The sequence below is a fragment of the Oscillibacter hominis genome (assembly GCF_014334055.1).
In the GTDB taxonomy this organism is placed as follows: domain Bacteria; phylum Bacillota; class Clostridia; order Oscillospirales; family Oscillospiraceae; genus Oscillibacter; species Oscillibacter hominis.
The window spans coordinates 564,960-622,630 of sequence record NZ_CP060490.1 but is presented as its reverse complement, the minus strand read 5'-3'; the positions used below and the strand labels follow the sequence as shown (position 1 = coordinate 622,630).

At 58.0% G+C, this 57,671-nt stretch carries 41 protein-coding genes, 3 tRNA genes, 1 pseudogene and 1 riboswitch (2 of these 46 cut by a window edge); of the genes and pseudogenes, 20 read left to right on the top strand and 25 right to left on the bottom strand.

Features of this window, described 5'->3' with window-relative positions; genetic code table 11:
• From H8790_RS03120 to H8790_RS03110, 3 genes are all read right to left on the bottom strand, one after another.
• On the bottom strand, nt 1-838 hold the start of the coding sequence (locus H8790_RS03120; RefSeq protein WP_187333563.1) for an S-layer homology domain-containing protein. It extends 4,334 nt beyond the left edge of the window; 838 of the gene's 5,172 nt are visible here — the first part of the coding sequence; the start codon lies at nt 836-838; its stop codon lies off the left edge, out of view.
• Nucleotides 839-1,462: 624 nt separating this feature from the next.
• Nucleotides 1,463-2,260 (bottom strand): carboxypeptidase regulatory-like domain-containing protein, encoded by a 798-nt coding sequence (locus H8790_RS03115; RefSeq protein ID WP_187333562.1) that lies wholly within the window; start codon nt 2,258-2,260, stop codon nt 1,463-1,465.
• 12 nt (nt 2,261-2,272) lie between these two features.
• Complete coding sequence (locus H8790_RS03110; protein ID WP_187333561.1) at nt 2,273-3,418, bottom strand: stalk domain-containing protein; 1,146 nt, start codon at nt 3,416-3,418, stop codon at nt 2,273-2,275.
• A gap of 513 nt (nt 3,419-3,931) precedes the next feature.
• On the opposite strand from H8790_RS03110, the gene H8790_RS03105 reads away from it, so the two are divergent.
• From H8790_RS03105 to H8790_RS03085, 5 genes are all read left to right on the top strand, one after another.
• Nucleotides 3,932-4,615 (top strand): response regulator transcription factor, encoded by a 684-nt coding sequence (locus H8790_RS03105; protein WP_187333560.1) that lies wholly within the window; start codon nt 3,932-3,934, stop codon nt 4,613-4,615.
• Nucleotides 4,608-5,516 (top strand): sensor histidine kinase, encoded by a 909-nt coding sequence (locus H8790_RS03100; RefSeq protein WP_187333559.1) that lies wholly within the window; start codon nt 4,608-4,610, stop codon nt 5,514-5,516. The genes H8790_RS03105 and H8790_RS03100 overlap by 8 nt, the downstream gene beginning before the upstream one ends.
• Before the next feature lie 103 nt (nt 5,517-5,619).
• Complete coding sequence (locus tag H8790_RS03095) at nt 5,620-6,291, top strand: ABC transporter ATP-binding protein (protein WP_187333558.1); 672 nt, start codon at nt 5,620-5,622, stop codon at nt 6,289-6,291.
• A 5-nt stretch (nt 6,292-6,296) separates the two neighbouring features.
• Nucleotides 6,297-8,954, top strand: a complete 2,658-nt coding sequence (locus H8790_RS03090; protein ID WP_187333557.1) for an ABC transporter permease — start codon at nt 6,297-6,299, stop codon at nt 8,952-8,954.
• 217 nt (nt 8,955-9,171) lie between these two features.
• A complete protein-coding gene (locus H8790_RS03085; protein ID WP_187333556.1) occupies nt 9,172-15,447 on the top strand; it encodes a hypothetical protein in 6,276 nt (2,091 codons plus the stop codon).
• Between the two features lie 107 nt (nt 15,448-15,554).
• On the opposite strand, the gene H8790_RS03080 is transcribed toward H8790_RS03085, so the two are convergent.
• Nucleotides 15,555-16,118, bottom strand: coding sequence for a hypothetical protein (locus H8790_RS03080; protein ID WP_187333555.1), 564 nt, complete (start codon nt 16,116-16,118; stop codon nt 15,555-15,557).
• A gap of 199 nt (nt 16,119-16,317) precedes the next feature.
• Between H8790_RS03080 and H8790_RS03075 the strand changes: the two genes are divergently transcribed.
• The gene (locus H8790_RS03075) at nt 16,318-16,515 is read left to right on the top strand and encodes an alpha/beta-type small acid-soluble spore protein (RefSeq protein ID WP_187333554.1); all 198 of its coding nucleotides are present in this window, start codon (nt 16,318-16,320) and stop codon (nt 16,513-16,515) included.
• Nucleotides 16,516-16,649: 134 nt separating this feature from the next.
• On the opposite strand, the gene gdhA is transcribed toward H8790_RS03075, so the two are convergent.
• A complete protein-coding gene (gene gdhA, locus H8790_RS03070; protein ID WP_187333553.1) occupies nt 16,650-18,002 on the bottom strand; it encodes an NADP-specific glutamate dehydrogenase in 1,353 nt (450 codons plus the stop codon).
• 390 nt (nt 18,003-18,392) lie between these two features.
• Here gdhA and H8790_RS03065 point away from each other — a divergent pair, with 390 nt between their 5' ends.
• Nucleotides 18,393-18,956, top strand: coding sequence for a phosphoribosyltransferase family protein (locus tag H8790_RS03065; protein WP_187333552.1), 564 nt, complete (start codon nt 18,393-18,395; stop codon nt 18,954-18,956).
• Nucleotides 18,957-19,008: 52 nt separating this feature from the next.
• Here H8790_RS03065 and H8790_RS03060 read toward each other — a convergent pair whose 3' ends face one another.
• Nucleotides 19,009-19,635 (bottom strand): flavin reductase, encoded by a 627-nt coding sequence (locus H8790_RS03060; RefSeq protein WP_187333551.1) that lies wholly within the window; start codon nt 19,633-19,635, stop codon nt 19,009-19,011.
• 222 nt (nt 19,636-19,857) lie between these two features.
• Between H8790_RS03060 and ade the strand changes: the two genes are divergently transcribed.
• The 3 genes from ade (at nt 19,858) to H8790_RS03045 (ending at nt 23,436) form a co-directional block, all read left to right on the top strand.
• A complete protein-coding gene (ade, locus tag H8790_RS03055) occupies nt 19,858-21,582 on the top strand; it encodes an adenine deaminase (protein ID WP_187333550.1) in 1,725 nt (574 codons plus the stop codon).
• Between the two features lie 212 nt (nt 21,583-21,794).
• Nucleotides 21,795-22,574: a cell wall hydrolase gene (locus H8790_RS03050; protein WP_187333549.1), complete on the top strand. Its 780-nt coding sequence runs from the start codon at nt 21,795-21,797 to the stop codon at nt 22,572-22,574.
• Between the two features lie 64 nt (nt 22,575-22,638).
• Nucleotides 22,639-23,436 (top strand): TIGR04255 family protein, encoded by a 798-nt coding sequence (locus H8790_RS03045; RefSeq protein ID WP_187333548.1) that lies wholly within the window; start codon nt 22,639-22,641, stop codon nt 23,434-23,436.
• Nucleotides 23,437-23,487: 51 nt separating this feature from the next.
• On the opposite strand, the gene H8790_RS03040 is transcribed toward H8790_RS03045, so the two are convergent.
• The gene (locus H8790_RS03040) at nt 23,488-24,555 is read right to left on the bottom strand and encodes a DUF4368 domain-containing protein (protein WP_187333547.1); all 1,068 of its coding nucleotides are present in this window, start codon (nt 24,553-24,555) and stop codon (nt 23,488-23,490) included.
• Nucleotides 24,549-25,010: pseudogene (locus tag H8790_RS03035) on the bottom strand (recombinase family protein); the annotation flags it as partial. The gene H8790_RS03040 and the pseudogene H8790_RS03035, both read right to left, overlap by 7 nt.
• A gap of 575 nt (nt 25,011-25,585) precedes the next feature.
• Here H8790_RS03035 and H8790_RS03030 point away from each other — a divergent pair.
• Complete coding sequence (locus H8790_RS03030; RefSeq protein ID WP_187333546.1) at nt 25,586-25,921, top strand: molecular chaperone GrpE; 336 nt, start codon at nt 25,586-25,588, stop codon at nt 25,919-25,921.
• A gap of 370 nt (nt 25,922-26,291) precedes the next feature.
• Here the strand turns inward: H8790_RS03030 and H8790_RS03025 are convergent, their stop codons facing one another.
• From H8790_RS03025 to H8790_RS02975, 11 genes are all read right to left on the bottom strand, one after another.
• Nucleotides 26,292-33,803, bottom strand: a complete 7,512-nt coding sequence (locus tag H8790_RS03025; protein WP_187333545.1) for a glycoside hydrolase family 97 N-terminal domain-containing protein — start codon at nt 33,801-33,803, stop codon at nt 26,292-26,294.
• 47 nt (nt 33,804-33,850) lie between these two features.
• The gene (locus H8790_RS03020; protein WP_187333544.1) at nt 33,851-34,999 is read right to left on the bottom strand and encodes a YibE/F family protein; all 1,149 of its coding nucleotides are present in this window, start codon (nt 34,997-34,999) and stop codon (nt 33,851-33,853) included.
• A 648-nt stretch (nt 35,000-35,647) separates the two neighbouring features.
• Nucleotides 35,648-37,606, bottom strand: a complete 1,959-nt coding sequence (locus H8790_RS03015) for an FtsX-like permease family protein (RefSeq protein ID WP_187333543.1) — start codon at nt 37,604-37,606, stop codon at nt 35,648-35,650.
• Complete coding sequence (locus H8790_RS03010) at nt 37,599-38,366, bottom strand: ABC transporter ATP-binding protein (protein WP_187333542.1); 768 nt, start codon at nt 38,364-38,366, stop codon at nt 37,599-37,601. The genes H8790_RS03015 and H8790_RS03010 overlap by 8 nt, the downstream gene beginning before the upstream one ends.
• A 103-nt stretch (nt 38,367-38,469) precedes the next feature.
• Nucleotides 38,470-39,450, bottom strand: a complete 981-nt coding sequence (locus tag H8790_RS03005; protein WP_187333541.1) for a sensor histidine kinase — start codon at nt 39,448-39,450, stop codon at nt 38,470-38,472.
• 2 nt (nt 39,451-39,452) lie between these two features.
• The gene (locus H8790_RS03000) at nt 39,453-40,130 is read right to left on the bottom strand and encodes a response regulator transcription factor (protein WP_187333540.1); all 678 of its coding nucleotides are present in this window, start codon (nt 40,128-40,130) and stop codon (nt 39,453-39,455) included.
• A gap of 115 nt (nt 40,131-40,245) precedes the next feature.
• Nucleotides 40,246-43,041: an ATP-binding protein gene (locus H8790_RS02995; protein ID WP_187333539.1), complete on the bottom strand. Its 2,796-nt coding sequence runs from the start codon at nt 43,039-43,041 to the stop codon at nt 40,246-40,248.
• 508 nt (nt 43,042-43,549) lie between these two features.
• Nucleotides 43,550-43,637 (bottom strand) — tRNA-Leu (locus H8790_RS02990).
• A gap of 66 nt (nt 43,638-43,703) precedes the next feature.
• Nucleotides 43,704-43,791 (bottom strand) — tRNA-Leu (locus tag H8790_RS02985).
• Nucleotides 43,792-43,821: 30 nt separating this feature from the next.
• Nucleotides 43,822-43,906: transfer RNA gene (locus H8790_RS02980), tRNA-Leu, on the bottom strand.
• Nucleotides 43,907-44,100: 194 nt separating this feature from the next.
• Nucleotides 44,101-44,811 (bottom strand): NAD-dependent protein deacylase, encoded by a 711-nt coding sequence (locus H8790_RS02975; protein WP_187333538.1) that lies wholly within the window; start codon nt 44,809-44,811, stop codon nt 44,101-44,103.
• A gap of 45 nt (nt 44,812-44,856) precedes the next feature.
• On the opposite strand from H8790_RS02975, the gene H8790_RS02970 reads away from it, so the two are divergent.
• The gene (locus tag H8790_RS02970; protein WP_187333537.1) at nt 44,857-45,192 is read left to right on the top strand and encodes an arsenate reductase family protein; all 336 of its coding nucleotides are present in this window, start codon (nt 44,857-44,859) and stop codon (nt 45,190-45,192) included.
• A 69-nt stretch (nt 45,193-45,261) separates the two neighbouring features.
• On the opposite strand, the gene H8790_RS02965 is transcribed toward H8790_RS02970, so the two are convergent.
• From H8790_RS02965 to H8790_RS02955, 3 genes are read right to left on the bottom strand one after another with little or no spacing between them, the layout of a single operon-like run.
• Nucleotides 45,262-46,428, bottom strand: coding sequence for a cation diffusion facilitator family transporter (locus H8790_RS02965; RefSeq protein WP_187333536.1), 1,167 nt, complete (start codon nt 46,426-46,428; stop codon nt 45,262-45,264).
• Nucleotides 46,425-47,753 carry a Na+/H+ antiporter NhaC family protein gene (locus H8790_RS02960; RefSeq protein ID WP_187333535.1) on the bottom strand — a complete coding sequence of 443 codons (1,329 nt, stop codon included), beginning with the start codon at nt 47,751-47,753 and terminating at the stop codon, nt 46,425-46,427. Before H8790_RS02960 ends, H8790_RS02965 begins: the two co-directional genes overlap by 4 nt.
• The gene (locus tag H8790_RS02955) at nt 47,753-48,361 is read right to left on the bottom strand and encodes a hypothetical protein (RefSeq protein ID WP_187333534.1); all 609 of its coding nucleotides are present in this window, start codon (nt 48,359-48,361) and stop codon (nt 47,753-47,755) included. The genes H8790_RS02960 and H8790_RS02955 overlap by 1 nt, the downstream gene beginning before the upstream one ends.
• Before the next feature lie 142 nt (nt 48,362-48,503).
• Between H8790_RS02955 and spoVAD the strand changes: the two genes are divergently transcribed.
• A complete protein-coding gene (gene spoVAD, locus H8790_RS02950) occupies nt 48,504-49,520 on the top strand; it encodes a stage V sporulation protein AD (protein WP_187333533.1) in 1,017 nt (338 codons plus the stop codon).
• A 10-nt stretch (nt 49,521-49,530) separates the two neighbouring features.
• Nucleotides 49,531-49,887 carry a stage V sporulation protein AE gene (gene spoVAE, locus H8790_RS02945; RefSeq protein ID WP_187333532.1) on the top strand — a complete coding sequence of 119 codons (357 nt, stop codon included), beginning with the start codon at nt 49,531-49,533 and terminating at the stop codon, nt 49,885-49,887.
• Between the two features lie 51 nt (nt 49,888-49,938).
• Here spoVAE and H8790_RS02940 read toward each other — a convergent pair whose 3' ends face one another.
• From H8790_RS02940 to H8790_RS02930, 3 genes are all read right to left on the bottom strand, one after another.
• A complete protein-coding gene (locus tag H8790_RS02940) occupies nt 49,939-50,193 on the bottom strand; it encodes a hypothetical protein (protein ID WP_187333531.1) in 255 nt (84 codons plus the stop codon).
• Between the two features lie 285 nt (nt 50,194-50,478).
• Entirely contained in the window at nt 50,479-51,324 is an 846-nt protein-coding gene (locus H8790_RS02935; RefSeq protein ID WP_187333530.1) for a tyrosine-type recombinase/integrase, read from the bottom strand.
• Nucleotides 51,325-51,939: 615 nt separating this feature from the next.
• Nucleotides 51,940-52,449, bottom strand: a complete 510-nt coding sequence (locus H8790_RS02930; RefSeq protein ID WP_187333529.1) for an SLOG family protein — start codon at nt 52,447-52,449, stop codon at nt 51,940-51,942.
• 150 nt (nt 52,450-52,599) lie between these two features.
• Between H8790_RS02930 and H8790_RS02925 the strand changes: the two genes are divergently transcribed.
• The 6 genes from H8790_RS02925 to H8790_RS02900 form a co-directional block, all read left to right on the top strand.
• Nucleotides 52,600-52,824: a helix-turn-helix domain-containing protein gene (locus H8790_RS02925; protein WP_187333528.1), complete on the top strand. Its 225-nt coding sequence runs from the start codon at nt 52,600-52,602 to the stop codon at nt 52,822-52,824.
• A gap of 66 nt (nt 52,825-52,890) precedes the next feature.
• A riboswitch (FMN riboswitch) is annotated at nt 52,891-53,025 on the top strand.
• 127 nt (nt 53,026-53,152) lie between these two features.
• The gene (locus tag H8790_RS02920) at nt 53,153-53,770 is read left to right on the top strand and encodes an ECF transporter S component (protein ID WP_187333527.1); all 618 of its coding nucleotides are present in this window, start codon (nt 53,153-53,155) and stop codon (nt 53,768-53,770) included.
• Nucleotides 53,771-53,956: 186 nt separating this feature from the next.
• Nucleotides 53,957-55,882 carry an LTA synthase family protein gene (locus tag H8790_RS02915; protein ID WP_187333526.1) on the top strand — a complete coding sequence of 642 codons (1,926 nt, stop codon included), beginning with the start codon at nt 53,957-53,959 and terminating at the stop codon, nt 55,880-55,882.
• Nucleotides 55,883-55,895: 13 nt separating this feature from the next.
• Entirely contained in the window at nt 55,896-56,285 is a 390-nt protein-coding gene (locus H8790_RS02910; RefSeq protein WP_187333525.1) for an SRPBCC family protein, read from the top strand.
• Between the two features lie 132 nt (nt 56,286-56,417).
• Entirely contained in the window at nt 56,418-57,623 is a 1,206-nt protein-coding gene (locus H8790_RS02905) for a DNA polymerase Y family protein (protein ID WP_187333524.1), read from the top strand.
• 3 nt (nt 57,624-57,626) lie between these two features.
• Nucleotides 57,627-57,671 carry the beginning of a 5-formyltetrahydrofolate cyclo-ligase gene (locus tag H8790_RS02900; RefSeq protein WP_187333523.1) on the top strand. 537 nt of this gene lie beyond the right edge of the window, so the window shows 45 of its 582 coding nt (coding positions 1-45); the start codon lies at nt 57,627-57,629; the stop codon falls past the right edge of the window.

Here is a 57,671-nt window from a genome sequence, read left to right as displayed (position 1 = left end):
CCCAAGTCACGCCCACGCTGGTGCGGTCCGTGCCATACTGATCCACAACTTTTGCGGTAAATGTAGCCGTCGCAGGGGTATCGCCGGCGGGGATATCCAGCTCCGATGCTCCGCCGGAAACCGTCACGGTATATACCGCATCGGCCCGCTTGACGGTGATCTTCGCACTGCCGCTCTTGTCGGGATCCGTTTTGGATGTGGCGGTAATGGTATAGGCGACGCCCGCAGGCCCGGTGATGGAAGCCGCAGCCTCCTTGGCCACGGTCAGTACGCCCTCGGCAAAGGTGACGCCTGTGCCCACCTCGGGTTCGATGCTCCACTCGACCTCTTCGCCCTCCATAGCCTCACCGTACTGGTTTTTCACTGCGGCTATCATCGTGGCCACCGCGTTGGTGGTGTCGGTGGGCACGGTCAGGATGCTCTTTCCAGCCTGCTCGCTCACTGCCACCGTGGTGACCACCGGGGTGCCCTGACCGGCCGTTGCGGAAGCGGACTTATTACTCTCAGCGGAATCGGTATACCCCGCGGCCTTGGCAGCATCGCTGGCCAGGGCCTTCACCGTGGCGGTATAGGCAGAGCCGGCCACAATTTTGCTGGATTCAGGGATTGCTGTGGGGTTTTCCGACGCTTGAAACGTGTCGACAAGGGCTCCTTTGCTGTCATAGACCTTGATTTCGTAGCCGGAAACCAGATCGCCGTTTTCAGCATGCATAATTACCGCGCTCAGCCCGCCCGCGCCGCCGCTGACGGCGGAGAGGGTCACTGTGGGGGTGGAGAGGGGCACGGCAACGTCATCTCCGGTATAAGAGAGGCTTGCCTTTAAGGTACCACTGCTCAAAGCATTTGCTTCATTAGTTCCACCAAAAGTATATAGGTTTCCATCGAGGTCTGTAATTTTAAGTGGTGCAGCTTCTTCTACAGATGGCTGCAATGTAGTCAGTAAATCTGAGGGTGCACTTTCAATTCGGAACGTCTGTTTATTGGGGGATTTCCCTTCTACAGTCTTGAAATAAAATTCAAAGACTGCCTGCTTATTACTCAAATCTGTTCCTTCTAAAACGCTTCCAGTCATCAACGCGCAGTTGAATGCAGTTCTGTTACCAGAAATCGCCCACTCGTATCCAACGGCGCTTAATTTGCTGTTGACTACCTTGAAGCATCGGTTTTCTTCCTTATTTCCGGATACAATTGTAATTTCTTCAGTTAAATTACTTTCTACGATAGGGACGATCACCGTATTGTCGTAGGAAAGCATAACATCCATTGTATCAGCATTTTGAACATCTGCTTGAACAAATACAGTTAATTTAGAGACTCCAGCAACTGCTGTTTCCTCTTGTTCAATTGAGAAGATACCAGTATCGGCTCCATAGGCAACCGGTACCATTCCAAGCATCATGCACAAAGCTAAAATGCTTGCTAAAACTGATTTGAACTTCTTTATCACGATTTTCCCCCCATATCAACCAACATAATTTGACGCATTAAAACTGCCCAACAAAGCAGATAGATCTGCGCTGTTGACTTTACCGCTTCCATTTAAATCAGAAATCTCATCTATGCCATTAAAGTTTCGGATCAAATAAGACAAATCTGTAGTATTGATCTTTCCATTTACAACAATGTCTCCCGCAAGTTTACTGATATCTACAGTAGGCAATACACATTCATCATCTACCATAATTGCTTTCGTATATGTAAGATAACTTTGCTTTGTTATATACAAATTGTATTCGCCAACTGCCACAGAATTAAATGTATAAGCTCCAGATTTATCCGTAGCAGTTTCATAGAGCACTTCACCCGTGGATTTGTTTTTCAACGCAACCGTGGCAGTAGAATAAGTTCCTTGATATTTTACCGTTCCGCTGACAGTGACACCTTGGCCCACCACCGTGCCCAACAGCACGGGCTCCGACGCGCCGGCCACACCCAACAGCACCAGGGAATCCGGAGTGCTCTTGGGAATGAACTCAAAAGAAACGCTCCCGTCGCCGGCCACCGTTTTCTGGTCAATGTACATGATGGTCTTCTCGCTGATGGCATAGCTGCTCTCCGTCCCGCTGACCACCAGCAGTACCACCTCCTGCCCGGCCTCAGCGCTGCCATAGCTGGCTGTGTACTTGCCGGTATTGGCGTTGTAGTCCACGGTGCCGCTCCGATCCGCCGTATACCCATCGGTCGCCGCAAACGCCACGCAGGTCAGAGCCAATACCGTCAGCGCCGCGCAGAGCGCCGCCCTCATCATCTTGTTTCTCATCACGCTTCCTCCTTACATCACAAATCCGCCGTAGAGCACCAGCAGGCCGTTGGCCTGGCTGAGGGCGGTGTTCTCCGTCCCGCCGCCCATGGTCCAGCTCCTGCTGGAGATGATCGCCATGTGGTAGGTGGTGTCATACTCCACCTCATACCCCAGCCCCTCGGCCACAAACCGGATGGGCACCATCGTACGGCCGTGGGACGGCCGGATGGTGGCCGTATCCATGGTCCTGGCGACGCCGTTGACTGTGTACTCCTTGCTGCCCACGGGCAGCCGGATTACCGTATCCTCCGTGCGGACCTCCACCACGCCATGATCCCACTCCACCGTGGCGCCCAGACGCTCCGCCACAAACCGGACCGGAACCATGGTGCGGCCCGCGCCGTTGATATAGGCGTAGACGTCCGGCTCTCCGGGATAGATGGCCGTCACGCTGCCGTTCACCACCGCGGCCCGGTTGCCGATCTGGAGGAAAATGCTGTTTTGCACCAGCTCGTCCGCTGTAAGGGCGGGTTTCACCGTGATGGTGCCTGGGTCGGAACCGGCGGTCCCCTCACCGGCGGTCCCCTCATCCGTCACGCTGCCGCCGGTGCCAAGCTCAGTGGGCAGCTTGACCTCATAGGTGGCCGCGCAGGAGTAGCCCGCATCCAGGATGGAACCGCCGGCGGGCAGCTCGTCCGTAGGTTCCAGGGCAATGGACACCGGCTTTGTGCCCGTTCTCTGGAAATGGAAGGTAAATACCTCCACGCCGGAGGCTCCCACATTGGCCACGCCGGCAACCGCCTCTTTCCCATCAGTTGTAAAGGACTGGCCCGGGTTGACATAACCTGTGACCTCCACACGGCCCGACCCGGTGTCCAGGCTGGTTCCGATGGCGGAGAGCCAGGAAGCGTCCGCTTTCTCGCCGAACCCGTCAAACCCGCTTACGGCCGCACCGGTTTCATCCACCGCGCGGACGGTATCCGGATCGTAGCGCAGGGAAAAGGAAAACACGTTGAAGCGCACATCGTACAGCCTCAGCGTCACATCAAAGCAGCCCTTGGCATCCGCTTCGCCCGCTTCAAAGACGGCCCTGCCGCCCGGCTCCGCGGCAACCGCCGCCCCCCAGGGCAGGCACAGGCACAGCGCCAGCAGCAGCGCGGTGATTTTCTTTCTCAAACCAATTCCTCCTCTTTCACACTGCCCGGCTTTCAGAGGGTATCAGGCCATCCTAAATAGGCTGACCCGCTTTTTGGGAAAAAGCGTCCTTCTCAAGAAACCTTTCGCATACACGGGCAATATCGTATATCAGATTCAGTATAACAAGTTTTCCAAATATTGCAACCGGATTGCCGCAGGAAAACAAGTTTATTTCTGACCGGTTTTAAAGCAGATGGGAATGGGGATCACCGGCAGCGCCGCGAGCTGCACACACGCCGCCTTTTCCTCAAGACAGACTTTGGCTCCGCATTCCGCTAACTGAAGCGGAATTCCAGTGTCCGTGTTCACCACACACCTCCGGCATGCTGCACGTCAAAGCTGTCCCGGACGGCATCCTGCCCAAAGTGCACCGCGTCCACCGATCCAATTTGGGCGAACCGCATAACTTTACTCCCTGCCGCCCATTCTTGCAAATTTGGGCTGGCTGTGCTACTGTTAACCAGACAATTCCGGAAAGGAGAACCTTCTGCTATGAATCAACTTCTGGTGGTAGAGGACGACCGTGCCCTCAGCAGCGGCATCTGCCTGGCCCTGAAGGGGGAGGGCACCAGCCTCACCCAGTGTTTCGACCTATCCTCCGCGCGCCGGCAGCTTTCCAATCAATCCTTTGACCTCATCATCCTGGACATCAACCTGCCCGACGGCAGCGGGCTGGATTTTTTGCAGGAGCTGCGCCGCGCCGGCACCACGCCGGTGATCCTGCTGACGGCCAACGACCTGGAGACCGACATCGTGGCCGGATTGGAGTTAGGCGCCGACGACTACATCACCAAGCCCTTTTCCCTGGCCGTGCTCCGGGCCAGGGTCAATGCCCAGCTGCGCCGGACAGTCCATCCGGAAAACCGGGTGAGCCTGGATGCCTTCCAGTTTGACTTTGACCGGATGGAATTTTCAAAGGGCGGCATGGCCGTGGAGTTGAGCCGCACGGAGCAAAAGCTCCTGCGGATGCTGGTGGAGAACCGGGGCCAGACCCTGCGGCGGGAGCAGTTAGTGGACCGCATCTGGACCGACGGCGCGGACTTTGTGGATGAAAATGCCCTCTCCGTCACGGTCAAGCGGCTCCGGGACAAATTGGAGGACGTGCCCTCCAGGCCCGCTTACATCAAGACGGTCTACGGCATCGGCTACACCTGGGCGGTGAACGGAAATGGATAAGGCGCTGCTCTTAGCCGCGGTTGGCGCGATCCTTGCCGCAGCCGCCGTGATGGCCCATGACCGCCTGCGCCTGAGCCGCATTCTCGGCGAAATGGACCGGATGCTGGACCAGGCCATGAACGGCTCTTTCATTGAGCGGGATTTTGACGAAAGCCGCCTCTCCGCCGTGGAGACCAAACTGGCCCACTACCTCACCGCCTCCGCCGTTTCCGCCCGGAACCTTTCCTCGGAGAAGGACAAGATCAAATCCATGATCAGCGACATCTCCCACCAGACGAAAACGCCCATCGCCAACATCCTCCTCTACGCCCAGCTGCTCTCTGAGCAGGAACTGACCTCTGAGGGCCGGGACTGCGTAAAGGCCCTGACCACCCAGGCGGAAAAGCTCCGCTTTCTCATCGACGCCCTGGTGAAGGTCTCCCGTCTGGAAACGGGCATTCTGGCCCTCCGCCCGATTTCCGCCCCGGTGCTTCCCACAGTGGAGCGCACGGTCGCCCAAGCGGCGCCCAAAGCCCAGGCCAAGGGTATTGAGCTGAAGCTGCAGCCCTTTGAAGACACAGCCTGCTTTGACCCCAAATGGACCGCGGAAGCCCTCTACAACCTCCTGGACAACGCGGTGAAATACACCGCGGCCGGAGGCACCGTCACGGTCCGCCTCACCTCCTATCCCCTCTTCTGCCGCGTCGACGTGGCGGACACGGGCATGGGCATCCGCGAGGAGGAGCTGCCCAAGGTCTTTGGTCGGTTCTACCGGTCCCCCGCTGTCAGCGGCCATGAGGGCACGGGACTGGGGCTGTATCTTGCCCGGCAGATCGCCCAGGGCCAGGGCGGGTACATCAAGGCCGCCTCCACACTGGGGAAAGGGTCTGTGTTTTCCCTGTTTCTTCCAAGAGAACCGTAAATCTTGCAGAACTGTAAGATTTCAGAAAGAAAGTGGAAAGAATGCCGTGATAGAGTCTGTATCGTAGTGATACAGACTCTTTCCATCATCGGAGGTAAAAAGCATGACCATCTTAGAAACAAAGGCACTGACCAAGATTTACGGCAGCGGCGAGACCGCGGTCCACGCCCTGGACGGTGTGGACCTGCGGGTGGAAAAAGGCGAATTCGTCGCTGTGGTGGGTACATCCGGCTCCGGCAAGTCCACCCTGCTCCACATGCTGGGCGGGCTGGATCGCCCGACGGGCGGCACCGTCACCGTGGACGGCAGGGAGCTTTCGGCTCTTAAGGATGAAGAGCTGACCATCTTCCGCCGGCGGAAGATCGGCTTTGTGTTCCAGAACTACAACCTGGTGCCGGTGCTGAATGTGCGCGAGAACATCGTCCTGCCCATCCAGTTGGACGGTGAGGCGCCGGACGAGGAGTATGTTGGACGGATCATCGATATTCTGGGACTGGAGAGCAAGCTCCAGAACCTGCCCAACAACCTCTCCGGCGGCCAGCAGCAGCGGGTGGCAATCGCCCGGGCCCTGGCGGCTAAGCCCGCCATTGTCCTGGCCGACGAGCCCACCGGCAACCTGGACTCCCGCACCAGCCAGGACGTGATGGGCCTTTTGAAGGTCACGGGCCAGAAGTTCAGCCAGACCATCGTCATGATCACCCACAACGAAGAGCTGGCCCAGATGGCGGACCGCGTCATCCGCATCGAGGACGGCCGGATTGTGGTGAAGGGGTGAGCGCCATGGTCAAAGTCTCCAACGGCAAGTGCATCCGGCACCTGGGAAGCCAGTCGATGAAAGCCTCCAAAACCCGGAACTTAGTGGCCACTGTGGCCATTGCCCTCACCACGGTGCTGTTCACTTCCCTCTTTACCATCGCCATGTCCATCAACGACGGCTTCCAGCAGTCCAACTTCCGCCAGTGCGGCGGCTGGAGCCACGGCACCTTCAAATACCTGAGTGAAGAGCAGTTCAACGATCTTAAGGATGATCCGGTCATCCAGCAGTGGGGATTGCGCCGCTTTTTGGGCATGCCCACGGACATCCCCTTCAACAAAAGCCATGTGGAGGTGGGCTATTCCGATGAAACCCAGGCCCACTGGATGTACTGCGACCCGGTGGAGGGCCGCCTGCCCCAGGAGGGCACCGACGAGGCGGCCACCGATACCCATGTGCTGGAGCTTCTTGGGGTGGAGCCGGAGCTTGGCGCCCAGTTCACCGTGACCTTTTATGTGGACGGCAAGCCCACCACTCAGACCTTCCGCCTGTGCGGCTGGTGGGACTATGACGAGGCCATTGTGGCCAACCACATACTGATCCCCGAAAGCCGGGTAAACGAGGTCCTCTCCGAGTTGGGCGTGGACCCCAACAATTCCCAGGACAACTCCGGCACCTGGGGCCTGGACGTGATGTTCAAAAACTCCCTGCACATTGACCGGGACATGAACCAGGTGCTGCAAAACCACGGCTATCAAAGTGAGAGCCGGTCCCTGGGCGACAACTACATCCTCATCGGCGTCAACTGGGGCTATTCCGGCGCCCAGCTATCGGACAGCATGGACCCCGCCACAGTGCTCGCCATCGCGGCCATGCTGCTTTTGATCGTCTTCACCGGCTATCTCATCATTTACAACGTATTCCAGATCTCCGTCACCAACGACATCCGCTTTTACGGCCTTTTGAAGACCATCGGCACCACGCCCCGCCAGCTCAGGCGCATCATCCGCCAGCAGGCGCTGGTGCTGAGCGCCGCGGGAATCCCCATTGGATTGATCTTAGGATGGCTGGTGGGGGCCAAGCTGACGCCGGTCATCATCTCCCGGCTCAACGGCGTTGTCAGCGTGGTTTCGCTGAACCCGATGATCTTTGCGGCGGCGGCCGGCTTCTCCCTGGTGACGGTGCTGCTCTCCTGCCGCAAACCCGGCCGCATGGCCGCCCGGGTCTCCCCCATTGAGGCCGTGCGCTACACCGAGGGCGGTTCCATCAAGCGCAAATTAAGAAAATCCGGCAAGGGCGTGTCCCTTTTCTCCATGGCCAGGGCCAACCTGGGCCGCAGCCGCAGCAAAACCGTTGTGACGGTGCTCTCCCTCTCCCTTGCGGTGGTTCTGCTGAACATGACCGTCACCTTTACGGGCGGCTTTGACATGGACAAATACCTGCGCAACATGGTGGCGGACTTCATTGTGGGCGACGCCGGGTGTTTTCAGACCGGCGGCGATGCCTTCAACAGGGATATGGCGCTGCCCCAGGAGGTCATCGACGACATAACCGCCCAGGGCGGCATTGCGGGCGGCGGCAAGGTCTACGGCCGCACCTCCGCGGTCCAGGAGTTCGTGGACGAGGACTACTACCGCAGCATCTGGAGCAAGTGGAACAGCCCTGAAGATCTGGACCTGCTCGTGGAGAACATGGAGCGCTCCGACAGCGGGAAGCTGGTGGATACCGCCCAGCTCTACGGAATGGAGCGCTTTGCCCTGGATATTCTGAGCGTGCTGGAGGGCGACCTCTCCAAGCTTTACGAACCCGGCTCCCGCTCCATCGCTGCGGTCTATTTCGAGGATGACTACGGTAAGCCGGAGATGAACTCCCACTGGGCCAGGCTGGGCGATACCGTCACGCTGCGGTATGTGGAGGAGTTCGAATACTACAACCCACTCACCGGTGAGGTGTATGAGGGCGGCATTCCGGAGGATGAGCCCTGGTGTGCCCGGGCGGTCAACTACCGGGACATCGACTACGAGGTGGCGGCGCTGGTCAGCGTGCCCAGCACGCTGAGCTACCGCTACTATGGCAGTGACGAGTTCGTGCTGAACGACCAGACCTTCATCCAGGATACCGGCACCGACAGCGTGATGCTCTATGCCTTTGACGCTGCGGACGACGGCGCGGACAGCGCCATGGAGTCCTTCCTGGCCGACTACACGGAAACCCAGAACCCCCAGTTTGACTATGAGAGCAAGGCCACCTATGCGGAGGAATTTGAGAGCTTCCGCTCCATGTTCCTGATGTTAGGCGGCGCGCTGAGCTTTATTGTGGGCCTTGTGGGCGTGCTGAACTTTTTTAACGCCGTGCTCACCGGCATCATCACCCGCAAACGGGAATTCGCCGTGCTCCAATCCATCGGCATGACCGGAAAGCAGCTCAAGCGGATGCTGGTGTACGAGGGGCTCTTCTATGCCCTGGGCTCCGTCCTGTTTTCGCTGCTGCTGACACTGGTCATGGGGCCACTGATGTCCGCGGCCATGGAAAGCATGTTCTGGTTTTTCACCTACCGCTTTACCGTCTCCCCCATTTTGGTGCTCATGCCCCTGTTCGCCGTCTTGGGCTGTGTGGTGCCCTTGGCGGTCTACCGCTCCGTGGCCCGCTCCACCGTGGTGGAGCGCCTGCGGGAAGCAGAATAGCATGATCCATTTCAGGCCCGCCGGCGCTGCCGGCGGGCCTGATTTTGATCCAAGCAGCATCTCTGCGGATTTCATTTACATAAATTAATATTATGTCTTTTCTTTCTTAGGATAATCCAACCTTTTACAGGATTTTCCTGCAGTTACGCTTTACAGCAAAATTATTTATGCTATACTCAAAAATATAACCAAACTACCTGGAGGGAGACCTGGTACGATGAAACAAATGAAACGAATCCTGATATTGGCAGCCCTGCTGATCCTGCCGCTGATCACCACTGCCATGGCGGAGGAGCTCCAAGTCACGATGAGCGCGGGAGAGAGCTACCGCTTCACCAACCAAGCAAGCGACAACCAACTGATCCGCGTCGACCGCATCGAGAACGCGGAGAGCTGCGGCTACTTCACCACCCACTACAGTGAAGACGGCACATCCGATTACTGCGCCTATCTCTCGCCCGAGAGCCGAAACACCTTTTCTCTGAAGGCGGGAGAATCCGCCGTCATCACCGCCGTAACCGCCCTGAACGTGCTTTACCAAAGCAAGGATATGACCCTTGTGACCAACGTCACCCCCGCCGTCAAAACCATGGAGGTCCCGGTGGGCAGCCGCATCGTGGCCAACGCCCCTGCGGGCAGCAGGTATACCCTTCGCTGGACCGCCAAGACGGAGTACAGCTACTTCAACTACAACGACAGCTTTTCCATTGCGAACTACGCCATCGCGCAAAATTCCAACCACTCTTTTGACGGCGGCACCACGCTGGAGGTCTCTCCTCAAGCGGAGGCCATCACCTGTTACTGGCCCTACCATCTGGACCTTCAGTGCTCCGTATGCAAGGGGGACCCCATCTGTTTAACGGAGGTGACTCCTGAGCAGACACTGCATATGGAATTGGGAGCAGGCGCCGATCAGAAAAATTACACCTTGTTCCCCTATGAGAATTTGTCTTATGAATACGTATCTTACGATACGGTAAAAAACAGCTACTACGCCAACGCCAGCTCTTTGGGAAGGAATACGTTCAACTCCGCCTGCACCATTGACGTTTCTCCCAACAAGGAGGTCATGCATTTCTTAGCCCCGCAGGCATGGCTTGACTCCGGGCTTTTGGTCCAGCGGGTCAGCGCGGGAAAGCCCCTCACCCGGCACGAGGTCACCATGGGCCAGACGCTCCGGGTCAGTCTGCCTGCCGATGCGGCCATAAAATCCTTGAAAATCCAAACTGTCGGCACTCCTCGTTACAGCATGCTGACATATGAGACCGGTACAATGAACAGCGTGGGGCTCTCAGACAGCAACTGGGGCGGGGAAACCCTTTTCCCCGGAAAAACCCTTGAGCTTACCCCGGTGAGCGGAACCGTCGTCTTCTTCTACCCCGCCTGCTACTCCAACCTCTACGGCCTGACCGGTGGGCTCTATGACGGCCTGCCCCTCACCTACGTCAACGTGCCCAACGGCTTCACACTGCGCATGGCCGTGCCGGAGAGCTGCTCCTCCGCCGCTACAATCCGGACTGTGGGCACTCCCCGTTACAGCTGTGCCGACTATCTGACCGATACCATTGGAAGGACAAGCTATACGGAAAGCACTTGGGGCAATTCCTTCATAAAGGCCGGCCACACCGGTGAGTATTCCCCGGCGGCGGATTCCGACGTCACCTTTTACTACCCCACCTTCTATGACAGCTACGGCGTCACCGCCGAGACGTATGAAGGCCGCCCCATGACCTCCTACACGGTCAACGTGGGCGACTCCCTCCGTCTTTCCCTCTCGGCGGACAGCGTAAATAAATATGTTGCCATTCAGCGCACCGACGCCACCCGTGGGTTTCCTGTGGATGAGATATCCTATAATACCAGTTCCTTTTCCGTGAAAGAGTATAACATTGGGCGAACAAATGATGCCTTCAATGTCTATGCCGGGCAGACCGTGGAGCTCACCCCGACCGCAAGCCCCGCCACCTTCTTCTATCCCACTGTTTTGGAGAAGACCGGGCTGAGCGCCGCGCTGCTGCACGAGTATCAAGTCCTGTACCGGGAACCCTTTGACAAAGGGGATACCCTCCGCTTATCCCGCCCCGCGTCCAGCTCAACGGAAAGGCTTTTCATTCAAAACCCATATAAGAATCTCTGGGCGGTGGCCACATATACCGGTGACAGCAGCTACTGCTCACTGTCCTTTCTGAATCTCTCAAACAACATTCCGCTTTACGCCAATCAGTCCGCGGATGTCACCTGCAACAGCGAAAACGGCATTTTGTGCTTCCCCACCTTCTGGCTGGAGCGGGGCGTTTTGCAGGTGGACAAGCTGAACCACCCGGCGTTCTACGCCAAGACCGTGGATACCATTGATGGTACGCCTCAGAGCGCCACCTTCGCCATCGACAGCGCCTCAAAACTGACCGAAGGCAAACTGCTGTTGGATAACTCGGTAAAGGCAACTGCAGATTACACCAATACCGTCATCAGCACTGGGAAGTCCACCACAGGCACCTATAACTACAATGCCACCCCTGTTCTTAAACAGGACAACCGGCTGCGGCTGTCGCCCCAGAGCGGGACGATGACCGTTTACATCCCCTACCGCCAGGTATCCCAGGGCGACGTTCTGGTCAACGGGGTCAAGGTGGGCGGCAAGGAGACGGTCACCGCCGTGGCCAACCAGGAGCTGTACCGCATTGAACCCGGCGATTTCGTGGTGACCGTCACATCCCGGAGCGGCGGATACGCCGTTGCCGAAGCGGCCGTCACCGTGGGCGGCGTCACCAAACCCACGGATACATACGGCCGGGCGGTATTTCAGGGCGTCGGCAACGGCAGCCAGCTGATCTCGGTCACGCATAAGAACTATTACAACTTTGAGGCCGTGCGCACCGTATCCTCCACCTGCCGCTTTACGGGGGTTACACTGGAGTACGCAGCAAATTCCGAGCCTCCCTATGTCATGTCCGCCACGCTGACCACCAATCACCTTGCCTACGACATCCGGAACACCGACCTGACGCTCTATAAGCTGACCACCGCGGAACAGGAGAGCGGCGCACCGGCGGCTGTCATCGACCTGGACGCGCGCGTCAACTGGGGCAGCCACGGCACGGGCAAGGTCTACCTCTGCCAAAAGAACAACAATGGGGTCCAAAGAGTCTCCGACACAGGCCTCTTCTCCAGCCTGCAGGTCGCGGAGATTTTCAAGGTGGGCCGGAACAATCTGTATCTCTATGGAGTAGCGGCCGACGGCACCAAAACCCCTGAGTTCAAAATCAACCTCTCCATTTCCAAGCTTACCGAGTCCAAAACCGAGACGGGCGTTATGTCATGGCTGAAGAGCCTCAACTTGTCCGTACCCGTCAGCTTCATTGCCGGAGACAATATTCCCTTCCTCAGCCAGAGCAAGCTTGATATCGGGCTGGGCAAAATCGCCTCCGCCGTATTTAGCGACAGCGGTTCCATCTGCATCGCCTACGGCGCGGACAGTGTTAAATTCCAGTCCGCTGCCGCGAGTCAGAATAAGACGGCTCTCGACTACTTTAAAACCTATAAGACAGAGATCAACGACCTGAAAACCGCAATTGCCTCCAAAAACCAAACGGACATCAGCAATAAGCTGGCGGCTCTGGACGCCAAGACCGGCTATAAGCCCGTCACCGCGTCCACCGCGACCAATACGGCGGACTGGAAAAAGCCCACGCTCAACCTCAAGGGCTATGCCCAGATCGACAAGATCAACGGCGAGTGGCAGCTGACGGAGCTGTCCATCCTGGTCACCGGGACCAGTAAAATCCTAAATATGGACGTCTTGAATAAGCAGTTTGTCATCGGCTACGTCCCGATCTATGTGGAGATCAGCCTCAAAGGCTCCGTCTCAGCCACCGGCGGCGTCAAATACATCAATTACGAGGTGACCGTTCCCCTGTCGGTCAGCGGCAAAACAGGGGTTTCCGCGGGCGCCGGTGTAGGCATCTGCAAGGTGGCGCAAGTCGGTGTCACCGGCAGCGGCGACCTGTCCGCCAAGATGGATTTCAGCAACTCCAGCATCGGCACCTCCGTGGACGGCAAGGTGAAAATCGATATGGATACCCTTGTTTCACTGAACGGAAGCCTTGGCCTGGAGGCCAAGATTTTAGGCCAAACCATCGGCTCCACGACATTCGCCAAGGGCACCTACGTCCTCTATCCCACCTCAACCAAGTCCGGCGCAGCCTACGCCCTGATGCCGGCAGACGGATCAGACCCCGCCGCCCTGACGCTGGATTTGGGCAGTATGGACCTCTCCACTCCCCTTGGCGCGGAGGACCGCAGCTACCTGAACTACAGCAGCCGCTGGCTGGGCGGCCAGCCCCAGATCAGCACCTTCGCCTCCTTCACCCAGCGCGCGGAGCGGCAGATCCTCACCAACGTCCCCTTGGAGACAGAGCCTCTGCTGACGGACATTGGCGGCCAGCAGGTCCTTCTCTGGCTGATGGACAACCCCGAGCGCAACGACCGGGACCGCACCACCCTGGTCTGGTCCGTCTATGACAAGGACCTGGATTCCTGGTCCTCCCCGGCCATTCTCTGGGACAACGGCACGGCGGACTTCTATCCCGTGGTCCAGGGAGACTGGGTGGTCTGGCAGAAGCTGAGCCGCTCCATGACTGAGGAGACCGTCTCCATCAACGACATGGCCCTTTGCAGCGAAATTGTGGCCGCCCATTGGAACGGCGCCGGTTTTGACGTGCCCGTCCTTCTCACCGATGACCAGGTACTGGACTATCAGCCCGCGGTGGCCTCCTCCAATGGCAAAACTGCCGTTGTCTGGACCAAAAACTCGGAAAACAACATTCTCGGCGTCTCCGGCACCAGTTCCATCGTGGCCCGTGTGCTTGGTGACGATGGCACTTGGGGTGAACCTGTGGTCCTAACCGACGGCCGGGGCGCCATCACCGGCCTCAGCGCGTCCTACAGCGGCACCAATCTGTTGGTGGCCTTCAGCGAATCCCCGGACCAACAGCTGGATTCCCTCAGCGATCAGAATGTGGTCCTTTTAACCTTGGACGATACCGGAACCGTCACGACTGACCTTGTGGCCGAGCAGGCCTCCCATCCCCAGCTGGTGGAACTCAACGGCCAGTGTGCACTGTTCTTCAGCCAGGACGGCGCCATCCGGTACCTCACCGACCTCTCCGGCAGCCGCGACCTCTCCACCGCGCTGGAGGAGGGCACCGTCCCATCCGGCGAGTACGCCGTGAGCGTCAATCACAGCGGCGGAGCAGTGGTGCTGTGGAGCACGGCCGGAGAATCCTCGGTGGAGGTCTTCGGCGCCTACTATGACGGCTCCTCCTGGAGCAGGGACATTCAGTTTTCCTCCGGCGCCTACCGGGCGGCAAAGCCCACCGGGCTCTTCTCCGATGACGGCACGCTGGATCTTGCTTATGTGCGCTCGGAGGAACTGGTGGGCACCGACGAGGAGGGCGTGCAGACCGTCACCTATCTCTCCAATCTCTGTACGCTGCAAATCGTACCCTCCTGCGACCTTGCGGTCACAGGCTTCCACTACGATTCCTCCAAGGTCTGCTCCGGCGCCAATCTGGAGGCCGGTTTCACCGTCACCAACTGCGGAGAACTGGCCGTGGACGCCGTCCAGGCCCACCTCTACACCTTGGATCACTCCATCGACAAGACTGTGACGCTAAGCGCTCTGGACGTCGGTGCAAGCGGCGACTTCGCCATTCCCTTTACAGTGCCGGGCTCCCTAACCTATCAGGACTTCACGCTGGAGGTGACTCCCATTGTCTCCGGTCAGCCCGACCTGGATCTGACGCCGGACAACAACACCGCCTCCGCCACCATCGGCGGTTGTGACCTTGTGGTCAGCGACGTTCAAACCGCCTCCATCCAAGCCGCCGACTCCTCTGTGGAATCCCATAGGCTCTGGGCGATGGTCTCCAACACCGGCCTTGCGGACTGCGCCGGAGCCACGGTGGAGTTGCGCGAGAGCAGCCCCGAGGGTAAGGTGCTGGCTACCCAGACGCTGGGCGCCCTGGCCCCCGGTGAGCAGGCCATGGTCAGCTACGAGCTGCAGATCGACCGAGGCGAGGATGTGAGGGCCTTCCAGCAGTTCTACATCGTAGTGCGCTGCGAACAGGAACAGTTCGCCGGCAACAACACGGCCTTGTACCGAATGGAGCGCACGGAGAGCACCATCCTCTCCCAGGTGGATACCGTGACGCCAGACCCGGCCGACAGCCGACGCCTCACGGTGAACGGCACGCTGACCAACGATACCGCCAATACCGTCAGCGGTTCTGTGTACTGCGCGGCATACAGCGCGGATGGGGCGCTGCTTGGACTGAGCGCAGCGGATCAATATCAGCTGAACAACTATGAATCCGCCGCCTGTTCGTTCACTCTGACCTTAACCGCTAATTGGGACGAGGGCTGCACGGTCAAGCTCATCTACTTAGACGCAGAAACCCTGTCCCCCATTTCCGCAATTGTGGAGCCGGATTAACCTCGGCGTGCAAGATGTTCAATCTGCATAAAAGCGCCCCGGTCCGATTTTGAATCGGACCGGGGCGCTTTTTCAATTTTTCTATTTGTCCGGCAGAGCATTCGCGCTCAGTTCCACTTCACCGTATCCGAGATGTCTTTGCCGTCTTTGTCGTAAAATTTCATTTCATCCAAATCAGAATGCGTCTCCTCAATTTCGCTGTCAATCTCCGTGCAGACAAAAAAATGTTCTTTTTCCGGAATATCCAGGCGATAGTCCCTGCCGTCCAGGGAAATAACTATCTCAGAGATGGCCAAGCCTGAATTCCTGCCGCCAAGCAAATCATACTGTTTGCCGCCGCTTTCCACAACCCGCTCTCTGAAATTTCCGCCTCCATAGCCCGCGGAGTCCAGCCGATACTGCCCTGTCAGCCCTCTGCGCAGTGAAAGCTCGCCCAGCGACTCGTCGATTTCGACCAATACGAACCGGTCCCGCCCGATGTCCACAAAATCGTAGAGCTCGATTTGTTTTCCGATTGGAAAGGACTCACTCCTTCCCCGGTTGACGAACCGCCGGGTGTATTCAATGAGGTTGCTCTGATCCGCCCGGATGGGATATTGGGCGGAGTACAGCCCGGCGGCCGCCGCAAGTGTCAGCAGCGCCGCAGCGGCGATCAGCAGTACCCGTTTCATGCGAGTTCCTCCCTATACAGTCTGTGAGATCAGTATAGCATCCGCCCGGCCAATCCGCAAGCTTGACCGCGTTGATATGCACTTCAAAAATTTACCGTCAAATTTTCAGCATATTCGCTTTCGTTCGAGCCAAACTATGCTTGCGATATCCAAATCGCCTAACTTTCAACAATCAACAAATTAAAAGGAGATTACAATTATGTCCAGTAAGAACAACAACAAGCTCAACGTTCCCGAGGCCCGTGCCGCTATGGATAAGTTCAAGATGGAGGCTGCTTCCGAGGTTGGCGTCAACCTGAAGGAAGGCTACAACGGAGACCTGACCTCCCGTGAGGCCGGCAGCGTGGGCGGCCAGATGGTCAAGAAGATGATCGAGTCCTACGAGAAGTCTCTGTAACCAGACCTCTTCTCTAAGGGAAGGGAGGCCTGCGCGGCATGGCGCAGGCCTCCCGCTTCACCTGAAACAGGCGAAGTAAAAAAGAGGGCGCGGCATATCAACTGATATGCCGCGCCCTTCCTTTGAACGTTTTCTTAGAAAATGCCCTGAGCCATCATAGCGTCGGCAACCTTCTGGAAGCCCACGATGTTGGCACCGGCAACCAGGTCGTAACCCAGGCCGTAGCGCTCGGCGACCTCGACGGAGGACTGATAGATGTTCTTCATGATGCCCTTCAGCTTCTCGTCCACTTCCTCGGCAGTCCAGTACAGACGCTCGGCGTTCTGAGCCATCTCCAGCTCGGACACGGACACGCCGCCGGCATTGACAGCCTTGGAGGGCGCAACCACCATGTGCTTCTGCTCCTTCAGGAACTCCAGAGCCTCGTTGGTGGTGGGCATGTTGGCAACTTCGATGTAGTACTTCACGCCGGACTCGGCAATCTTCTTGGCCCAGTCAAGGTTGACGTCGTTCTGGGTGGCGGCGGGCATGTAGATGTCCACATCCTTGACGCCCCAGCACTTGGTGGCCGGCACGAACTCGCAGCCGAACTTCTCGGCATAGGGCTTGCAGTGCATGGGATCCTTGGCACGCATCTCAAGGATGTAGTTCAGCTTCTCCTCGGTGCTCACGCCCTCAGGATCGTGGATATAGCCGTCGGGGCCGGCAAAATAGGTAACCTTTGCGCCCAGCTCAGCGGCCTTCTTCATGATGCCCCAACCCACGTTGCCGTAGCCGGACATGGCGATGCGCTTGCCCTTGATGTCCTCGCCGTCGTGCTTGAGGGCTTCAACCAGATAATAGACAGCACCGAAACCAGTGGCCTCGGGACGCAGGATGGAACCGCCGGTGCAGACAGCCTTGCCGGAGAGGGCTCCGAACTCGGAAGCACCAACCAGACGGCGGTACTGGCCGTACATATAGCCGATCTCACGGCCGCCGCAGCCCAGATCGCCGGCGGGGCAGTCGATATCCTGGCCGATGTGGCGATACAGCTCGCTGATGAAGGCCTGGCAGAACCGCATGACCTCGGCGTCGCTCTTGCCGCGGGGATCAAAGTCGGAGCCGCCCTTGGCGCCGCCGATGGGCAGGCCGGTCATGGCATCCTTGAAGACCTGCTCAAAGCCCAGGAACTTGATGATGGACAGATTGACGGAGGGATCAAAGCGGATACCGCCCTTATAGGGGCCCAGGGCGCCGTTGTACTGCACACGATAGCCGCGGTTGACATGCCAAACGTGGTTGTCGTCTTCCCAGGTCACACGGAATTCAATGGTGCGCTCAGGCTCCACGATGCGCTCCAGCAGCGCGCACTTCTCATACTCGGGATGGGCTTCGATCACAGGCTCCAAAGAGGACAGAACCTCTTCCACGGTCTGCAGAAACTCGGGCTCGTTGGCGTTTTTGGTCTTTACGTCTTCGAGAACTCTGCTCAGATAAGCATTCATAACAAACAGCCTCCTAATTTTTTTCCGTTCTTAGGCATTATGACGGAATTGCTTTCCATCACTGTCGTCATTTTAACACCGAAAGGTGAGAGAAACAAGTGCTTTTTCTCATGAATTGAACGAAAACAACCTGTTTTTTTCGAAAATATTTCCTCTTCTTTTTGTGCAAGTTGTCCATTTCATACCTTGATATTTAACATGCAAAAGCCTCATACTATGCATATTTTGGTGAATTTTATCTTGCATTTGCAGGATTTATTGCGATTTTTGTTTCTTTTTTGACAAATATCCCCGGTTTGTTGACATTTCCGCCAGACCCTGTATAATGTTTCCTGGTCTCAAATTGATATCGCCGGTAGAAAGCGGCAAATGTGTGAGGGAGGAATTTTCATGCAGTATTATCCCATGCATGTAGCGGGCCTTGACCGCAAGCTGCCCATTTGTAAAATTACGGATGAGCTGTACATAGGCGCCTTCATTATCTTTGGCGACGCGGAGCTGACGGTGGCCTGCGCCAGGGAGCTTTTGAAGTTAGTGGAGGAGGGGAGCTATGACTACATGCTCACCGCCGAGGCCAAGAGCATCCCCCTGATCCATGAGATGGCCCGCCAATCCGGTGCCCGGAAATATTTTATTGCCCGCAAAGGCCCCAAAGCCTACATGCCCGATCCCATCCATGTGGAGGACTGCTCCATTACCACTTCCGGTACCCAGAAGCTGTTCCTGGGCCGGGACGACGCGGAGCTGATCCAAGGCAAGCGGATCCTCCTGGTGGACGACGTGATCTCCACCGGTGGCTCCCTCCATGCCATGGAGGCTCTGGTGGAGCTTTCCGGAGGCACGGTTGCCGGCCGCATTGCCGTATTGGCGGAGGGCGACACCCAGAACCGCGATGACATCAAATTTCTGGCGCCGCTGCCGGTCTTCAACGCCGACGGCACCGTCAAAGCCTGAATATCCGCTAACAAAAAGAGGGCCTGTGCTTGAAGCGCAGGCCCTCTTTTTGTTACTTTTCGATTTTTACAAACTTCTCCGCAGGTGCGTGGCAGATGGGGCAGACGAAATCCGCCGGCAGGCTCTCACCCTCGTATACGTAGCCGCAGACGGTGCAGCGATAGCCGTTGATCTCCACTGTGCGGTAGACCGTGGCAGAGGGCGGGGTGGGTTTTCCCCCGTTGTTGTAGTCGTCTAAGGTCATTACCTTGCCGCCTTTTAGGAGCTCCGCCTCCGTGGCCTCACCCACAAACAGCACGTAATTCCCGATCTCCAACTTCCCTGTGACCCGGCAGCTGACCCGGGAGACCATGTGCTCGCTGAGGTAGGGATTGCCCGCGGCGTCAGCCTCCACGGCGTAGCCCTCAAACTTGTCTCCCACCCGGCCGGACTTGTAGCCGAAGTGCTCCACCAACTCCGTGGGACAGTTTTCAGAGATCAGCGTCACACAGAAGCTGCCCGCTTTCTCCACCGCCTTGCAGGTCTCGTGGTCCCGGTTCAGCGTCACGGTGAATTTGGCCGGATTGGAAGAGGTCACCTGGGCAAAGGAGCTGACAATGCAGCCCTGGCGCTTGCCCTCCGCAGCGGCGGAGATGAGATAGAGCCCGTAGTTCATCTTTGCATATGCCTTAGGATTCATAAAATTCGCCTTCCTTTCTTTTTCCCTTTACCGTTTTTGTCAGTATACCAATCTTTACCGGTTTTATCTATGGTTATTGCAACAGCACAATTTTTCTTTCCAGCGTATGGACAACAGGCCCCGTTTGCGGTATACTAACAAATTAAACAAGGAGGCATAATTTGTTTTAATATTCAAAATAAGTACAACTTATAATATTGAATCTGTAAAGGAGCTGAGCACATGTCGGAGAGCTACGCAGGGAAAATCAACCGCAAACTGGTAAAAAAGCAGCGGATCATCGACGCGGCGGCGGGCCGGGAGCCGGCGGACCTGGTACTGAAAAACGCCACCTATGTGAACGTCTTTTCCAACGAGCTGTGCACCGCTGACATTGCCGTCACCGAGGGGCTGATCGTGGGCATGGGCGACTACTCCGGCAAGCGGGAGGTGGACGTCACCGGCAAGATCGTCTGCCCGGGGTTCCTGGACGCCCACATCCATCTTGAGAGCTCCCTGGTCTCCCCCGGCGAATTCGTCCGGGCGGTGCTGCCCCACGGCACCACCACCGTCATCACCGATCCCCATGAGATTGCCAACGTCATGGGGACGGACGGCATTGAGTACATGCTTCAGGCCACGGAAGGGCTGCCGGTGGACGTGCGGTTCATGCTGCCCTCCTGCGTGCCGGCCACGCCGCTGGATGAGTCCGGCGCCATTTTGGACTACCGGGCCATCGACTCCTTCTACGACCACCCCAGGGTCCAGGGCCTCGCAGAGATGATGAACTTTGTGGGCGTCATCAACGGCGACGAGCAGCCGGTGGAAAAAATCGTGGCCGCCCAGGCCCATCACAAGAAGATCGACGGCCACGCCCCGGACCTTCAGGGCAACGACCTAAACGCCTATATCGCCGCCGGCGTCTATTCCGACCATGAGTGCCACGACCTCTCAGACGCCATCGCAAAGCTGGAGCGGGGCCAGTTCATCATGATCCGGGAGGGCACCGCCGCCCGGAACCTGGAGGCCCTGGTCCCCCTGCTGTGCGACAAGTACTCCGAGCGGTGCATGTTCTGCACCGATGACAAGCACCCAAGCGACCTGCTGGAAAAGGGCCACATCGACTATATCGTCAAGCGGGCCATCTCCCTCGGCGTGGATCCCATCACCGCTATCAAGGTGGCCTGTCACAACGCCGCCCGGTATTTCCTGCTCAACAACCGGGGCGCCATTGCGCCGGGCTACTTAGGAGACTTTGTGGTCATCGACAGCTTTGAATGCTTCCACATTGAACAGGTCTACAAAAAGGGTGAGCTGATGTTCAGCGAGGGGCATTTGAAGGGCTTCCCCATCCCCTCCATCGATCCCTATCTGGAAAAGCGGGCCGCGGACACCTTCCACGTGTCCCACCTCAGCGCGGAGGACTTTGCGGAAAAGCGGCCCAGAGGCATTCTGGGCATGGTGGCGGGCGAGATCACCACGGTGGACGCCGGGTACTCCGACCGCATCGATGTGGAGTACGACATTTTGAAGATCGCTGTGGTGGAGCGCCACAAGAACACCCGTCACATCGGCATCGGCTATCTCCAGGGTTATGGGCTCAAGCGCGGTGCGGTGGCCACCAGCGTCTCCCACGATTCCCACAACATCATTGTGGTGGGCACCGACGAGCAGCAGATGGCCGACGCGGTGAACCGGATCGTGGAGATCGGAGGAGGCATCACGGTCATGGAGGACGGATCCGTCTTGGGCGAGGTGCGCCTGGACATCGCCGGCATCATGAGCAGCGGCACGCTGGTATCCGTCAACGCCTCTTTGGAGGACGCCAAGGAAAAGGCCTTCTCCTTAGGTGTCTCCCACGACATCGACCCCTTTATGACGCTGAGCTTTATGGCCCTGCCAGTCATTCCCACCCTGCGCCTAACCACCCGGGGCGTCTTCGACGTGCTGCAGCAAAATTACGTGTAACCCCTCTCCCCCAGGGGGCCAGGCGATTCAAGAGCGGACGGAGCATGGACTCCGTCCGCTCTTTTCCTCTATTTCCAGGGTTTACAGCTTGTTTCCACTCCCTGCCTTCCCGTATAATGCATTTCCAGAACAGACCGCTTCTTTCCAGCAGGAAGCGCTGTGGCGCCGGCGCTCTCCGCCGGCCACGATTTGTGGAAAGTGAGGACTTTTTTATGATGCGAACATTCTTGTGCGGCTTTGCGGCCGCGGTCCTGCTCACCGGCACCGCCAGTGCCATGGAGCGGGTGGACGTCCAAGTGGATGAAAGCAGCGTCAGCGGCTACTTCAGCCAAGGGACCACCTATGTCTCTCTCCGCGAGGCGCTGGACGCCTTGGGCGGCTGGGAGGTCTCCTGGGACGGCGCCTCCCGCTCCGCCGTCGCCTCCTCCGGGGGCTCAAGGCTGTCGGCCCCTGTTGGCAGCGGCACCGTCACCCTGAACGGCGAGCGCTATGTGAGCGCGGCCAAGACCTTCCTGACCCAGGGCCGTACATACGTCCCCGCCCGGCTTCTGGCCGCAGCCTGCGGCACCTCCGCAGTCTGGTCCGGCGGCGGTGCCGTGCTGAAGTCCCAGGACTTCTCCGAATACACGGATGAGGACCTCTACTGGCTCAGCCGGATCATCAGCGCCGAGAGCCAGGGCGAGCCCCTGGAGGGCCAGATCGCCGTGGGCAATGTCGTGCTCAACCGGGTGGCCTCCGACCAGTTCCCCAATACCATCCGCGCCGTGGTGTTCGACACCAACAACGGCGTTCAGTTCGAGCCCCTTTCCAACGGCACGCTGTACAACGCCCCCACCGCCCAGTCCGTGGCCGCGGCCAAGCTGGTGCTCAGCGGCAGCTCCACCGCGGGCGGCAGCCTCTACTTCTTCGCCCCCGCCCTCTCCCAGGGCACCTGGATCCGCCAGAACCGCACCTATCTGAAGACCATCGGCTGCCACCAGTTCTACCTGTAGGCTTTGTTGACTTTTTCTCCTCCCGGGGATAGAATGGAGAAAACAAACAAAGGAGCCATGCGCCATGCTGTTTTCTGACCGTGAAAGCTGCCGGTATGCCCGCTCTCCCCTGCGCGAGGTGATCTGTCAGCTCCGTTTTCCCGCGATCCTCTCCATCGGCAACGTGGAGCCCGCGGATTTTCAGGAGTCCATCCGGGAGGACTTCCCCCTTTATGCCGCCAAGCAGGAGACGCCGGCGCCCAGGGTAGTGGGCGTTGGGTCGCCGACGCCCAAGCTGGAGACGCCGCCCACGGTGGTCAACTACAACTTTGTCTCCGCGGACAGCCTCTGGAAGATCAACCTGACCCGGAACTTCATCGCCCTGTCCACCCTGCGCTACACCTCCTGGCGGGAGTTTGCCGCCAAGTTGGACAAACCCCTGGCCGAGTTCATCCGCATCTACCGCCCCGCCTTTTTTGAGCGGATCGGTCTCAGGTACGTAAACATCGTCTCCCGCAGCGCCCTGGGGTTGGAGGGCACCCCCTGGTCCGACCTCTTTGAGCGCGCCTACCTGGGCGCATTGGAGGAGCCGGATGTGGCCGAGCGTATGGTCTCCAAGTGCGCGGTGGAGCTGGAGCTGAATTTGGACAGCAGCTGCCGGGCCAAAATTCACGCAGGCCCCGGCATGGTGAAAAACAGTAAACCCGGCGCGCCGGAGGACCAGGAGACCAAGTTCATCCTGGACATGGACTTATCCATGGGCGGCAAGGTGACGGCCAATCTGGCGGCCGGAGGCATGGAGACGCTCCACGGCCACGCCACCCGGCTTTTTGAGGGCGCGGTGACCGACACGCTGCGCCAGGCCATGGGGCCGCTTGATTAACGCCAACTTAAAAAGGAGCGGATCACATCTGGTGCCCCCTGACAGGGGTAACTAAACGGCGGGTCGAATCCCCGGCAGGGATTGCTTCGGCAATTCCTGCCGGGGTTCTTCTATTTCTGCAAGTTCACTGCCCACGCAGCCGATGTCGGTGTAGTAGATCTCCACTGTCCGCTCGGTGTGCTTGGACCACTTCACGGCTTTCTCATGCACCACGATCTTTTGGATAAACAGCCGCAGCAACTCAGGCGTCAGTTCCGTGATGTCTGTATACCGCTTGGCTTTGGCAATGACGCTATCGGTGTTGGACACGGTATCCCTCAACCTCTGGATGGCGGCTTCGTGCTCCGGGATAGCTTGCTTCAGATGTTCCTGCTCCTCCGTATAGCTGCCGGAGAGGTTCTGAAACTGTTCCGTGGTGATATTGCCCAGCACGGAGTCCTCGTACAGCCGCTTGAAGATTGCGTCCAGATCGGCGCTGCGTTTCCGCATAGCGGTCAGGTCCTTGTCCAGCCTTCGAATTTCATGCTGGATTTCAGCAGATTGTCTGCCGCCGATGTACGCGGCAAATTCTTTGGTATGTTCTCTGGCCACAGCCGTTATCCGCCGCAGGTCTTCCAGAACCACATCGTCCAGCACACATTCCCGGATGTAGTGGGCGGTACAGACCTCCGCGCCCTTTTTCTTGTAGGTACGGCAGGTGAAGTGGTTGTAGGTTGCGCTCATGGTATGTGCCCGGTGCAGGACCATGGTGGTTCCGCATTCGGCGCACACCACAAGGCCGGAATATTTGTTCAGTTCCTCCATCTTAGTCGGGCGGCGTTTGTTCTGGCGCACCCACTGGACGATATCCCAAGTCTCCCTGGCCACCAATGCCGGGTGGGTATTCTCAAATACCAGGCACTCCTCCCTGGGGTGTTCGACTTTCCGCTTATCCTTGTAGGACTTGGTGCTATACTTCATGTTGACGGTATTGCCAAGGTATATCTCATTTTCCAGCATACCAGCGATAGTTCTGTCAGACCAACCATAAGGATCGTTCAGATTCAGACTGCTGTGGGCGACACCGAAGGTTTTGTAGGCATAGGCCGTGGGACACAGCACCTGCTCTTTTTTCAGCAACCGGGCGATTTAGCTGGGACCTTTGCCAGCAGCACACAGGGCGAAGATGCGGCGTACCACAGCGGCGGCTTTTCGTCCACTACCAGCTTCTTTCTGTCATTCTCGTCCTTGCGGTAGCCGTAGAGCGCTCTGGTGCCCAGCCGCTCACCCCGCTCTGCTTTGGCACGGTTCACTGCGCGGATCTTACGGCTGGTATCCCGCACGAACCACTCGTTGAACAGGTTCTTAAAGTGCATCAGGTCGTTGCTCTCGCTGCTGTCGGTGTCCACATTGTCGTTGATGGCGATGTAGCGGACGCCGAACATGGGGAACCGTTCCTCGATGTACAGGCCGGTGTGGAGCTGGTTTCGCCCGAGACGGGATAAGTCTTTGGTGATGATAATGCCGATCTCACCGTTCTCCATGTCGGTGATCATGCGCTGAAAATCCGGGCGGTTGAAGTTGGCTCCCGAATAGCCGTCATCCGCGGCCCGATTTGGCTATTGACCGGGTTTGACGAATTCATCAAACCCGATTTTCTGCCCACAAAGGCCGCACGTTGGGTGAGAGCTGGCGATGGGGCACCCATCCCTTTCTCACCACAATATTGGCACACGGGGCGTTGTGTGGCGAACGACGGCCTACTCCAGATTCATTAGAAGATAGATTTGCTTGCAGACGCAGGTGCGCTGGCATTGCTTACTCATGGCGTCACTCCTCTTTTGCTTTCTCAAGACTCCTTTTCACAAAGCAGGTGCCAAAACGAAACACGAGCGGAAAATAAAGTTTTCAACGACGTGAAAACTTAAAACAGGGTGTCGTTGTTGACACCCTGCTGTCCACATTTGGGGGGATTGTCGGTGAAATACGAAAACAGGGTGTCCAAGCAGACACCCTCAAGCTAAAGAAAACCGCTTTCGGCAATGCTGCCGAAAGCGGTTTTGCGATTGATCTGCAATTTTATGAACGACAAAACAATCGACGAACAGACTCTTGAATTGTCTGCCCACTGATGGTAACATACCGCAAACGATTTGAAGGAGGTACGCCGATGCTTCATATTGTCCTTTGGGCGGGAATTTCACTTCTTGCGATTCTGTTCCGTTTGGTCAAAGTCCTGCGGCTCTCCGGCCCGCTGCTGTACGCCTTGCTGGTCCCCACGCTGTTTCGTCAGTGGTATCTGGCTCACACACTCCTGGCCGATGGCATACTTTTCGCTTTGCTGATCCTTGCAGTGGTGTCCTGGGTAGTTTCGCTGGCCAAGTGGATTCGTGCCATCATCTCCTATAAACGAGAAAACAGCGACGCCATTAACCAGATCCGCTGTTTGGGCAGGCTGGCCAGGGAACAGGGTGCCGATTATATTGATATCGTTCTGAAAAATTGAATCAAAAGCGGGTTTGGCAGTATTGCCGAACCCGATCCTGTTAAAAAGGACTTCCGGCAACATTGCCAGAAGTCCTTTTTGTATAACACAGCGAGACGAATAACATTGACAGGCACAATATTCATTCTGCTTTTTCGGTGTTTTGGCGCCGAAAACTTCCGCCTGCAGGCGGCATTGGGGACTGGGGTTTCCCACTGCAAGCGCGCAAAAGATATCTTTGCGCTATGCTTGCGCCAACGCCGCCTCTGGCGGCGTTGGCTTCGGCCCCGCAGAACGGGGTTATTCCGTTCCATAGGTATTTGGTTTCAATAGAAAGAAAACGGCGGAGAACAAAAATGTTCTCCGCCGTTTTCAACTAATTGAGATTTGCTTACTCAGCCATAGCTCGCCACAGGAAGGTGACGATCTGAGCGCGGGTGCAATCAGCATTGGGGCTGAAAGTAGTTTCAGTGGTACCGCTGGTGATGCCTTCCTCGGCTGCCCACAGGACAGCGTCGGCGTAGTAAGCATCGGTAGCCACATCTGCGAAGGGATTAACAGCAGATGCCTTGGGGGATTCGGCAGAACGCCACAGGAAGGTGACAATCTGAGCACGACTGCAATGTGCATTGGGAGAAAACGTCGTGTCGGTAGTGCCGACGGTGATGCCCTGCTCCACGGCCCACAGGACAGCCTTGTAGTAATAGGTGTTCGCGGCCACGTCGGAGAAGGGATTGCCGGTCATGGTAGGCTCAGGGCTGCCCATGGCACGCCACAGGAAGGTCACAGCCTGAGCACGGGTGCAGGTGGCGCTGGGCGCGAAGGTCGTAGCAGTGGTGCCGCTGGTCACGCCGTTCTTCACGGCCCACAGGACGGCATCGAAGTAATAAGCATCCTCGTTTACATCCGTAAAGGGATTGTCCAGAGTCTTGCTCTCAACAAAGGTTGCCTCGACAGTGACCTTGGAAGCGGGCATAGTGAAGGTGTACTTGCCGTTCTTCTCAACTACCTTGACCTTATCGCCATTCTTGTCGAATGCCTTCAGGGTGTCCAGCTCATAGCCTGCGTCAGGCTTTACCGTGATGGCAACTGTGTCATTTTTGGTCGCACTCTTGTGACTGACGGAAATTGTGCCGTTTGCAGCACTCTTCACCGTGATGACATAAGTTGCGGAACTACCGGAACTTCCAGAGCCGCCGGAACCAGAACCACTGCTTTCCGTAACCGTGATGGCCACCCGGGCGGTGAAGCCCTGATAGGAGATGGTAACAGCGGTGTCATCGGCGGTCAGTGCCCGGTCGGGGGTGACGGTATAGTCCGTCACCGCCCGGGAAGTGCCGTCGGAATAAGCAGCGGTGACGACCATGCCAGCTGCGCTGAAGTTCTCGCCAGCGGTGTAGCTGAGCTTGCTGGGAGCCGTTGTGACTTCAATACCGGTTACCACCGGCTCTTCTGCGGAGCGGTTAATGGCGAAGGTATCCAGCACAGTGCCATCGTTGGTTCGGTAAGTGGTGATGCGGAACTGAGAAGCCGAAACAGACACCTCGGAATAGGTGGGAGCGTGCTCCTGACTCTTGACAGCCGCATAGTCAAAGGACTCGTTCTTGATTTCATAATACTTGCTACCGGAGGCGGAGTTAGCGGTAATGTACAGGATATCGTCAGTATCGGTGACGCTGTTCATCTCCGGGGTGTCGTATTCCGCGGGATCGGCAACGGGGGTCAGACCGTCCATCATATAGCTGCGGACATAGACATGGTCATGGCCCTGAAGCACCACATCCACATCCAACGCCTTGAAGATGGGAACCAGCTCATTTCTCCGTTGGAGAATATCGCTTTCTGTGGCATGGTTGGCCACGCTGTACACGGAATGGTGCATAGCCACAACCTTCCAGGAGGCATCCTGGTTCTTGTCGATGGCATTCTTCATGAACGCCTGATGCTCAGCAGCACTCATGTTGTTGACGTTCAGAACCATGAACAGCACACCGTTATAGCAGAACCAGTAGTCGCCGCCGGCATTGGTGCGGCCGTAGGAACTCTCGTTGGCCACATTAAAGTGCTGGCCATAGGCGTTGCTGGCGGAGTCATGGTTGCCCACCACAGTGGCCACCGGCAGGTTATATAACTGCGTTTGCTCCAGATAGGCACTGTACTGGGCCTCATTGTCGGCGGTGTTCACCTGGTCTCCGGCAGACAGCAGGAAGGCTGCGTCAGGCACCTTCTGCGCGGCAGCCGCCAGGGTGGAGGCCCAGCCGCTGTTGTCGCTGGTCAGGTCCCCGCTGGCGCCCAGCTGGGGATCACCCGCAAACAGGAACTTGAACGCGCCGCTTTGCGCCGTGGTGAAGCGATAGACCGGAGAAACAGTACTTCCATTCACAAGCTGATAGGCGTACTCCGTGTCGGCTTCCAGCCCCGTGACAGTACACTGGTTGGAATAGAAGCCGGACTTGTTGCTCTCCGCAGACTGCGCCGTTACCTGCTGCGCATCCGCGGGCATGGCGCCGTCTGCCAACTGAGATGTCTTGGCCACCAGAACCGTGCCCGCTTCCTCTGTGGAAGCATACCAGGAGAAGTTCATCTGCGATTCATTGGATCCGGGAGACAGGGAGATGCTGTTCTGCTCTACTACATGAACCTTTTCAAAAACAAAAGATGTCATATCCATGTAGATGTCAGAACTTTCAGCCCGCCCCTGATGCAGTTCCACGGCCACGGTGTTCTCGCCTGCTTTCAACAGGGAAGCGATGCGGGCGGCACCAGTGGCAGAGATGATGCCCACCTTGGGGTCAGAGGCGTTGGAACCGCCATATTGCAGGTTTTCCGTGATATTGTCCGCATCAAAAGCGGCGATGACCTGGCCGTTGAGATAGACGATCGCGGCATCGTCATAGGTAATGCTGCCGGTGATGGCCTCAATGTCCGAGGGGTTGTCCACGGTGACTGTGGTGCGGAAGAAGAATGCTTCCTTATCGGTTTTGCCGTCAGCTTTGTACTGGCGCAGCAGGGTGTTGGGGACACAGCCTCCGCCCAGGTCGGACACAGCGCCCTTCTTCGCGCCGAAGCTGCCCTTGCCGACGGACCAGCTGCTGTCATCAAAAGAGGGCAGCGTCCAGGCCGTGCGGCTGTCTTTCCCGGCAGCGGGATCTGCTCCGTCATCCAGATAGCGCCAAATGGTGTCAGCCGTGGTGATCTCCCGCTGGACGGACTTTTCTGCCACGTTTTTCAGCACGGGACGCCCTAAGACGGCATCCATGCTCCACACCTTGTCGAAATCCCAGCCGATATCCGCATAGGTCGCCTGCTGCTTCAGGTCTGCTGCGGTCTTGTCCTGTCCGTTCTTGTTGTTCAGGGCTCCGTCGGTGATGACGGCGCCGTTCACCAGGATGTCGCTGCAGGCCAGGTTGTTCTGATAGGTGGTAGCTTCGTCCACCCCGTTGTTGCGGCCACAGATACGCGCGGAATTATTGGATGCACGCAGAGAGCCGTTCAGCGCTACATTGCCGGTCATGCGGGTGCCGCTGTAAGCATAGCCGCTGATAAAGCCGATATTATTATGACGAGAGACATAATCGCCGGCTGCGTAGCAGTTGACCACCGAGGCGGTTCCGTCCTGGTTCCAGGAGGTGATGCCGCCAGTCTCATAGTTGGATTCCAGCGCGCCTATAAAGTAGCAATTTTTGATGGTATTGTAGTTTTCGGAGACCAGGCCGCCATTGCGGTGCCCGCCAGACACGCTGCCCAGAGCATAGCACTCCTCGATAGCGCCGTAGTTTTTGACGCACAGAGAGGCACGCCAGCTATTGTCCGAGGTGTAGGGGCCGTCGATCAGCACATCGGTGAGACCCATCTGCCGGATGATACCGTTGTTCTGGAGAATCAAGGCAGCGGAGGCATCGGTATTGCTGACGCGCAGGCCGGTAATGGTGTGGCCGTTGCCGTTGATCGTGCCGTTCAGTACAGGGATGGGTCGGAAGGTACCGCTGAGGGTCAGATCTGCATTCAGGTTGAAGGAGGCGTCGGGGTGCTGGCGAATCAGGTCCATATCCTCCACGGTGTTGATCTCATACGTCTTGCCCTCTTCCGGTTCATAGCTGATGGGTGTCTTGGTCAGACGCACCACATAGCCGCCGCCGGAGCGAATCTGGGCCGTAAGGCTGCTCTCTTTTGTGACCTGCTCAACTCGGCGTTTCACGGTGGCTGCCACATTCAGGTTGTCATAGTAGATATCAGCGTACCAGTCACCCTCGCCCAGGAAGTCCAGATCAAAGGTCATTTCCTGTGCGCCGTTGGCGGAGTTCTGCACCGCCAGATACCAGTCTTCGCCGCTGCGGCGCAGATAGGCTGCCGCCTTACCGATCTCAGACTGCTCCAGCACGGTGGTCTCATCCCAGACGCTGGGGACGGCCTTGATGAAATCCGTATAGACTTGGCCGACCATGTTCTTGGGATTCTCGCTGAACTGGAGATAAGGGGAAGTCATGATCACCGTGTTGGCCAGCATGTGGACCCAGGAAGCGGAGCCAAGCTTACTGCCATTGGTGAAGTTCATGGGAGTGTAGTCCGCGCCGCCGGCCAGCAGACGGGTAAAGGGCAGAATGGCATTTTCATTAGGGTCGGTTTTGTACTGCAGACCCCGGATGGCCTCGCGGGTCATCTCGTTGGGGTAGGTGCGGGACAGGCCGGAGGGTTTGGAGGGGTTGTGGTAACTGACCATGATCTTGTATTCTGCGGCCAGTTTGTTGAAGTTTTCATAGAAGCTGACCTTGTCGGGTGCTTCGCTGTGGATGTGATCGATCTTCACGCCCACCACGCCTGCATCCTTACAGCTTTGCAGAAAGGCGCGGGCGTTTGCCTCCACATAGAGACCGCCGGCGTAGCGCGTCGTGGGGGCATCCTCCCAAATCCAGATTTTCACGGGGTTTTCCAGTTCGGCGCTGTAATCGGCGATCTCTTTGATGGCCTTAAACTGCTGCTCCAGAGTGTCGCCAAAGCCGGTGCGGGCCTCAATCAGGTTGAACTCAATGCCCAGCTGAGAGGCATACTTGCTGTACTCTTTGTAGCCCTCCACCGTAGAGGCGCCGCCGCCCTGGGTGGTCCAGACGGAACGGCCGGGCTGGATGTAGCTCTTGTCGGTAAACAGGCTCTCGTCCTCAGGCTCGGAGACGTTGGTCACCATGTCGCTGTTGACAAAGTCCGTTAGGTTATCGGCGATGATAGCCACCCGCCAGGGAGAGTCTTCCTCGGTGGTAAAGGTCTTGCCGTTGGCATCCCAGTATTCCGCCTTCAGGACCCCGTCCCCCTCGGCCCGCAGGCCCATGCCCGACCAGTCGTAAATGTTGGCCTCGGTAATGCAGACGTAAGCGGACTTGTCAGCCAGCTGGAAGGTGGGCAACGCGCACAGCAGGCGGCCCTTGCCGATACCTGCCACGGTGGAGGCGGTGGTCACACCCTGCATATTGCGGATGCCCTCGTAGCTCTCGGAGCCGTCGGCATTGTCGCCGTACTGGAAGAATGCCTTGGCGCTGGTGGGCAGGGCAAAGCGGGTGTCATCCCCGGAGATGGTGACGGAACCGTCAGGCATCACATACTGAAAGGCAATGCCGTCATCATAGGCGCGGACATTCAGCGTCATAGCGGCTCCATCCTCATGGGTCACAGAGAACGCTGCCTGGTTATAATGGTTGCGGGCGGTGGTATGCATGCCGCGGGTGGCATAGGTCTCATTGTCCGTAGTCATAACCGGATTGCCCAGGGTGATATCCTGACCCATGTCCACACCGTTTACGGTCAGGCCCAGAGATGCGCGCAGAAGAACGTCAGACTCATTCAGGCGGACGGAGTAGCCCAGCTCGTTGTCAGCAGTCACATAGACCGTAGCCACCAGATCCTGGTCGGGACTGGAAACGGTAAAGGTCTGCTTGTCCGGCTGCTCGACATCAACTTCAGGTGCCTTCTCGCGGCAGCTGCGCAGCGCGGGACGGCCCAGGGTCTCGTCCATGGTCCAAACGGTGTCAAAGTCCCAGCCGATAGCAGCGTAGGTCTCCTGCTGCGTCAGCTCTGCGGCAGTCTTGTTCAGGCCGTTTATGTTGTCGGCGGCGCCGTCGGTGACAAGCTGGCCATTCAGGGTCACATCCTCGCAAGCGAGGTTGTCGGTATAGGTGGGAGTGCCGTTATTGCGGCCGCAGATGCGGGCATAGTTTTTGGCACTTTCGGTGGTCAGTGCGCTTCCGCTGAGCACCACATTGCCCTGGTAGAGGGTGCCGGTGTAGCCGTAGCCACCGATGAAGCCGCTGTTGTTGCTCAAGGTCGTGATACTGCCGGACACATAGCAGTTTTTTACAATACCAGTAGTCTGGTTCCAGGCAGTAATGCCGGCCGTCTCGCAGCCGCCGACCACATCACCCTTGAAGTAGCAGTTCTGGATGGTCTTGTAGTTTTCGGCCACAATACCGCCGGCGCGGTGGCCGCCGGAAACATTGCCGGTGACAAAGCACTCCTCGATGGTGCCGTAGTTCTGGAAGCACAGGGGCGCCCGGCGGCTGGTTTCAGGGGTGCCGGGGCCGGTGACCTCCACATCGGTCAGAGCCAGACGGCGGATGGTACCTTCATTCTTCCGGAACAAGGCATCGGTCTCGTCAGACGTACTCAGCTCATAGCCGTCGATGCTGTGTCCGTTGCCGTCAAACACGCCAGAGAAAGTAAACACAGAGGGGATGGCGCCGTTCACCGTGATGTCATCGGTCAGCTGGTAGTAAGCTTCGGCATAACCACCTACACTGCTGTTGATGGCGGCAATGACCAGCTTCAGATTCTCTTCATCCGCGATGCAATAGGGGGATTCCTCGGTACCGCTGCCCTCAGGCATGGGGTACTCCACAGCATCAGCCGACTCAGGGCAGCTGCGCAGCGTGGGACGGCCCAGGGTCTCGTCCATGGTCCAAACATTTTCAAAATCCCAGCCGATAGCGGTGTAGGTCTCCTGCTGCGTCAGTTCTGCGGCAGTCTTGTTCAGGCCGTTTTTGTTGTCGGCGGTGCCGTCGGTGATCTTGCTGCCGTTAATCAGAAGGTCCTCGCAGGACAGATTATTCTGGTAAGTAATGGGGGTACTCTTTTCCTTACCGCAGATACGGGAAATGCTTCCTTTCGAAGTCAGTGCTCCATCCAGAGCCACATTTCCCTTCAGGATCGTCGGTGCGTAGGCATAGCCCGTAATCGCACCGATGCTACTGTTAGTGGCACTGCCAGTGACCTTTGCATAGCAGTTAGTGATGCTGTTTGCCGTCTCGGCACACCAGGCTACAATGCCGCCGGTTTCCCAGTTTCCGGACACGCTGCCGACAAAGTAGCAGTTCTCCACCGTGCCGTAGTTTTGGGTAGCAATGCCGCCGACCCGCCATCCGCCAGACAGGCTGCCGGTGGCATAGCAGTTTTCAATGGCACCATGGTTTTCAATGGCGAAGGCGGCCCGCTTGACGTCGCCGCTACTGGGCGTTCCGCTGATGGAAACATGGGTCATGCCCAGGTCGGAGATCGTACCGTTATTGGCCAAGATCAACGCAGCCTGAGTGGTACTGCTGTCCACCGTCAGGCCGGAGATGGTATGCCCGTCGCCGTCCAGCACGCCGGAGAAGGTGGCGATGGGGGTAACCTCTTCTTCCAGCTCAATATCTTGGGTAACCTGATAATATGCATTGACAAAGTCGGCGGCGCCAGTGCCGTTCAACTGCTCTGTCATCAATGCGAGGTCATCCTCGCTGGAAATCTGATAGGGATTCTCTGCCGTGCCTGCGCCGCTCAAGCGGTTGTCAGCAGCTGCTGCGGGAACGACTCCCACCATCTGAACAACCGTGACCAGGCTCAGGAACAACGACAAGAAGCGCTGCGATTTTTTTCTCATTGTTTTAACCTTGCTCCTTTTCTATATCACTTATTAGGATCGTATATTTACACCGGCGCTTCTCCGGGAATTTTCAGTTTTGGAAAGACAACTGCTGCGGCCAAGGAGGCCAAGGGCACCGTCGCGATCACAGCGCAGGTACTGCACAAGCCTTGCGCCAGCTCCATGGACACATAGTCGGAATTCAGCAGTTGGCTGCTTTGGACGCCATAGGCAAATAGGCTCAGCATGGTAGCCAGCGCACTGCCGGCAAAGGCGAAAATCAGGGTATTGCTCATGGTGCCGATCATATCCCTGCCGATGTTCATGCCGGAGCGAAAAAGCTCGCTGGCAGAGAGCCCCGGCCGGTTAACCCGCAGTTCCCACAGGGCCGACAGCAGAGAGACCGCTACGTCCATCACCGCACCCAGAGAGGCAATCATGGTGGCCGTCAGCAGGATGCTTTTCAGCCGCAGTCCCGTATTTTGGGCCACTACGATCAGGCTTTCGGCGGGATCGGTCTGAAAGCCGCTGATATGCAGCAGAAAAGCAAAACCAGCAAACAGTGCCACCGCTGTACACTCTCCCGCCAGTGTTACCGCAGCGGATAGCCAGGCCCGAGCCGTCAGTCCATACAGCAGGGTCAGGGTTACAGCGGTAGAGGCCAGCACGGACGCCAGTCCCACTGCAACGGGCGAGGCTCCGTTGTAGATCAGCGGAAGTGTGAATTGAAGCAGTATGAGCATGGAGAAAAGGATGGCCAGAGCCGCATCAAATCCTTTTCGACGGCCCACCAGCAGCATTAATCCCAAAAACACGCATACCAGCATGGCCGCAGAGACTGTACGGTCATAGTTATAAACAGTATAATAGGGCTCGACCCCCTCCGGAGCGTCCACGCAGACAATGATATGGGAGCCAGCCTTCGCCAGAACGTTATGTACGTCTGTCAGGTAGTTGTCCACCTGGATTGTTGTTCCGCTCTCTAAAGCAACTTCCAGGGTTTGCATTCCCAGCTGATGGGAGGCTTCCACACTGCTGGGCGAGAGTTCTTCGTTCAGAACCGACACCACAACGCCGCGTTCGTAACGGATTGCATTTGCCGTTAAACTCTGGTATGGATTCTGCGGAACCGGAAAGCATACCAGAAGCACCATAATCGCCGCAACAGCCAAGTATAGGATGCCTCTTTGAATTCGGCTTTCTTTTGTCGTCATAGAATGGTTTCTCCTGTTGGTTTATCTCATGTTCATCATGTGATTGAAAGGAATTTTCGGTTGACAGCAAGAGGGTCAGTAACGCCGGTAAATATGTCCCGCAATTGCGAGTCACAATAAGTCACCAAGCTAACAGAGCAATTCTTCCATAGAGTATACTTGTGGTACGCTAAATCTGAAACCATCCTTTGGTAAAATAGCCGAAAATTATATGTAAATTCACACAGGAAGCATGCCTGGTACGATGACAAATCTGTTCACATCTCCGTGCCGTTGGGGCTTCAAAATGGAGATGGAAGAATCGGTTTTCCTGCGGTCCTTTCGCACGTTTTTGGACGATATATACACACCTCCCAGTCCGTTCTTGGTGCACTGGCCGGGGGTTCAGGTTTAAAAACAGTTGCCTTTTCTCCGCTTTTGAGCCCAAAAAGGTAGGGGACATTTGCTGTGATACGCAAAAACCACCTCGCTTAATGTCATGGTATCGGGAGGGCGAAAGCTGAAAAAAGCCTGCCGTATCTGAAAACCATGACACGGGCAAGGAAAACCATTCGGTTTCCTTGCCCGTGCCGCTCTGCTCTGTTCGATTTCTGTTGTTGTCCCTGTGAGGGAATACCTTCTGTGATCCGCTCCTTTTTTTTGCTTTCATCAAAACCCGGGCTTTTGCACGATCCGGTAATAGGTCCGGGCCGTGGCCCAGTACACCAGCGCGTAGATGAGGCAGAAAGCCAGCAGCGTTCCGGCAGTGCACAGGGCAAACAGTGTGGTGTTGGTGAGCTGAAAGAGCTTCAGCAGCTTGGAGATCATTGGAAAGGCCGCTAAGATATGGAGCCCCGCCATGGCAAGGGGCAGGAAGAACACTATGAGAATCTGGCTGCGGATGGAGGAGCGGACCTCCCGGGGACTCATGCCCACCTGCTGCATGATCTCAAACCGCTTCCGGTCTTCATACCCCTCCGAAACCTGCTTATAGTATATGATGAGGACGGTGGCCATCAGGAACAGCAGGCCCAAAAACAGCCCCAAGAACAAAAACCCGCCGTACATGGCATAGATGTCCAGGGCGTTGTCCTGGCGGCTGGTGAGGCTGAAGGCGCCGTCTGAGGAGCCAAGAATGGCGTTGGCGCAGGCGATCTTCTCCGCCTCGGTTCCGTCGATGTCCATGCGGATGCGAAATGCGGTGTACCCGCCGCCCGCCGCCTCCTTCACGCGCTCCACCACGTCCTCGTCCGCAACCACCAGCCCCACGACCTCCATGTTGCTGACCACGACGGCGTCATTTTCCTCCACAAACCCCTTCAGGTGACCCTTGACCTGAAAGGGGAGCCCGCCCACGCTCAGGGCGTCAGGGAGGTCCTGGTCCAGGGAGTGGGCCAGCACCTCCCCCGCAGCCAGGGAGACGGTCTCACCGGTCAGGCGTCCGTACTCATCGGCTGTAAAAATCTCCAGCTCGACCGGCGCCCCAATGGAGGCCGCGAAGTCCACCGTGCCGCCGCTGCGCCACCCTCTGAGAGTGGTGAGCGTATCATAGCTCAAATATTCCACCTTCCGTCCCGAGGCGGCCACCTCCTCCTGCACCTTCGCAAAGGTACCCTCCGGATCCGCTCCCTGGCCCTCCAGGTACTCCGTCACTTCTATGTCGTGGGGGAACATGGCGTCAAGTGAGCTCTCCGCCCCAAGATAGAGGCAGACTGTGGAGGAGACCGTCACCAGCACCATGGTGGCCAGAATGCAGATGTTGGCAAGGCCCACGGCGTTTTGCTTCATGCGGTAGAGCATACCGGCCACGGCGGTGAAGTGATTGGTCTGGTAGTAGAATTTCCGGTTGGCCCGCAGCCGCTTGAGCAGGGCGATGGAGCCGGCGGTGAACAGGCAGTAGGTGCCCAGCATCACCAGGAGCACCGCCACGAAAAAGAAGACCAGCGCCTCCGTCGGGTCCTGCACCTTCAGGGCGATTCCGTACCCGCCAGCCAGGCTCACCATGCCGATGAGCGTCAGAAGGAGCTTTGTCTTTGGCTCCCGCTCGCCCACGCTGTCGCTGTGGAGCAGCTCGATGGGGCGGGAGCGGCCCAGGCGGACCAGGTTGCTCACCAGCGTCAGGAGGAACAGCGCCGCAAAGAGCGCCGCCGTGTATCCTATGCCGGGCAGGCTGATCTCAAAGCCCATGACCACCGGGATCCGCACCAGCTTCAAAAGCAGCAGCAAAATCAGCTTGGACAGCACGATCCCGGCCAGCAGCCCGCCCGCCATGGCCGCTGTCGCAGTCATCAGCGTCTCCCACACCATCACGTGGGCGATGTGCCGCTTTTCCATGCCAAGGACGTTGTAAAGCCCAAGCTCCCGCCGCCGGCACTTCATCACAAAGCTGTTGGCGTAGAGCAGAATCACTGCGGCGAACGCCGCCACGATGATGCATCCAAGGTACATGAGCGACTGGAGGTAGGCCGCGCCCCGGACCGAATCGATGAGGTCGTTCCAGGTGAGGAAGCACAGGATGTAGAACATGGCCGCCGTGCCGCCGCAGGATAAGAGGTACGGCCCGTAAAACTGCCAGTTCCGGGCCAGGTTCACCACAGCCATGCGGGGATAGAATCCACTTTTACGCATGGAGGTCACCGCCTTGCGCCAGCAGCGTCAGCGTGTCGGAAATCCGCCGGAACTGGGACTCCTGGCTCTCGCCGCCCCGGTAGAGCTGATGGTACACCTCGCCGTCCCGCAAAAAGAGCACCCTTTTTGCGTGGCTGGCCGCCTTGATGGAGTGGGTCACCATGAGGATGGTCTGGCCGCTTTCGTTGACCTGGCCCAGAAGGTCCAGCAGGTGGTCCGAAGCCCTGGAGTCCAGGGCCCCGGTGGGCTCGTCGGCCAGGATGATCTGGGGATCGGTAATCAGCGCCCGGGCCATGGCAGCGCGCTGCTTCTGGCCGCCGGACACCTCGTAGGGAAACTTGGTGAGAATCTCCGTGATCCCCAGTTTTTCGGCAATGGGGGCCAGCTTTTTATGCATCAGGTCATAGTCCTTGCCCGCCAGGACCAGGGGCAGGAAGATGTTGTCCTGGATGGAAAAGGTGTCTAACAGGTTGAAGTCCTGGAACACAAAGCCCAGGTTGCTGCGGCGGAAGGTGGCCATGTCCCGCTCCCGGATGTCCGAGAGCGCCTTGCCGTTTAAAAACACCTCTCCGGAGGTGGGGCGGTCCAGGGCCGCCAGGATGTTCAGAAGCGTGGTCTTGCCGGAGCCGGACTCGCCCATGATGGCAACGTATTCCCCCTCTTCCACGGAGAAATTTACGTTGCGCAGTGCCTCCACCTGATTGCCGCCGAAGCGGGTGGTGTAGATTTTTCGCAGATGGCTGACTTCCAAAAGTGACATATTGTTCTCCTCCTTTTGTTCCTGACCATCATAGCATGGGGCCGGACTGTGCTGCCATCGCTTTGGCTTACACTCCGGCCCCCAATCTTACACTTTTGCAAGGTTACTCCAAGACCTGCTTTCCCTCTGGCAGCAGCACCCGGACAATGGTCCCCTTCCCCGGCCGGGACACGATGGAGATGGAGCCGCCCAGCTTGTCCAGAATCCTCCGGCAGAGGTACAGCCCGATACCGGTGGATTTTTTCTCCTGCCGGCCATTTTGCCCTGTAAACCCTTTTTCAAACACACGGGGCAGGTCCTCCTCCCGGATGCCGATGCCCGTGTCCGACACCACCAGCGTCTGCCCGTCTCCGTAGACGCGGACCTCGCCGCCCTCCGGCGTATACTTGATGGCGTTGGACAGCAGCTGGCCCACCACAAAGGAGAGCCACTTTTCATCGGTCAGCACGCTGCGGCCTGTCCCGTCAAAGCGCAGGGAGAGCTTTTTGAGCACAAAGAGCCTTGCATACCGGCGCGCGCAGGCGCGGACGATCTCGTCCAGGCTGCACCGGCGCAGCACATAGTCCGTGGAGTCGCTGCCCAGCCGGAGATAGGTCAGCACCATCTCCACGTACTGCTCGATCTTCAAAAGCTCTGCGCCCAGCGCCTCCCGGCTGGCCCCCTCCGTCTGGAGCAGGAGGCTCATGGCGGCCACCGGCGTTTTGATCTGATGGGCCCACAGGGTATAATAGTCCAGCATGTCCCGGTATTTGTCCTCTCCCTCCGCCACGATCCGCGCCCGGTCCCGGCAGACGGCGCGCACCAGCGCCTGGTAGTCCGCCTCCAGCGCGCCCTGAGGCGGCGGGAGACAGAAGGAGAGCTCCTCCACATTCTCAAGCAGCCGCTTCAGCTCCCGGTGCGTGCGCAGATACCGCCGGTATCCCACCGAAAAGAGGACCAGCCCGATCACAAGGCAGAGGGCGGCAGAATAGAAGACCGCCTCCGCCGGCAGGTCATAGAGGGAAAAGACCGACGCAAACACGGCGGCGAACAGGGCCAGCATCAAGATCAGCTTGTACTGGCGCTTGATATAAGAAATCAGCATATTCACTCCACCAGATAGCCGGCGCCCTTTTTCGTCTGGATCAGGTCTGAAAGGCCGGCGCTCCCCAATTTCTTCCGCAGCCGGGTCATGTTGACCGTCAGCGTGTTTTCATCCACAAAGGCATCCGACTCCCACAGCCGGACCATTAAGGATTCCCGACTGACGATCCTGCCCCGGTTCTCCAACAGCAGCTGCAGAATCCGCAGCTCGTTGCGGGTCAGCTCCACCCGTTTGCCCCCGGCGCTCAGGGAGGAGTCGGACACGTTCAGCACCGCTCCGCCGCAGCTGAGCACGTGGGCCGGGGCGCCGAAGTCGTAGGTCCGGCGCAGCAGCGCCTGCACCTTTGCCGTCAGCACCGGCAGCTCAAAGGGCTTGGACAGGAAGTCGTCGCCGCCCATATTGACCGCCAGGATGAGGTTCATGTCGTCGGATGCGGACGAGATGAACACCACCGGCACCTTGGATACCTTCCGCAGCTCCGCGCACCAGTGATAGCCGTTGAAAAAGGGCAGGGAGATGTCCATCAGCACCAGCTGGGGGTCAAAGGCCGCAAATTCCTCCAGCACGCGCTCAAAATCCGTAACGCAGCGGACCGCGTACCCCCAGCTTTTGAGATGGTCCTCCATCACCCGGGCAATGACGCCGTCGTCCTCCACAATTAAAATCCGATATCCTTCCAAGAACGTCCCTCCCTATTGCGCAGTACCGCCATTGTACATTGTTTTTTCAGGAATTGCAATTTCTCGCCGGAGCAAAAAAAGGCCGGAGCAAAATTGCTCCGGCCTGTTGGAAGGATCAGCTGCCCTGGCCCTTTTCCCGGTCCGCCTGATTCAAAATCTCCTGCAGGACGTGATAGAGATACCCAACGTCCAGGGGCTTGGGGATGAAGCCGGTCATCCCGGCCTCCCGGGCCGCGTCGGCATCTTCCTTGAAGGAGTTTGCGGTCATGGCCACAATGGGAACCGTGGCCGCGTCCGGCCGGTCCAGCTTGCGGATGGCCCTGGCCGCCTCCAGCCCGTTCATCTCCGGCATCTGGATATCCATCAAAATCACTTGGAATTCGCCGACGGCGCTGCGCCGGAACCGCTCCAGCGCGAGAGCGCCGTTTTCGCTGCGGCAGACGGAGGCGCCCTGAATCTCCAAAAGCTGGGTGGCAATCTCCGCATTGAGGTCATTGTCCTCTGCAAGGAGGATCATGGCGCCCTTCAAAAGGCCGCTCGCCGTCAGCTTCTCCATCCGGTCCTCCGCCTTGCCCAGAGGGAAGGTGATCGTAAAGTAGAACTCACTGCCTGTCCCCAGCTCGCTCCTGACGCTGAGCTCACCGCCCATCAGCTTCACGATGTTGCTGCTGATGGCCAAACCCAACCCGGTGCCCTGGCTCTTGGAGGAGCTGGTGCCCAGCTGCTCAAAGGAACCAAAAATCCGCTTCTGATCCTCCGGCCGGATGCCCACTCCGCTGTCGATCACCCGGAAGGTAAATGTGGCGTCAGCTTCCTCCGTCACCCGCAGCACCACTCTGCCGCCCTCCGGCGTAAATTTAAACGCGTTGGACAGCAGATTCGTCAGCACCTGCCGCAGCCGGACGGCGTCGCCCATCAGGTCGCTGTGGCGGATCTCCTGCTTCACCGAAAAGTCGACTCCCCGCCGCTGGGCCTCGGCTTCCATCATGCTGTAGAGGTTATCCACCATCTGCTCCAGGGAGAAGGGCTCATTGGCAATGGAGAGCATTCCGTTTTCAATGCGGCTCATGTCCAGGATGTCGTTGATAAGGCTCAGCAGATATTGGGAGGAGGCGCGGATTTTTGCAAGGTTTTCCCGCACATTCTCCGGGACGCCCTCCAGCATGCCGGTCAAATCCGCCAGCCCCACCACCGCGTTCATGGGCGTGCGGATCTCATGGCTCATACGGGAGAGGAATTCACCTTTGGCCCTGCTCTCAGCCTGGGCCCGCTCCAGGTTGCTCTGCATGACGGCGGCCCGCATCCGGGCCCGGGCCACAATCAGAACAGCGACCACCACAATCAGCAGGATGACCGCCAGAATCACCACAAACAGCACAGGGTCGGCATAGACCAGTTCGGCGATGGAAAACTGGTTGGCCCCAATGGAGACCAGGTTCCGGTTCAGCATGGAGTCCTTCTCCTCGGAAGTGAGCCGGTTGATGGACTTATTGAGAATGGTGAGCAGGTTCGGATTTGCCGGCCGCGTCAGGGCAAAGCAGATGCTGCTGGTGTCATTGACCAGTGAGACCGGAACCAGGTTGTTGAAGTGATACTGCTGGATTTCCTGTTCCAGCCTGGGGGAAAGGCCATAGACAAAATCGATTTTACCCTGATTGACCGCGGAGAGCGCATCGGTGATATTGGCAAAGGGAAACGACTGGGCAATAATATCGCCGGGCAGGGTCCTCCCCTCTATCACGGCACAGGTAAGCTCCTCCGCCGGATAGCTGGACGACTTGTTCCGCACAATGATGTTGTCCAGTTCCGTGTACGCCGAGGACAGGGCCAGCCCCTGCCGGGCGGCGTCCTCCTCCGTGCCCAGGAAAAATCCCAGCACATCCGCCTCTCCCCGTTCCACCATCTCCACTGCGTCCAAATAGGTTTCCGCATACACATAGGAATACTCCAGGCCGGAGAACTCCCGGACCTGCTCCATCAGATCGGGTACGAGGCCATTGTGCATGTCGCCTTCCGTGGTCATGCAGAAGAGCGGGTGCCAATGCTCCGGCACAGCCACGGTGACAGAGCCCTTTTGGTGTATATACTCCAGTTCCCCATCGTTGAGCTGGATGTCCTGAATCTGGGAGGGGAAGTTGGCAGCGTAACGTTCCGTGCTGAAGTTGGGGTTGGATTCAACGATCCGCTCCAAAGCCATATTCAGCCCGTCCAACACCTCCTGGTTTCCCACATTGGTCACGATGTAATATGGCTGGGAATTATAGGAAAGCGCCACCCGGAACACAGCATTATCCTCCGCCACGTTGCCCAGCAGCAGGTCCACTTCCCCGCTCTCCAGATAGGCGTACAGGTTGCCGTCCTCAGAGAGCTGGCTGTAGACGTACTCCTTAAGAGTGCAGTCCAGATTGTTGATGGACAAAAATTCCTTCAGCCGGCGGATATTCTCTTTTGCATTGGCATACACGCCGATGGTCTTCCCATTCAGGCTCTCATAGTTGCTGCTCTGGACGCTGTGGTCATCCCGGCGGGCCAGCAGTGCCGAGCGGCTGTATCCAGTATTGTAATCCGGATAGGCAAAATAATCTTCAAAGCCTGGAAGATAGTAGGTGCCCCCCATCAGGTCGTACTTTCCCTCTGTGAATTCCTCTACCATGTCCTCGCCGGTGGTGTCGATGTATTCATACTCCCATCCGGTATATTTTGCAATCTCATTGAGGTAGTCCACCACAAGGCCATGGCGCGTACCGTCCTCCGCCGTCTCTGTCAGGCCCTTTGTCTGCGGAAAAGCGACTTTGAGCACCCGGGCACTGCCCTCTGCCGCCATGGCTGGGGCACAGAGCGCAAGCGCTAAGAGCGCCGCAAATATAGAGGCGGCACAGCGCTTCCCATATGGATTCCATAACTTTGCCATTGGTCTGATACTCCTTTGGTCGTTCCCTTTTTTCTATAATTATTTCATGATATCACGGAACAAGGGGAAATACAACTGGTGAAATGACGTGCAGACGGTTATATGTAATGTATCTGCACGGCTGTGGAAACATCCTGAGCCATGGCGCCACGGGAATCGGCAAAACTCGCTGAAAGAATGGTTAGCCTGCGGCGGATATTCCCCATTCCACCGTAATGCCGCAGCGTGACAGCCTGTACCGGTGGAATATGCCCTCTGATCCTTCATTGGAAAGAGGCTCAAAAAAGCAGCGCGCCCATATGGGCGCGCTGCTTTTAGAATGCAATTGGAGAGTCCGCGCTCCTCTGCCAGATACTATCTGACCGCAGGCGTGGGTGAGTGCGGCGCCGGCCAGTCGTAAACATCAGAATGGACAAAGAATATATGCTCCAGCCCCTCCTGTGGCGCATTCCCACTGAGAAGGCTTTTGAAAAAAGCCGGAGCAAACGTCATACCGTTTGCTCCGACTTGGTGCGCGAGGCGGGACTTGAACCCGCACGTCCGTAATGGACACTAGAACCTGAATCTAGCGAGTCTGCCAATTCCACCACTCGCGCGCATCGATATGCAGTTTGTAAAAGGCCAAAATGGTTCCCATCGGGGAATTTCTCTCCGATGGGAGGTGGTGCGCGAGGCGGGACTTGAACCCGCACGTGCGTAATGCACACTAGAACCTGAATCTAGCGAGTCTGCCAATTCCACCACTCGCGCATATGAACTTCCTGTCGCTGGAAAAGCAGATGGTGCGAGTGACGGGACTTGAACCCGTACGTCGTTTGACACACGCCCCTCAAACGTGCCTGTCTACCAGTTCCAGCACACTCGCAGATCAATGCTTCCAAAAAACGACTGCTTGATTATTATAGCGAGTAGCCGCAGCTTTGTCAACCATAATTTCGGTTCTTTTCGAAAGATTTTCCCTCCGGCCCAGCAGAGCCGGAGGGCCGCGCATCCATCGGGAAAAAGCCGAAAATGCCGTGTTGCCGGATGAGGCGCTCTGTGGTAAAGTGGTGTTGTTCCCTATATCTGCGCCAGGACCTCGGCGATGGGCCGGTCGATGAACAGGTCCGGATTTCCGCCCACTGCGGTCTTGTTGATGACGACGATGCTCCTGCCCCGGAAATATTGGACCAGCCCCGCCGCAGGATAGACGGCCAGGGAGGTTCCGCCGATGATCAGCAATTCCGCCTCCGACAGGAAGCGGACCGCATCCTTCAGCACGGCGCTGTCCAGCCCCTCTTCATAGAGCACCACGTCGGGCTTGATCGTACCGCCGCAGGTGCAGCGGGGAATCCCCCCGCTGTGGAGAACCGCCTCCATGGGATAGAACTTTCCGCACCGCTCGCAGTAATTGCGCAGCGTGCTGCCGTGGAGCTCCAGCACGGTTTTGCTTCCCGCCGCCTGGTGCAGCCCGTCGATGTTCTGCGTGATCACCGCCTTCAGCTTTCCCCTTGCCTCCAGCTCCGCCAGTTTGCGGTGGGCCGCGTTGGGCTTTGCCTCCGGGCACAGGAGCTTGCTGCGGTAAAAGCGGAAAAACTCCTCCGGGTTTTGCTCGTAGAACGTGTGGCTGAGGATGGTCTCCGGAGGATACCTGTACTGCTGGTGGTACAGCCCGTCCACGCTCCGGAAGTCGGGGATGCCGCTCTCGGTGCTCACTCCGGCGCCGCCGAAAAACACGATGTTGCCGGAGCCCTCCACCAGTTCTTTCAGCTTTCTGATTCTTTCGTCCATTTGATTGGACCCCCTTTTCAATCTTTGCAGACAGGAGACTTGCGGATGAACATTCAAATTTTCGGTTCCAGTAAATCCTTTGACACAAAAAAGGCGGAGCGCTGGTTCAAGGAGCGGCGCATCAAATACCAGTATGTGGACCTGCCGGCCAAGGGCCTCTCCCCAAGGGAGTATCAGTCCGTCAAGCAGAGGGTGGGCTATGCGGCGCTGGTCAACACCAAGTGCCGGGCCTATGAGGACCTCTACATGGCCTATATCACGCCGGAGGCGGCGGAGGAAAAGCTGCTGGAGCATCCCGAGCTGTTCAACGCACCTATCGTCCGCAACGGGAAGGAGGCCACCGTGGGCTACTGCCCCGAGGTCTGGAGCAAGTGGGAATGAACTCCTCCCATCATACCACACTGTAGGCAAAAAAGGAAAGCAGCCTGTCACGAGACAGGCTGCTTTTTATCAGATATAGGACTTTTCCACCGTCACCACGGCATAGTAGTTCCCCTCCATGGTGCGCACGGCCCGGCTGATTGCCTGGGCCACCTCCTCGTCGGACATCCGGAACTGGAAGGGCACCACGGCGTCGAAAATCACATTGGTGTGGGTGGGGCCGCTGACCATGCGGAAGTCATGGATGGAGATGGACGGGTCCACCACGTGCACTAACTCCGTCACCTTCCTGCGGACCTCCTCGGTGACGATGTCGTCCGTGACCACCGGGTCCATGTGGATGACCGCCTCACAGCTGAGCTTTTCCCGCAGCTCCCGCTCAATGTTGTCGATCTCATCGTGCAGCGTCATGATGTCCTCATGGGAGGGCACCTCGGCGTGGAGGGAGATCATCAGACGGCCAGGCCCATAGTCGTGGACCACCAGGTCGTGGATGCCGCGAACTCCCTGGTGCGCCATGACCAGGGACTCAATTTCGTTCACAAATTCCGGTGTGGGCGGCTGGCCCAGAAGGGGGCTGATGGTGTCCCTGGCCGCGCCGTAGCCCGTCCACAGGATGAACAGCGCCACCAGCACGCCGCACCAGCCGTCGATTTGAAGCCCGGTGAAGTGCCCCACCAGGGAGGCGGCCAGCACCACCGCGGTGGAGATGCTGTCGGACAGGCTGTCCATGGCCGTGGCCCGCATGGCCGGTGAGCCGATCTTTTTCCCCACGCTGCGGTTATAGAGGCACATATACACCTTCACCGCGATGGAGGCCACTAAAATCGCAATGGCCCAAAGGGAGAACTCCACTTCACCCGGGTGGAGGATTTTTTCAATGGAGGATTTGCCTAACTCCAGGCCCATCAGCAGGATCAGCACCGACACCACCAGCCCGGAGAGGTACTCAATCCGTCCATGGCCAAAGGGGTGGTGCTTATCCGGTTTCTGGCCCGCCAACTGGAACCCCAACAGCGTGATCAGGGAGGAGCCGGCGTCGGAGAGGTTGTTGAAGGCATCGGCCGTGATGGCGATGGAGCCGGAGATGGTCCCGGCAAACAGCTTTCCGGCAAAGAGCAGAATATTCAGGCAGATCCCCACCGCGCCGCACAGCAGGCCATAGGCCTTGCGCACCGCCGGGGAGGCGTACTGCCGGTAATCTTTGATCAGGGCTTTCGCCAGCAGAGAAATCATGCAGGTCTTTCCTTTCGGGAAATTTGTTCATGAAAATGGGGGCGGGTAAAATAGTAGCAAAGAGGCAGCACATAGTGCAGCACCGCATAGGGGGCCGCGCTGAGCCCCGCTCCCAACATGGCAAGCGGGATGGTCAGGGAGATACTCCAGGGCACCAGTTCCGCCAGCACCACGCCTGTGTTGGCGATGTCGATAGCCAGGCCTGTCGGAGATTCGCCCTTACGGCGGTAGGTCTTTCCCAGGAGCTGCTCATCCATAAAGACCATCACGCTCTGATTACAGAATATGAACACGCTGGCCACGCTGACCAGGGCCGTGGTTAAGTAAAGGCCGATGCGGTCCGCCAGAGAGTCCACCTGATGGCGCACAGGCTCCAGCAGGTCAGTGCCCTCCAGAATCCCGGAGTAAAGGCTGGTGATGAAGATCATGCCCATGGAGGACGCCATGGAAAAGAGGCCTCCGCCGTGGAGGACCCGGGCCAGCAGCGGGTCCGCCGGATCGTAGCCCAGCACCAGCGTGCCCAGCATCTCCGTCACCCCCATGCCCTGGAGCGCCACCGTGATCGCCGCCGCGGATGCAATGCTGAGCGCCATGGTCAGCTTGATCTCCACCTTGCAAAGGGGCAGCACCAGCATGATGAGCGCCGGCAGCACCACCACCCAGTGGAGGCTGAACCGGTCGGCCAGGGCGCCGAGGATTTCCCCGTCCACCCGGGCAATGGGGTGCATCCAGGAGAGCAGGGCATACACGGCCGTGGTCAATGCCAGCGGCAGCAAAACCGTCCGTTGGGTCAGCTGCAGGTTACGGCGCATCTCCGTTCCCGTCACGGCGCTGATCAGCGCCAGGCAGGAGGAGGCCGGGGAGCAGCGGTCGCCGAAATAGGAGCCCGAGAGGATGGCCCCCGCGGTTACCGCCACGCTGACATTGCCGCTGCGGGCCAGGGCCATGAGAATGACACCGGCGGTGCCGATCACGCCGAACGAGCTGCCCAGCAGCAGTGAGAGCACCGTGGTCAGAAGAAACGTAATCAAGATGAAGAAGGACGGTGTCACCGCCCGGATACCGTAATAGGAGAAAAAGGCGATGGTCCCGCAGGAGCGCCACATGGCGGTCAGCATCCCGATCAAAATCAGAATCTGCACCACGATCAGCGCCTTCTTTCCCTTTTCCCACGCCATCGCCCACAGCGACTTTGCGGAGTAGCCCCGCTTGAGCCCCAGGGCGAAGAAGAGGACCAGCCCCAAAAAGATCGCATCAAGCAGCGGCCTCCCCGTCATGAGACAGACCGCCACCGCTGTCAAAAAGAGTACAAAACAGGCTGCCATTACTTCCCCCTGATTTTAAGCTTCATATGGCAGCAGAGGCGATCCAAATCCTCGTCCGTGGCGGCGGGAATCCGCAGCTTTGCCCCGCAGTCCTGGCACACCAGGTCCACGGCGGCGTGGCGCACCTCCATGGAGTAGCGCCCGGAGCCGCAGGAGCAGGTGATGCCGTTGGGCCGCTTCGCAATCTCTTTCAGTTCGGAGAGCACTTCATACATAATGACATTGTCCAAAAACGCCTCCGGGTTTCCCTTTTGCTCCCGCTCTTTTTCCACCAGGATCGCCAGCTCCCGCAGCGCGCCCGCCACCCGCTCCATGGGGCCGATGTAGCAGCACAGCTGGCCGGTTTCGGTGCAGCCCAGGCCGATGCCGTTCCCCTCCAGCAGCGCCTCCGGCCGGCAGAAGGCCTGATGCGTCTCCCCGCAGATCCCGCAGGGCACCAGCACCCGGAACCGCTCCCCCTCGTTTTCCACCCGCAGCGCGCTGGCCCCGCACTCACAGGCCACCTCCGCATTGGATGCCTCCAGGGCAAACACGCTGCGGGTGCCGAGCACCGGCTTGCCGCAGTCCGGGCAGATATAACCGAAAGTCCGCATCTGTTCGCCGTTCATATCAAATTCCTCCCAACTCGTGATCAGGCAAATATTATACCTGCTTCCACTATGGAATTCCAGTCTTTTCTTCTATTTTCCAAAAATGTGTGATATTTTTCCCGCCCGGGGAAATACTACATCCACGGAAAGGAGCGTGCATATGACAAGCAAACGACTGGGAAAACGAACGGTGGCCTTTGCCTCACCGCCTTCGGTGATCTCTTTTTCCAATATAGGCGGCAAAATGGAGAGCCGCGGCCCCCTCGCAGACTATTTTGACGAGCTGGACCAAGACTCCTTCTTTGGAGAGAAAACCTGGGAAAAGGGCGAGTCAGCCATGCAGAAGCGGGTTTTGAACCGGGCGCTGCAAAAGGCCGGGATGGCCCCGTCCGACCTGGATTATATCTTTGCAGGGGACCTCTTGAACCAGTGCATCGGTTCCTCCTTCGGCCTGCGGGAGTTCGGCGTGCCCTTCCTGGGCCTCTATGGAGCCTGCTCCACCATGGGCGAGAGCCTCGCAATGGCGGCCATGGCCATTGACGGCGGATTTGCCACGCTGGCCGCTGCCATGACCTCTTCCCACTTCTGCACGGCGGAGCGGCAGTACCGCATGCCCGTGCCCTATGGCAACCAGCGAACCCCAACCGCCCAGTGGACAGCCACCGCCTCCGGATGCTGTATCCTGGGCGCCCAGGGTGACGGCCCTTATATCACCCATGCCACCTGCGGCAAGATCGTGGACCTGGGCATCTCCGACGTGAACAATATGGGCGCCGCCATGGCCCCCGCCGCCCACGATACGCTGCTGGCCTTTTTCCAGGATACCAACACCTCCCCTTCTGACTTCGACCTGGTGGTCACCGGGGACCTGGGAGCCCTGGGTCATGAAATCCTCTGCGACCTGATGGCCCAGGACGGCGTCAAGATGGGAAAGAACTACAAGGACTGCGGCCTGATGCTCTACGACCTGAAACAGCAGGACATGCACGCCGGAGGCTCCGGCTGCGGCTGCTCGGCCTCCGTGCTCAACGGCTACCTGCTTCGGGGCATGCGGGAAAAACGGTGGAAGCGGATCCTCTTCGCCCCCACCGGCGCACTGCTCTCCCCCACCTCCTCCTTCCAGGGGGAGTCCATCCCCGGCATCAGCCATGCCATCTGCATTTCCAATACCAAGTGAGGTGTTCTCTATGGACTACTTGAATGCGTTTCTCTGCGGCGGCATCCTCTGCGCCATCGGACAGATTCTCATCGACAAAACCCAGCTGACCCCCGCCCGCATCCTCACCGGCTATGTGGTGGCCGGCGTGATCTTGGGCGCTCTTGGCATTTATGAGCCCATCGTCCAGTGGGGCGGTGCCGGAGCCACCGTCCCTCTGACCGGCTTTGGCTACAACCTGGCCAAGGGCGTGAGCAAGGCCGTGGGCGAGAAGGGCTGGATGGGCGTTCTCACCGGTGGCCTCACCGCCACCGCAGGCGGCATCGCAGCGGCCGTGCTCTTCGGCTTTCTCATGGCCATGCTGTTTCGCCCCGGCGATAAGCGCTGAAGAAGAAATAAGACGGCGGACTTCTGGTCTGCCGTCTCTTTCATTTTCCGCTCATCCGCCGCGCAGCGACAGGATCAGCCGCGCCCGCGCGGCCTCAGAGGTCCCCTGGGGCTGCTCCTTGGACAAATAGGCCAGGGCGTCGTTCCACTCACGCAGCGGCGCCGATTCCGCCGCCAGCCCCTCCAGGGCCCTGGCCAAACGAATCCGCTGCCATTCCTGGAGCCGCCGCAGATCCGACAGGTATTCGCATCCCGTTTCAAGTTGCATGGCCTCCAGCAGGGAAACCAGCGTACTTCCATTCAGCATGCCGTCACTCCTCCCGCTTCATCACAAAATCAACATTTTGCATACGGCTCCGGCAGCCTTCTTACAGCTGAGTCCAGAAATCGGGAAGGGAGCCGGAGCGCCGGAGCGCCTTCATAGCCGTTTGGAGGCGCAAGGATCAAGCCGCAAAACAATTGCGTCCTGCGGCTTTATTCAGTGCGCGCAAATTGGGCAACTACTTGAATTTTCCAACGGTTCGTGGTATAATTTTTACAAAATATGTAGCCAAGGCGGCTTGGCTGCTGCGGCAAAATGTTGATTTTGTCGCTAACAGATCAATCCCAACCGGTCCAGCTGCTCCCTCTGCTCCGTGCCTGTGGCCAGCAGATAGATGCGGGTGGTTTCCATGCTGGAGTGTCCCAGCACATCCGCCAGGTGGGCAATATCCCGGCAGGCCCTGTAAAATGTGGCCGCGAAAAGATGGCGGAGGTTATGGGGAAACACCTTGGAGGGTTCCACCCCTGCGTGGTTGCACAGCCGCTTCATTTCCGCCCAGATTTGCCGCCGCGAGAGGCCTTTTCCGCTTCCTGTGAGAAATATCTCACCGGATGCGATTTTTTGCTTTTTGGCGTACTTCAGCAGCTTCCTACAAAGTTTTTCAGGCAAAAGGATCACCCGGATTTTTCCTTTCAGTGCTACCTCCGCCCGCCCTTCAAGGGCCGCCTCCACAGTGAGGTAGCGCACCTCACTGACCCGCACCCCGGTACCACAGATGGCCTCCATCAGCAACGCCAGCCGCTCCTGCCCCCGCTTCCGTGCGGTGTCAAGCAGCCGCCCGTAGTCGTCCCGGCTCAGTTCCCGGCCGGCTTCCCGGAACATCCGCCGCTGTACTTTTAGGAATTTTACCCGAACCCCCTCCCAGCCCTTGAAGCGGAAAAAGCTGTTGACCGCAGCCAGCATGGAGTTGATGGTGACCGGGGCATACCCAAGGCCCAAAAGGTGCGCTTTCCACAAGGCCGCGTCCTCCTTGACCACCGCCCGCCCCTCCATCCAGCAGGCAAAGGCCCTCACATCCCGCAAATATTTTTCAATCGTACCGGCGCTTCGCTCTTCAGTGTGGAGATACCGCGCAAAGGCGGTGATATCCCGCTGTGTCATCAGATATTCATTCATGTTTTAACCTCCGCAATGTGAATGGTTTATTTTACCTTACCGGAGGCTTTCTATTCAAAATGCGGGATATCGCCTGTTCTCCAACACAATTCCGCCGGAGAACCATCGGTGCCAATCCTTCCCTTCTAATGCATTTTTGTATATTTTGCACAATATTCAATCGTTTTACTTCTATTTTTTGTAGAAAACCTTTCAATGCCCTTGACATTTTCAGGAGCCTATTGTACAGTGTAGACACAGGGAAGGAGTGAGTCCCATGGGCCACAAAATTCTCAGAAGATAGATCCGACCCCAGAGCAAATCCCCATCCCAGCCGTTCGGGACAACTGGCGCTAACCGCAAAACCAAAACAGCACTCACTCTGATGAGAAGCATGAGGAAGTATCCTGTGTGCAATATGTTTCCGGTAGTTTGCATAGCAATCCACAGTATGTTTCAATTTTGTTCCGAACGAACCCGTAGAAAGTAAGAGGTAGCAAGTTTGACCGAAAATCAGAAAGAGCGGTAGCCCCCCATTCGCGCTGGACGAATGGGGGGTTGTGCTGTGTAGAGAGGGATATTCAAACTGCCTCCCATTATAAAAAAGGACCCGCCGGAGTTCCGGCGGGTCCTTTTTTACCGCAGCATCGCGGGCAGGTCCACCACATTGACTCCCCGCTCCATGGCGTACTGGACCGTATAGCGCGTTCCGCCAGGCAGGCCGTCGAATACGGCGATCAGCATGGCGGAGTGGTCCACCATATACCGGTCCCGCCGCTGCATGCAGGTGCTGGAGTACTTCTCCTGCACCACCGTCTCATAGTCGCACTGCTCCAACAGCGCGCGGTAGCGCCTCTGCTGCGCCGGAGGCCATGTGTCCGCCTGGGTGAGACAGGGGATCGCCGCCTCCAGCGTCACCTCCGGGTGCATCTCCCGCAGCCGGAGCACAGCCTCCGCAAAAAAGAGGTCGCAGCCCAGCGCCATGCCGCAGATGAAATGCCGCATCCCCTCCTGGTATGCGGCCTCCACCGCGTCCCACAGCCGCTGCTTCAAATTCCGGCACCTGAGGTCTCCCTCGTCCATCCCCCAGGGCAGCTTCCCCGGCCGGTGGCCGGTAAAGCTGCAGGTGCTCTGCCGTCCTCTCATCGCGCGCCCCCCTCTGCTTTTTATGTCTATTATAGAACAAATTTTCTATTTTGTAAAGTAGAGAATTGAATTCCACCAACAATCGTTAGTATATTCTCCATTTTAGCCTCATATACTAAATGTGTCAAGAACAATCGTAGGTGCTTGTATATGAGAGATGTTTTAGCAACCCGCCTCCGCCGGTGCAGGGCCGAGGCCGGATTGACCCAGGGCCAGGTGGCGATCTACTGCGATATCACTGAAAAAACCTACCAGAACTATGAGCTGATGACCCGGGAACCAAAGCTGGATATCCTGGTGCGCATTGCGGAGTATTACCAGGTTTCCCTGGACTATCTGGTGGGGCGGACGGACCGGAAGGAAGTTTGCCGGTAAACTCAAAATTTCCTCTTGCATTTTGATGCGGGGGTGTTATAATAGGACGCGGAAAAACAATTGAATGTATGTCTTCGGGGCGGGGTGCAAGTCCCCACCGGCGGTGATTCCCTCAATGGGCTGAGTCCGCGAGCTGTTTTGCAGCAGGAACCGGTGCGAATCCGGTACCGACAGTTACAGTCTGGATGGTAGAAGATGAGTGCGGCAGGGAGTAATTCCTTGCTGTTTGTTCACCTTGGAAGGCACATGCTTTCAAGGTGTTTTTTCTTGCCTCAGGGCAAAAAATTCAACGCCTCTCGGCGCGCAAACAGCAAAGGAGCTATGTATCATGGAACGAGTGGAAAACGCGGCAAGAAGCCGCACCCAGAGCAAGACCCACCGGATCACCGTCACCGCCATGCTTTCGGCGGTGTCCGCGGTGCTGATGTTTGTGGACTTCTCCGTCCCCTTTATGCCCGCATTCATCAAAATGGACGTTTCGGAGCTTCCGGCCCTTCTGGCCTCTTTCAGCCTGGGCCCGGTGTACGGCGTGGCCGTTTGCTTCATCAAAAACCTGATCAACTGCCTGCGCACCTCCACCGGCTGCGTCGGCGAACTGTGCAACTTTTTATTGGGGGCCATATTTGTATATGCGGCGGGCAGCGTCTATCTGCGCTTCCACAACCACAAGAGCCGCAAGGGCGCCATCATCGGCTCCGTCCTGGGGGCCCTGGCCATGGCGCTACTCAGCGTGCCGCTGAACTACTACCTCACCTATCCCATCTACGCCAAGCTGATGCCCATCGACGTGATTGTCGGCATGTATCAGGCCATCCGGCCCTCTGCCAACGGACTTTTGGATTGCCTGGTGACCTTCAACATGCCCTTCACCTTCCTCAAGGGGATGATCGACGTAATTCTCTGCTTCCTGATCTATAAGCCCCTCTCCCCCCTGCTGCACAAATAAACCCTCTCTTTGATGCGCCGCCCGAAATCGGGCGGCGTATCTTTTTTCCCGGAGGGCGCATTGGCAAATGGTGAAATTTTTGGCCAGGCGGCACAAGTTGAATTCTTATCTCGTCTATGGTATATTAGAACAGCGTGAATTTCACGCATCATCCGATTTTTACCCATAAGGAAGGAACTCGCAAACATGGAATCCAATCTTCAGACGGCGCCGGAGGATCAGTGCTCCCCCGCCGTCAGAACCCTCACCGTCCTGGATTATTCAGAGGGACATGCGTCTTCTGCCGGGGCAGAAGACGGCTCTGCACGCAGAGCCGGACGGCGGGCGCTGCCCGCCTGGCTGAAAGACCGGGAGAACCTCTCCCGGCTGGTATTTTGGATCGGGCCTTTCGCCTCCTACTGCGGCGTGGAGCTGATGAATACCAACAATCCCTTCACCGATTTGAATATTGGGCAGATCGCCTTCAACCTCCTGTGGTACAGCCTGATCTACTGGGTGGTGCGGATGGTGACGGGCCGAAGGAACCTGTCCGCCGGCATCAGCGCCGTGTTCTGCTTTGTCATCGGCCTTTTGAACCACTATGTCCTGACCTTCCGGGGCCGGGTCATCTTCCCCGTCGACCTCCTGTGCCTTCAGACGGCGGCCAATGTGGCCTCGGACTACGACTACACGCCGGATCGAACCGTGTGGGCCGCTCTGGCCATTTTACTGGTCTACCTGCTGCTTTTGTTCCTGGTCCCCCGTCACAAGGGCCGGAATAAGCTGCGCCTGCGCACCTGTTTCCTCTCCTGGGGCGTCATCGGGGCATTCCTTTTTGCCTTTTTCTGCACAGGCCTGCTGCCTACTGTGGGTATTTACGCCCAGCAGTGGAGAACCCAGCAGAACGGCTGGCTGCTGAACTTCATGACCTCCCTCAGCTACAGCTTCGTCCGCGCGCCGGAAGGATACGACCTGGACCGGGTCAATGAGATCGCCCAGCGGTATCCCGGCACCGCCAGCGTGGATGGAGCGGAGTACCCGGTCAACCTGATCGTGGTCATGAACGAATCCTTTGCAGACCTCGGCGGCTTTGAAAAGTTAGAGCTCTCCGAGGATCCGCTCCCTTACTACCATTCTCTGACGGAGAACACGGTCAAGGGCACCATGTACTCCCCCGTCACCGGCGGCGGCACCGCCAATGTGGAGTTTGAATACCTGACCGGCGATTCCCTGGCCTTCCTGCCCTCTTCCACCGTGGCCTATCAGCTCTACCTCTACGACAACTGCCCCTCCCTGGTCTCTCAGGCCAAGGGGCTTGGCTATCACACCATTGCCTTCCACCCCTACTACTCCTCCGGGTGGAACCGCACCTTTGTCTACGACTGGATGGGCTTTGACGTACAGCTCTACGATGAGGACGTGCAAACCCCCGCATACATCCGAAAGTACATCAGCGACTCCAACGACTATGAGCAGCTCTACCGGATGACCGACGAATCGGAGGAGCCAACCTTTATTTTCAATGTGACCATCCAGAACCACAGCGGCTACCAGCAGGGGTGGAACAACCTGGAGCGCACCGTGGAGCTCTCCGGCGACAGCCAGGGCAAGTCGCCGGTGGCCGCCCAGTTCTTTTCCCTGATGCGGGAGAGCGACAACGCCATCCGGGAGCTCATCGAACACTACAGCGCCTCCGATGAGCGCACGATGATCGTCTTTTTCGGCGACCACCAGCCTCCCCTGGAGAACTCCTTCTATGAGTATCTCTACGGTAAGAAGTTGGGGGACCGCACCACGGAGGAGGCCATGGTCCAGCACGAGACCCCGTTTTTCATCTGGGCCAATTACGACATACCAGAATCCGAGGACGTTCGCATCAGCTCCAACTACCTGGGCACCCTCACCGCGCAGCTGGCCGGCTTCCCCCTCACCGGATATCAGCAGCTCCATGCCGCGCTGATGGAGCACTTCGACGTGACCACCACCATCGGCTTCCGAACCGCCGACGGCCTGGTGACAGAGGAGGAGGCGGAGCTCACCGAAGAGCAGCAGGCCCTCTATGACGACTACCGGATCATGGCCTACAACCACCTTTTTGACAAGGACAATCACCCGGAGGGATTTTTTAACTGACAGGAGGGATTCCATGGCTGTCATCCACGATACGCTGCGCGCCGCGCCGGAGCAGGTCTGGGCTCTTGTGACGGACCTTGGCCGCTGGGACTGGCGCAGTGATTTGAGCCGCATCGAACCCACGGAGGGCGGGTTCATTGAGTACACAAAGGGCGGCTACCCCACCGCCTTTACCATCACAGAATTTGACCCGCCCCGGCGCTACGCCTTCTCCATGGAAAACGGCAACCTCACCGGACGATGGGCCGGTCGCTTTTCGCCTCACCCCTCCGGCGGCACCTCCGTGGAGTTTACCGAGGAGATTTTTCCCAAAAAGGCGCTGATGAAGCTGGCGGCCGGATTCTATCTTAAGCGGCAGCAAAAACAGTATCTCATGGATTTAAAACGGGCACTGGGCGAATGAATCACTCCCCGGCGGAATACCGCCGGGGAGACTTCTCTGGAAATCGCGGCCCATCTATGGCATACTATCAGCAAAGCCAGGGCACAGCCTGGAAAACCGCTGCGATTTTTGACCGAAGGAGGGGGGACAGCCGTGGGCCGAATCATACTGCACTGTGATTTGAACTGCTTTTACGCCTCCGTGGAGCTGCTCTCCCACCAGGATCTGGTCGACGTGCCCATGGCGGTGTGCGGCGACCCCAGCGCCCGCCACGGCATCATCCTGGCCAAAAACGAGCCGGCCAAGCAGATGGGCGTGGTCACGGCGGAGACCATCTGGCAGGCCAAGCGGAAATGCCCCGGCCTGGTGCTTCTTCCTCCCCACCACGACCTCTACCGGGAGTACTCCAAGCGGGTCAATGCCCTCTACAACCAGTACACCGACCTGGTGGAGCCCTTCGGCATCGACGAAAGCTGGCTGGACATCACCGGCACCGCCCACCTCTTCGGTGGCGACGGTGTCAAAATTGCCGACGAACTCCGCCGCCGGATCCGGGAGGAGTTCGGCCTGACCGCCTCTGTTGGAGTCAGCTTCAACAAAGTCTTTGCCAAGCTGGGCAGCGACTATAAAAAGCCGGACGCAACCACCCTCATCTCCCCGGAGAACTGGAGGGAGATCGTGTGGCCCCTGCCGGTGGGGTCAATGCTCTTTGTGGGGCAGGCCGTGAAGAAAGCTCTGGGCCGTTTCGGGATCACCACCATCGGCCAGCTGGCCGGGTGCAGCGCTGAGATGCTGGAGGGCCTCCTGGGCAAGCAGGGGCTCCAGCTCCACGCCTATGCCAACGGGCTGGATCAGTCCCGGGTGCTGGGCGCGGCGGAGCAGGAGCCGGTGAAATCTGTGGGGAACAGCTCCACTTTCCCAAGAAACCTGACCACCTGGGACGAGGTGCGCACCGGCATCGCCATGCTCTCGGACAGCGTGGCCATGCGCCTGCGCCGCCACAGCCTCTGCGCCGGCGGGGTCCAGGTCACGGTCCGGGACCCGGAGTTTCAAAACCGCTCCCGTCAGACTCAGTTTTCCCACCCCACCCACCTGATGCGGGAGCTTTCCGACGGTGCGATGGAGCTGATTAAAACCATCTGGCGTCCCCCTTCCCCCATCCGGATGCTCTCCGTCACTGCCATCCACCTGGTGGCGGAAGAGGAGTCCTATGCCCAGCTGGACCTTTTAAACAGCGCAGCAAAAAGTGAAAAACAGGAAAAATTGGAGCGGGCCATGGATTCCATCCGGGGCCGCTACGGAAAAGACGCCATCGCCTTCGGCTCCCCGGCCGGGCGGCTGGACGAAACGGAGGATTGAACCATGGAGATTGCTGAAGAGAAAAAAGCGCTGCGCCGTGAGGTGCGC

Excerpts from the sequence above, each read along its gene's own strand:
- H8790_RS03065 (WP_187333552.1), top strand. The coding sequence starts at position 18,393 with ATGCAGTATTATCCCATGCATGTAGCGGGCCTTGACCGCAAGCTGCCC.
- H8790_RS03115 (WP_187333562.1), bottom strand. The coding sequence starts at position 2,260 with ATGAGAAACAAGATGATGAGGGCGGCGCTCTGCGCGGCGCTGACGGTA.
- H8790_RS02975 (WP_187333538.1), bottom strand. The coding sequence starts at position 44,811 with ATGGACGAAAGAATCAGAAAGCTGAAAGAACTGGTGGAGGGCTCCGGC.
- H8790_RS03100 (WP_187333559.1), top strand. The coding sequence starts at position 4,608 with ATGGATAAGGCGCTGCTCTTAGCCGCGGTTGGCGCGATCCTTGCCGCA.
- H8790_RS02935 (WP_187333530.1), bottom strand. The coding sequence starts at position 51,324 with ATGAATGAATATCTGATGACACAGCGGGATATCACCGCCTTTGCGCGG.
- gdhA (WP_187333553.1), bottom strand. The coding sequence starts at position 18,002 with ATGAATGCTTATCTGAGCAGAGTTCTCGAAGACGTAAAGACCAAAAAC.
- H8790_RS03050 (WP_187333549.1), top strand. The coding sequence starts at position 21,795 with ATGATGCGAACATTCTTGTGCGGCTTTGCGGCCGCGGTCCTGCTCACC.
- H8790_RS02925 (WP_187333528.1), top strand. The coding sequence starts at position 52,600 with ATGAGAGATGTTTTAGCAACCCGCCTCCGCCGGTGCAGGGCCGAGGCC.
- spoVAD (WP_187333533.1), top strand. The coding sequence starts at position 48,504 with ATGACAAGCAAACGACTGGGAAAACGAACGGTGGCCTTTGCCTCACCG.
- H8790_RS02955 (WP_187333534.1), bottom strand. The coding sequence starts at position 48,361 with ATGAACGGCGAACAGATGCGGACTTTCGGTTATATCTGCCCGGACTGC.
- H8790_RS03005 (WP_187333541.1), bottom strand. The coding sequence starts at position 39,450 with ATGCTGATTTCTTATATCAAGCGCCAGTACAAGCTGATCTTGATGCTG.
- H8790_RS03105 (WP_187333560.1), top strand. The coding sequence starts at position 3,932 with ATGAATCAACTTCTGGTGGTAGAGGACGACCGTGCCCTCAGCAGCGGC.
- H8790_RS02930 (WP_187333529.1), bottom strand. The coding sequence starts at position 52,449 with ATGAGAGGACGGCAGAGCACCTGCAGCTTTACCGGCCACCGGCCGGGG.
- spoVAE (WP_187333532.1), top strand. The coding sequence starts at position 49,531 with ATGGACTACTTGAATGCGTTTCTCTGCGGCGGCATCCTCTGCGCCATC.
- H8790_RS02915 (WP_187333526.1), top strand. The coding sequence starts at position 53,957 with ATGGAATCCAATCTTCAGACGGCGCCGGAGGATCAGTGCTCCCCCGCC.
- H8790_RS03085 (WP_187333556.1), top strand. The coding sequence starts at position 9,172 with ATGAAACAAATGAAACGAATCCTGATATTGGCAGCCCTGCTGATCCTG.
- H8790_RS03075 (WP_187333554.1), top strand. The coding sequence starts at position 16,318 with ATGTCCAGTAAGAACAACAACAAGCTCAACGTTCCCGAGGCCCGTGCC.
- H8790_RS02940 (WP_187333531.1), bottom strand. The coding sequence starts at position 50,193 with ATGCTGAATGGAAGTACGCTGGTTTCCCTGCTGGAGGCCATGCAACTT.
- H8790_RS03015 (WP_187333543.1), bottom strand. The coding sequence starts at position 37,606 with ATGCGTAAAAGTGGATTCTATCCCCGCATGGCTGTGGTGAACCTGGCC.
- H8790_RS03095 (WP_187333558.1), top strand. The coding sequence starts at position 5,620 with ATGACCATCTTAGAAACAAAGGCACTGACCAAGATTTACGGCAGCGGC.
- ade (WP_187333550.1), top strand. The coding sequence starts at position 19,858 with ATGTCGGAGAGCTACGCAGGGAAAATCAACCGCAAACTGGTAAAAAAG.
- H8790_RS02965 (WP_187333536.1), bottom strand. The coding sequence starts at position 46,428 with ATGATTTCTCTGCTGGCGAAAGCCCTGATCAAAGATTACCGGCAGTAC.
- H8790_RS02920 (WP_187333527.1), top strand. The coding sequence starts at position 53,153 with ATGGAACGAGTGGAAAACGCGGCAAGAAGCCGCACCCAGAGCAAGACC.
- H8790_RS03025 (WP_187333545.1), bottom strand. The coding sequence starts at position 33,803 with ATGAGAAAAAAATCGCAGCGCTTCTTGTCGTTGTTCCTGAGCCTGGTC.
- H8790_RS02970 (WP_187333537.1), top strand. The coding sequence starts at position 44,857 with ATGAACATTCAAATTTTCGGTTCCAGTAAATCCTTTGACACAAAAAAG.
- H8790_RS03030 (WP_187333546.1), top strand. The coding sequence starts at position 25,586 with ATGCTTCATATTGTCCTTTGGGCGGGAATTTCACTTCTTGCGATTCTG.
- H8790_RS03045 (WP_187333548.1), top strand. The coding sequence starts at position 22,639 with ATGCTGTTTTCTGACCGTGAAAGCTGCCGGTATGCCCGCTCTCCCCTG.
- H8790_RS02910 (WP_187333525.1), top strand. The coding sequence starts at position 55,896 with ATGGCTGTCATCCACGATACGCTGCGCGCCGCGCCGGAGCAGGTCTGG.
- H8790_RS03090 (WP_187333557.1), top strand. The coding sequence starts at position 6,297 with ATGGTCAAAGTCTCCAACGGCAAGTGCATCCGGCACCTGGGAAGCCAG.
- H8790_RS02995 (WP_187333539.1), bottom strand. The coding sequence starts at position 43,041 with ATGGCAAAGTTATGGAATCCATATGGGAAGCGCTGTGCCGCCTCTATA.
- H8790_RS03010 (WP_187333542.1), bottom strand. The coding sequence starts at position 38,366 with ATGTCACTTTTGGAAGTCAGCCATCTGCGAAAAATCTACACCACCCGC.
- H8790_RS03060 (WP_187333551.1), bottom strand. The coding sequence starts at position 19,635 with ATGAATCCTAAGGCATATGCAAAGATGAACTACGGGCTCTATCTCATC.
- H8790_RS02960 (WP_187333535.1), bottom strand. The coding sequence starts at position 47,753 with ATGGCAGCCTGTTTTGTACTCTTTTTGACAGCGGTGGCGGTCTGTCTC.
- H8790_RS03080 (WP_187333555.1), bottom strand. The coding sequence starts at position 16,118 with ATGAAACGGGTACTGCTGATCGCCGCTGCGGCGCTGCTGACACTTGCG.
- H8790_RS03020 (WP_187333544.1), bottom strand. The coding sequence starts at position 34,999 with ATGACGACAAAAGAAAGCCGAATTCAAAGAGGCATCCTATACTTGGCT.